The sequence below is a fragment of the Salegentibacter sp. genome (assembly GCF_041642575.1).
GTDB lineage: Bacteria > Bacteroidota > Bacteroidia > Flavobacteriales > Flavobacteriaceae > Salegentibacter.
Genome location: NZ_JBEPWD010000016.1, coordinates 1 through 42639, shown reverse-complemented (window position 1 = coordinate 42639; position 42639 = coordinate 1). Strand labels below are relative to the sequence as shown.

31 protein-coding genes are annotated in these 42639 nt (G+C 39.2%); 15 read left to right on the top strand and 16 right to left on the bottom strand.

Annotated elements, in window-relative coordinates:
* From holA to ACESK1_RS04780, 7 genes are all read left to right on the top strand, one after another.
* On the top strand, positions 1 to 488 hold a 488-nt coding region (gene holA / locus ACESK1_RS04810), incomplete at its 5' end, for a DNA polymerase III subunit delta (RefSeq protein ID WP_372918466.1).
* A gap of 4 nt (positions 489 to 492) precedes the next feature.
* On the top strand, positions 493 to 1395 hold the full coding sequence (gene menA / locus ACESK1_RS04805) for a 1,4-dihydroxy-2-naphthoate octaprenyltransferase (protein ID WP_372918464.1): 903 nt from the start codon (positions 493 to 495) through the stop codon (positions 1393 to 1395).
* A gap of 115 nt (positions 1396 to 1510) precedes the next feature.
* Positions 1511 to 2191, top strand: coding sequence for a metal-dependent hydrolase (locus ACESK1_RS04800; protein WP_372918462.1), 681 nt, complete (start codon positions 1511 to 1513; stop codon positions 2189 to 2191).
* A 17-nt stretch (positions 2192 to 2208) separates the two neighbouring features.
* Positions 2209 to 3243, top strand: coding sequence for an o-succinylbenzoate synthase (locus ACESK1_RS04795; RefSeq protein WP_372918460.1), 1035 nt, complete (start codon positions 2209 to 2211; stop codon positions 3241 to 3243).
* A gap of 3 nt (positions 3244 to 3246) precedes the next feature.
* The gene (locus ACESK1_RS04790; RefSeq protein WP_372918458.1) at positions 3247 to 4188 is read left to right on the top strand and encodes a lysostaphin resistance A-like protein; all 942 of its coding nucleotides are present in this window, start codon (positions 3247 to 3249) and stop codon (positions 4186 to 4188) included.
* A 61-nt stretch (positions 4189 to 4249) separates the two neighbouring features.
* Positions 4250 to 5347: an AMP-binding protein gene (locus tag ACESK1_RS04785; RefSeq protein ID WP_372918456.1), complete on the top strand. Its 1098-nt coding sequence runs from the start codon at positions 4250 to 4252 to the stop codon at positions 5345 to 5347.
* Between the two features lie 27 nt (positions 5348 to 5374).
* On the top strand, positions 5375 to 6694 hold the full coding sequence (locus ACESK1_RS04780) for a M24 family metallopeptidase (protein WP_372918454.1): 1320 nt from the start codon (positions 5375 to 5377) through the stop codon (positions 6692 to 6694).
* Between the two features lie 67 nt (positions 6695 to 6761).
* Here ACESK1_RS04780 and ACESK1_RS04775 read toward each other — a convergent pair whose 3' ends face one another.
* Entirely contained in the window at positions 6762 to 10238 is a 3477-nt protein-coding gene (locus ACESK1_RS04775; RefSeq protein WP_372918452.1) for an HAD-IC family P-type ATPase, read from the bottom strand.
* Positions 10239 to 10272: 34 nt separating this feature from the next.
* Positions 10273 to 12657, bottom strand: a complete 2385-nt coding sequence (ppsA, locus tag ACESK1_RS04770) for a phosphoenolpyruvate synthase (RefSeq protein ID WP_372918450.1) — start codon at positions 12655 to 12657, stop codon at positions 10273 to 10275.
* Positions 12658 to 12960: 303 nt separating this feature from the next.
* Between ppsA and ACESK1_RS04765 the strand changes: the two genes are divergently transcribed.
* Entirely contained in the window at positions 12961 to 13479 is a 519-nt protein-coding gene (locus ACESK1_RS04765; RefSeq protein ID WP_372918448.1) for a VIT1/CCC1 transporter family protein, read from the top strand.
* A gap of 22 nt (positions 13480 to 13501) precedes the next feature.
* Here the strand turns inward: ACESK1_RS04765 and gpmI are convergent, their stop codons facing one another.
* The 8 genes from gpmI to ACESK1_RS04725 all read right to left on the bottom strand — a co-directional run bounded on the left by gpmI (position 13502) and on the right by ACESK1_RS04725 (position 26902).
* Positions 13502 to 15043, bottom strand: coding sequence for a 2,3-bisphosphoglycerate-independent phosphoglycerate mutase (gpmI, locus tag ACESK1_RS04760; RefSeq protein WP_372918446.1), 1542 nt, complete (start codon positions 15041 to 15043; stop codon positions 13502 to 13504).
* Positions 15044 to 15115: 72 nt separating this feature from the next.
* On the bottom strand, positions 15116 to 16045 hold the full coding sequence (locus tag ACESK1_RS04755) for a 1-phosphofructokinase family hexose kinase (RefSeq protein ID WP_372918444.1): 930 nt from the start codon (positions 16043 to 16045) through the stop codon (positions 15116 to 15118).
* 80 nt (positions 16046 to 16125) lie between these two features.
* Positions 16126 to 19377: a cation-translocating P-type ATPase gene (locus tag ACESK1_RS04750; protein WP_372918442.1), complete on the bottom strand. Its 3252-nt coding sequence runs from the start codon at positions 19375 to 19377 to the stop codon at positions 16126 to 16128.
* 21 nt (positions 19378 to 19398) lie between these two features.
* Complete coding sequence (locus tag ACESK1_RS04745) at positions 19399 to 21825, bottom strand: glycoside hydrolase family 65 protein (protein ID WP_372918440.1); 2427 nt, start codon at positions 21823 to 21825, stop codon at positions 19399 to 19401.
* 17 nt (positions 21826 to 21842) lie between these two features.
* On the bottom strand, positions 21843 to 22649 hold the full coding sequence (gene otsB / locus ACESK1_RS04740) for a trehalose-phosphatase (RefSeq protein WP_372918438.1): 807 nt from the start codon (positions 22647 to 22649) through the stop codon (positions 21843 to 21845).
* Complete coding sequence (locus ACESK1_RS04735) at positions 22639 to 23409, bottom strand: HAD family hydrolase (protein WP_372918436.1); 771 nt, start codon at positions 23407 to 23409, stop codon at positions 22639 to 22641. Before ACESK1_RS04735 ends, otsB begins: the two co-directional genes overlap by 11 nt.
* 208 nt (positions 23410 to 23617) lie before the next feature.
* Positions 23618 to 25255, bottom strand: coding sequence for a M1 family metallopeptidase (locus ACESK1_RS04730; protein WP_372918434.1), 1638 nt, complete (start codon positions 25253 to 25255; stop codon positions 23618 to 23620).
* Between the two features lie 18 nt (positions 25256 to 25273).
* Positions 25274 to 26902: an acyl-CoA carboxylase subunit beta gene (locus tag ACESK1_RS04725; RefSeq protein WP_372918432.1), complete on the bottom strand. Its 1629-nt coding sequence runs from the start codon at positions 26900 to 26902 to the stop codon at positions 25274 to 25276.
* Between the two features lie 157 nt (positions 26903 to 27059).
* Here ACESK1_RS04725 and ACESK1_RS04720 point away from each other — a divergent pair, with 157 nt between their 5' ends.
* The 3 genes from ACESK1_RS04720 (at position 27060) to ettA (ending at position 29499) form a co-directional block, all read left to right on the top strand.
* Positions 27060 to 27239, top strand: coding sequence for a CAL67264 family membrane protein (locus tag ACESK1_RS04720; protein ID WP_372918430.1), 180 nt, complete (start codon positions 27060 to 27062; stop codon positions 27237 to 27239).
* A 1-nt stretch (position 27240) separates the two neighbouring features.
* Positions 27241 to 27717: a DinB family protein gene (locus ACESK1_RS04715; RefSeq protein WP_372918428.1), complete on the top strand. Its 477-nt coding sequence runs from the start codon at positions 27241 to 27243 to the stop codon at positions 27715 to 27717.
* Between the two features lie 90 nt (positions 27718 to 27807).
* Entirely contained in the window at positions 27808 to 29499 is a 1692-nt protein-coding gene (ettA, locus tag ACESK1_RS04710; RefSeq protein ID WP_372918426.1) for an energy-dependent translational throttle protein EttA, read from the top strand.
* A 59-nt stretch (positions 29500 to 29558) separates the two neighbouring features.
* On the opposite strand, the gene ACESK1_RS04705 is transcribed toward ettA, so the two are convergent.
* Together ACESK1_RS04705 and ACESK1_RS04700 are read right to left on the bottom strand one after the other, a co-directional pair.
* On the bottom strand, positions 29559 to 29813 hold the full coding sequence (locus ACESK1_RS04705) for a DUF1456 family protein (protein ID WP_372918424.1): 255 nt from the start codon (positions 29811 to 29813) through the stop codon (positions 29559 to 29561).
* A 33-nt stretch (positions 29814 to 29846) separates the two neighbouring features.
* Positions 29847 to 31136 (bottom strand): DUF2254 domain-containing protein, encoded by a 1290-nt coding sequence (locus ACESK1_RS04700; protein WP_372918422.1) that lies wholly within the window; start codon positions 31134 to 31136, stop codon positions 29847 to 29849.
* A 183-nt stretch (positions 31137 to 31319) separates the two neighbouring features.
* Here ACESK1_RS04700 and ACESK1_RS04695 point away from each other — a divergent pair, with 183 nt between their 5' ends.
* The 3 genes from ACESK1_RS04695 (at position 31320) to ACESK1_RS04685 (ending at position 34302) form a co-directional block, all read left to right on the top strand.
* Positions 31320 to 31763 (top strand): Hsp20/alpha crystallin family protein, encoded by a 444-nt coding sequence (locus ACESK1_RS04695; RefSeq protein WP_372918420.1) that lies wholly within the window; start codon positions 31320 to 31322, stop codon positions 31761 to 31763.
* 250 nt (positions 31764 to 32013) lie between these two features.
* Positions 32014 to 33627, top strand: a complete 1614-nt coding sequence (locus tag ACESK1_RS04690) for a thiamine pyrophosphate-dependent enzyme (protein ID WP_372918418.1) — start codon at positions 32014 to 32016, stop codon at positions 33625 to 33627.
* A 75-nt stretch (positions 33628 to 33702) separates the two neighbouring features.
* Complete coding sequence (locus ACESK1_RS04685) at positions 33703 to 34302, top strand: indolepyruvate oxidoreductase subunit beta (protein WP_372918416.1); 600 nt, start codon at positions 33703 to 33705, stop codon at positions 34300 to 34302.
* 45 nt (positions 34303 to 34347) lie between these two features.
* Here ACESK1_RS04685 and ACESK1_RS04680 read toward each other — a convergent pair whose 3' ends face one another.
* Positions 34348 to 35508, bottom strand: coding sequence for a PLP-dependent aminotransferase family protein (locus ACESK1_RS04680; protein WP_372918414.1), 1161 nt, complete (start codon positions 35506 to 35508; stop codon positions 34348 to 34350).
* A 178-nt stretch (positions 35509 to 35686) separates the two neighbouring features.
* On the opposite strand from ACESK1_RS04680, the gene ACESK1_RS04675 reads away from it, so the two are divergent.
* Positions 35687 to 37741, top strand: coding sequence for an acetate--CoA ligase family protein (locus ACESK1_RS04675; protein WP_372918412.1), 2055 nt, complete (start codon positions 35687 to 35689; stop codon positions 37739 to 37741).
* A 9-nt stretch (positions 37742 to 37750) separates the two neighbouring features.
* Here the strand turns inward: ACESK1_RS04675 and ACESK1_RS04670 are convergent, their stop codons facing one another.
* The 3 genes from ACESK1_RS04670 to ACESK1_RS04660 all read right to left on the bottom strand — a co-directional run.
* Entirely contained in the window at positions 37751 to 38965 is a 1215-nt protein-coding gene (locus ACESK1_RS04670) for a hypothetical protein (RefSeq protein ID WP_372918410.1), read from the bottom strand.
* A 111-nt stretch (positions 38966 to 39076) separates the two neighbouring features.
* Complete coding sequence (gene uvrB / locus ACESK1_RS04665) at positions 39077 to 41080, bottom strand: excinuclease ABC subunit UvrB (protein WP_372918408.1); 2004 nt, start codon at positions 41078 to 41080, stop codon at positions 39077 to 39079.
* A 63-nt stretch (positions 41081 to 41143) separates the two neighbouring features.
* Positions 41144 to 42639, bottom strand: a 1496-nt coding sequence (locus ACESK1_RS04660) for a T9SS type B sorting domain-containing protein (RefSeq protein WP_372918406.1), incomplete at its 5' end; no start/stop codon positions are given.

The window sequence follows — 42639 nt, the reverse complement described above, 5'->3', positions numbered from 1 at the left end:
TGGATTTGGGGAAAATCGATAATGAACTGGAAAAACTGCAATTAATTATCTCTAAAGAGACTCAAATAACTCCGGAGCTTATTGAGGAGAATATAGGTATTAGCAAAGATTTTAATAACTTCGAGCTGCGAAAAGCTATTGGAGAGCGGGATGTTCTTAAAGTGCACCGAATTATCAATTATTTTGCCCAAAATCCTAAAGACAATCCGTTGGTAGTGACCATATCTTTATTGTTTTCCCTTTTTTCCCAGATATTACAATATCACGGCTTGCCTGATAAGTCCAAAGGCAACGTGGCAAAACAATTAAAGGTAAGTCCGTTTTTTGTGAGTGATTATGTTTTGGCGGCCAGGAATTATCCAATGAAGAAAGCGAGTCGGGCGATCGATCTTTTACATGAAACAGATGCTAAGAGCAAAGGGGTAGGAGCAGCCAATGTTTCCCAGGGAGATCTTTTAAAAGAATTACTGGTAAAAATAATGAATTAAGTTAATGAAGAAATTAGACTCCTGGATTAGTGCTGCCCGTCTACGGACCTTACCACTATCGGTATCCGGAATTATAGTTGGAACCACCATTGCCGCACAACACGGCTTTTTTAATATAGCGATTTTTAGCCTGGCCCTGGCCACAACTCTGGGGCTTCAGATCCTTTCAAACTTTGCCAATGATTATGGCGACGGAGTCAAAGGTACAGATAACGAAGACCGGGTTGGGCCGCTAAGAGCCATTCAAAGTGGGTTGATCAGCAGGAAGGAAATGAAGCAGGGGATTATAATAACGGCTTTTGGAACCTTGTTACTGGCAATTTTGCTTATTTATGCCGCCTTTGGTAGGGAGAATTTGCTTTTTGCACTTATCTTTTTCTTTTTAGGAATTGCTGCGATTGCCGCCGCTATAAAATATACCGTAGGGAAATCGGCTTACGGTTACCGGGGTTTGGGAGATATCTTTGTATTCCTTTTCTTCGGGTTGGTTGCGGTTTATGGTTCTTATTTTCTGTATGCCCATAAGTTCGAATGGGAAGTTTTACTTCCTGCCAGTACATTTGGTTTTTTGAGTATGGGAGTGCTTAATTTGAATAATATGCGTGACCGTGCCTCAGATGAAAAATCGGGTAAAAATACCTTGGCGGTAATTTTAGGTGACAAAAACGCTAAGAATTATCATTATTTCCTTATTCTGTCTGCGATCTTATGCCTGGTGGTTTATACCGTACTTTGTTTTGAAGGTGCCAGTGATTTTCTGTATTTACCGGCGCTTGTGCCTTTGATACTTCATTTAAAACGAGTGGTAGAAAATGAAAATCCTGTACTGCTCGATCCTGAATTGAAAATCCTTGCTCTTTCAACCTTCGCGATAGCAATTCTGTTTGGAATTGGGCAAATCATCTAAGGTTTTAACAAAATTATATAAAGCAGTGATCGGAAAATACCTTATGTTTAAATTTACCTGTAGAGCTATTTTTTAATTAATAAAGATTGATTTTTCAATCAAAAATTATAATATCATGAAGATCACTTTTTACGGTCAAAGTTGCCTGGGATTAAAAATAGGAGAAACCCATGTTTTGGTAGATCCTTTTATTACGGGGAATCAACTTGCAAAGGATAAGATAAATATTGAAGAACTAAAGGCAGATTATATTTTGCTGACTCATGCCCACCAGGATCATACCCTGGATGCTGAGGCTATCGCCAAAAGAACAGGAGCCGTTATCGTGAGTAACTTTGAGATCAGCAATCATTACGAAGCTAAAGGTATTGAGGTACATCCCATGAATCATGGTGGAAGTTGGGATTTTGACTTCGGAACAGTAAAATATGTAAACGCCATACATTCAAGCTCCTTTCCCGATGGTTCTTATGGCGGTCAACCAGGAGGTTTTGTAATTGAAGGCGAACATAAAAATATTTATATTGCCGGGGATACTGCTCTGACTATGGATATGAAATTAATTCCTATGAAAACCAGCCTCGATCTGGCTATATTGCCAATTGGTGATAATTTCACCATGGGAGTAGATGACGCTATTATAGCCAGTGATTTCGTTGAATGTGATAAAATCCTGGGGTGCCATTATGATACCTTTGGATACATCGAGATAGATCACGAAGAAGCTAAACGGAAATTTTATGAAAAAGGTAAAGACCTGATGCTTCTTGAAATTGGAGAAAGCATAGAATTATAAATAAAAAACTCCTGTAGATGCAGGCAAAATACAATAAGTATATTTTAAATTTTAAACGCCCCAGCGGAACTTCCCGGGGCGTTCTTACTACCAAGGAAACATGGTTTTTACAAATCGCCGATGGAAATAGGACCGGAATTGGGGAATGTGGTATTCTCAGAAGCCTGAGCATAGATGATCGTCCCGATTATGAGGAAAAATTGAAATGGGTCTGTGCCAATATTAATACCGGCCCTGAATTTTTGTGGCAGGAATTAAATGAATACCCGAGTATTCAATTTGGAGTGGAAATGGCCTTCAAGTCGCTGGATTCTGATAATAAATTTGAACTTTTCCCTTCAGAATTTACCCGCGGCAAAGCTTCTATTCCCATAAACGGATTGATCTGGATGGGAGACAAGCCTTTTATGAAAAAGCAGATTTCTGAAAAGATAGAAGCCGGTTTTGATTGCATCAAGATGAAAATAGGGGCTATCGATTTTGAGACAGAACTCGATCTTTTGAAATATATCCGGAGAGAATTTACTTCCGAAGAGATAGAATTAAGGGTAGATGCCAATGGTGCTTTTTCAACCGCAGACGCTCTGGAAAAATTGAAGCAGCTGAGTGAATTCAACCTTCATAGCATAGAGCAACCCATAAAACAAGGTCAAAGGGAGCAGATGGCTGAATTATGCCGGAAAACGCCCCTTCCCATAGCCCTGGATGAGGAGCTCATTGGTGCCTTTGAAATCGATGAAAAAGAAAAAATCCTTGATCAAATTCGACCGCAGTATCTTATTTTTAAGCCTAGCCTAATAGGTGGTTTTAAAGGTACTCAGCAGTGGATAGATCTCGCTGAAAAATATAATACCGGTTGGTGGGTAACAAGTGCCCTGGAAAGCAATGTAGGCCTAAATGCCATTGCACAATGGACTTATACTAAAAATACAAAAATGCCACAGGGACTTGGAACGGGCAGTCTTTACACCAATAATTTTGAAAGTCCGCTGGAGGTGAAACAAGGTCAAATTTTCTATAACCCAATAAGGAACTGGGATTTTAATATTTAAAGAATGTATATAGCTGAAGCTTTTAAATATCGTCATGAATTCTGGCGATATCTTGTGGGAACATTTATGGTGATTGCCGGGGTGATAATTGGTCAAATTCCACTCGCGGTGGTCATTTTCATGTCCGGTGGTTCAGAAGTAATGGGCATGGATGAGACGCAGATAATGCAAATTCTGGAACCCAATCTCAATCTGTTTTTAATGTTGCTTACTTTTGCAGCTGGATTGGTTGCGGTTTTTCTGGCGGCAAAATATCTTCATGGACAAAGTATACGATCCTTAACTACCAGTAGGAAAAAAATTGACTGGGGCCGGATTTTCTTTGCCTTTGGTTTAGTAGCGGCGCTCACAATCTTGTCTACCCTTGCCGATTATTACTTTAATCCAGAAGATTATGTAGTAAATTTTAAACCGATACCTTTTCTGATTCTTTTTTTAATTGCAATTGTGATGATTCCCTTGCAAACCAGCTTTGAAGAATACTTTTTTCGGGGATACTTATTGCAGGGCTTTGGAGTTTTAGCCGGCAATAGATGGCTCCCATTAATTATAACTTCAGTGGTTTTTGGGGGGCTGCATTTTTTTAATCCGGAAGTTACCCAGATGGGAAATATCATAATGACGTATTATATTGGTACTGGATTTATGCTGGGTATTATGACCCTCATGGATGAAGGTCTGGAACTCGCTCTTGGTTTTCATGCCGCCAATAATCTTGTGGCAGTTCTCCTGGTTACCGCCGAATGGACTGCTTTTCAAAGTCATTCTATTCTAAAGGATATTTCTGAACCCACAGCCGGTTTTGATGTTATGGTTCCTGTATTTATTATTTACCCTGCGCTTTTATTTATTATGGCCAGAAAATATGGATGGAAAAACTGGAAACATAAAATTTTCGGAAAGGTGGAAAAGCCCGAAACCTTAAATGTTTCAGAAGAAGCTTAAAATTATCATAACTATTTGGTAACTTTAAGTAATTAGAAAAATTCCAACTTTGGTTAAACACATGGGAGAAAAATACAAGGTCCCGGAGACACATCCGGATTTTAAGCTTAACAAGCGGTATTTCACCAATGCAGAACTATACCAGGTTGCCTATAGTTTTATTAAGGAAGGGGAACCTTTTGAGGAGCGAATTGGTAATTTTTTGCTTGACTGGATAAAACCCGGTAGTACCATAGAGGTGCAAACCTCGGGTTCTACAGGGAAGTCTAAAAAAATAAGAATTAAAAAGGAGCACATGATCAATTCGGCCATAGCTACCTCTAAATTCTTTGATCTTCCTGAAAAAACTACAGCCCTTATGTGTCTTCCGGCCGATTATATTGCCGGAAAAATGATGTTGGTGCGGGCCATGGTCCTTGGCTGGCAAATTGACCTTGTTCCACCTTCCTCGAATCCTTTAGACCAGGTCTTTAAGCGTTATGATTTCTGTGCAATGACCCCTTTTCAGCTTGATAATTCAGTGGCTCGACTTCATCTTATTCAGAAATTAATTGTTGGAGGAGGAGCCGTTTCTCCGAGGCTTCAGAAAATGGTTAAGGATGTTGAGACCAAGGTTTATGAAACCTATGGAATGACTGAAACGGTTACTCATATCGCAGCGAAAAGATTAAATTCAAATAATAATAAAAAACAGCCCAAACCATTTAAAGTCCTACCTGATATACATATCTCTCAGGATGAAAGAGGTTGTCTGGTCATTAAAGCACCAAAACTAGCTGATGAACCAATCGTTACCAATGATGTGGTGGAGATTCTTACTTATAAAAAATTCATTTGGAAAGGGCGCATTGATAATATGATCAATTCAGGAGGAATAAAACTCTTTCCTGAAGAAATTGAGCGAAAGCTAAGGAAAATTATCGATCAACGTTTATTTGTTACCTCCATGCCCGATGAGGCATTAGGACAAAAACTGGTGCTGTTTGTAGAAAGTGATTTTTCTGAAGAACTTTTGAGTGAGCTTCGGGAAAAAATAAACAACCTGAAAAGTCTCGGGAAATACGAGGTTCCGAAAAAGATATACCTAATCGGAAAGTTCGAAGAAACCCCTAACGGTAAAATCCATCGGGAAAATACCGTTAAAAGCAAGGTGAACTAATTCCAAAAAGGTGAACTAATTCCAAATATGTCTAAACTATTCTTTTTAATTGGGCTGTTGAGTGTTTTAAACACTTCAGCTCAGATTCTACCAGAGCGGGAAAGAGCTGCACTCGTAAATGAGATCCTGAAAGATAAATTTGAAAATGTACTGCCAGGTTTGATGGATCGGGCAGAAGTGGATATGTGGATCCTTATTTCCCGGGAATATAATGAAGATCCTGTTTTGCGGACAATGTTGCCGGCTACCTGGCTGAACGCCCGCCGTCGTACCATTCTTGTATTTTACAGAAATAAAGAAACCAATAGTCTTGAACGACTTGCCGTTGCCCGGTATGAGGTGGGAGAAAGTATTGAAGCCGCCTGGAATCCAGAAAAACAGCCTGAGCAGTGGCAGGCTCTAATCGATATTATAGAATCCCGGGAGCCGCAAAGAATTGCATTAAACTCTTCAAAAGATTATGGTTTGGCCGATGGTCTTGTAAAAACCGATTTCGAAGAATTCCAGGATCATTTGCCGGATGTTTATAAAGACCGTATCGTTTCAGCCGAAGCTCTTGCTGTGGGATGGATTGAAACCAGAAGTGAAATGGAAATGGAGGTTTACCCTCAGCTGGTTCAGATAACCAAGGATATTATTAGAGAAGCCTTTAGCGAAAATGTTATTACCCCGGGCGAAACCACTACCGAAGATGTGGTATGGTGGATGCGTCAAAAAGTTACCGATCTGGGCCTGGAAACCTGGTTTCAGCCAAGTGTTTCAATTCAGCGTGACGAAGAAGCATTGGAAGATCATATTTCGGCCTTTTCCTCCAATAAAGAGGGGAAAGTCATTTATCCTGGTGACTTATTGCATTGTGATTTTGGGATCACCTATTTAGGACTGAATACCGATTGCCAGCAAATGGCATATGTACTTAAACCCGGAGAATCCGAAGCTCCTGATTTTCTGGAAGAAGCTTTTGAAAAAGGAAATCGGCTTCAGGATATTTTAACCGGGAATTTCAAAACCGGAAAAACCGGAAATAAAATTCTTTCAGAGAGTTTAAGAGAGGCTAGAGAGGAAGGAATGAGACCGATGATCTATACCCACCCCCTTGGATTATATGGGCATTCTGCAGGGCCTACAATCGGGATGTGGGATTCACAGGAAGGGGTGCCCGGGAGTGGAGATTATCCTCTATTCGAAAATACGGTTTACGCGATTGAACTCAATACCAGCGAATTTCTGGATGAGTGGAACCAGGATGTTAGAATTATGCTGGAGGAAGCGGGATTCTGGGGAAAAGATGGTTTCCGTTATGTAAATGACAGGCAAAAGAAACTACTGCTCATTTCATCAAAATAAATTCAACGCTGTAAATTATATCTTACGAGGTTTTCATTCTGGGAAATATTCTACCATAGTTTTCATTTTAAAAAAGATTTTTTTTGAATTTTAGATACTTATAGATTTCCCCGGTACCTAATATTAGGGAAGAAATTAAAATCATCACAATAATATCAATAGTAGGCAGATTCTCAAATCCCATAAAATCTCTTAATGACGGTATTTTTATAACTAAAATTTGAAATGTAATCGCTGTGATAAATGCTAGATTCACCCAACGGTTGCTAAATACTCCAATTTCAAAAACCGACACCCGAAGTGATCTCATATTATAAGCATTAAATAATTGGGTAGTAGAAACAATAACAAAGGCTCCAGTTCTTGCCATTACCTCGCCCTGAGACAAATAATAATTAAAGCTGAGTAAAGTTAGGGTGACCATGATAACCGATACCAGTAGCAGATAAGGCATAATGTCCCATTTTAGAATCTTTTCGCTTTTCTTTACGGGAGGTTGGTCCATAATTTCTCCGTGCCCTCGTTCAGTTGCCAGGGCTACATCCATAATTCCATCGGTAATAAGATTCACATAGAGGATTTGCGCAGCAGTTAAAAGCAGAGGCCAACCTATTGACATACCGAAAATAAAGGCTAATGCAAAGGCAAAATTAGTGGTTAATAAGAAGTAGCTGGTGATCTTGACATTGTTAAAAACGATACGTCCCTCTCGAATAGCATTGACAATACTACTAAAATTATCATCCTGCAGTACTATCTCGGCGGCATCCTTGGCAACGTCTGTGCCTCGTATTCCCATAGCGATTCCCACATCGGCACGTTTTAATGCCGGAGCATCATTTACTCCATCCCCGGTCATTGCAATTAAAGTATCATGCGCCTGTAGTCTCTCCGCTATTCGTAATTTTGTATCGGGATTCATTCTGGCAAAAACATTGACATTTTCAATATAATCATCAAATTTTTCATCCCCAACATCAAGTTCTTTCGTAGTTATAGATGCTGGATATTTATCGTTTTTGTTTTGTTCTTTAGATAAGATCCCAATATCCCTGGCAATGGCAGCAGCAGTTTTTTGGTGGTCACCGGTGACCATTACCACTCTAATTCCGGCTGTTTTACATTCTTTGATGGATTTTTTTACTTCTTTTCTCGGGGGATCTATGATCCCCGTTATTCCTACCCATATTAAACCATTAACATCATCGGGTTCAATGTTGTCCTTGTCGGTTTTTTTATACCCCAGAGCAAGGACCCGCATTGCCTGATCAGCCCATTCATCCATTTTATCCTGAATCTCCTGCTTTTTCTCATCTCCCAGTTGTTCGGGACCCTCCTGAGTTAGATATTCTGTACTTAACTCCAGAATGCGTTCCGGAGCTCCAATGACAAAAATTTCCGAACCTTCTTCAGTTTTTATTAAAGAAGCCCTGAATTTTTGTTCCGATTTAAAAGGAATATCATCAAGCAGTTTATACTGGTTGTATGGTTTCGTTTGTTTTATCCTTGCTTTTTTACCGGCAACCAGCATGGCGGCTTCGGTAGGGTCTCCTATTATTTCGGGCTCCTGATCCTGCTCGTCTTTATCTTCATCATCATTTTCCACCTGTATTTCTTCCTCTTCTTCCTCTTCTTCAATGTCTCTTTCTTCTTCTTCCTCTCCGTCTTCTTGATCTCTATTTTTCTTCTTATCCGATTTGATATTCACATTGACCTTTACTTCATCGGGATTTACATCCAGGTCAACATTAATATCCTCATCGTTAGCTGCATTTTCATCTTCTGATTTCTCTGCTTCTTTCTCAGTTTCTCCTGATTCCTTACCTTGCTTTCCCTCCTGGTTTCTTTCTTTTTTTTCTTCTATATCTTCATTACTCTCTTTGTTTTTCCGATCCTGATCTTCAGATTTTAGTTTTACATTGAGCTTTACCATATCTGGTTTTACACCCATAACTACATCAATATCTTTTTCCTTCTTTTTTCCTGTTTCCTGATCTTCTTTTGCTTCCTGTTTTGAATCTGCTTTCTTATACGGTGGATTCTGAAGCTTTTTTTTATCCGTTTCTTTATCTGGTTTTTGTTCTTCTTCTACTTCTGAAGGCTCGTCGTCCTGTTCTTTATTTTTTTTTGATTTATCTTTCTTTTCCTTATCAGTTTTTACTTTATCTTCGGTTTTTTCCTGGTCCAGCTCTTTGTCTTTTACTTCCTTTTTTGTTTCCTCTTCGTCTTTTTGTTTCCTTTTTTCATTATCAGATAATCCTTCGTCTTTTTCCCCAGATTCATCAGCAGGTCTTGCTTCCTGCTCATCCTCTTCTTCATTTTTTATCCGCGCATCGTTACAAAAGGCTGCAATGACCAAGAGCTTTTGTTCCACCGGATTTTCTTCTAAATTTAGTTCTTCGTCATTTTCTGTGAATTCCCCCTCCAATTGGTATCCTGTTCCTGAAACAGCAATTTCTTTTCCGCTACCAGTAAATATTTTTTTAATAACCAGGATACTTTGGGTGAGCGTACCGGTTTTATCAGCAAGAATTACAGAGACAGAGCCCATCATTTCTGTAGCTGTAAATTCCCTGATTAAAGCATTTTGTTTTGCCATTCTGTTGGCTCCTATGGCCAATACAATTGAAATTACCGCTGGTAATCCTTCAGGAATTGTAGAAACCAGAACGGCAATAGTGACTAAAAGAATTTCCTGGAACTCATAATCCTGTGCCCAGTAACCCAGAGAAAAGATGATGGCCGCGGTGACGATGGCAATTACAGCCATTTGTTTGGCCAGCAAATTCGTTTTTTTACGAAAGTTTGAGTCCTGCATCTCCATTTCTCCCATGGATTTAGCAATTTTGCCAATCTCGGTATTAGGACCAATTGCCGTTACTACGGCTTTGCCCCGGCCACTCACAACATTGGTGCTCTTCCAGGCCATATTTAAGCGATCTCCAATTGGGGTATCTTCCTCTACGGGTTCTGTGTTTTTGTCTATGGGCATAGATTCTCCGGTAAGAGAAGCTTCAGCAGTACGCATTTCTTTTACTTCAATTAAACGGCTATCTGCTGGAATAGTGTTTCCTTCTTTCAGGATGATAATATCTCCCGGTACAACATCTTCAGAGGGTATTTCTTCTTCTTTTCCATTTCGTAAAACAAAGGCATGTTTTTGTCCAAGACTCTTTATGGCTTCAATAGCCTTTTCGGCTTTGTATTCCTGAGTGAAGCCCATTATAGCATTGAATAAAATAACAGCTAAAATGATATACACATCTGCCATTTGATCTGCCCACCAGGCTACACCGGCAGCAATGAACAGGATGAAAATTAAAAAGTCTTTAAATTGTTTAAGGAATAGTAAAAATGGATTCATACCTCCTTTTTCCGGAAGTTTGTTTTTTCCGAATTGCTCCTGTCTTTTCTGCACTTCTTCAGAAGAGAGACCTTCTTCTTTTCCTGAAACTTTCTCTAAGGTCTCTTTAATACTTATGCTATGATAGGGATGTTTTTGATCAATTTCCATAGGAATTGTCTTATCTGTCCTGGGAATCATTGTCGATTACAGATTTTTCTTCCCCAGATTCTGTTCAATGTTTTTTTTCGGCTTCAAGGATATTTAAAATTCCTTTAGCCACGGCATCCGGATTAAAGGAAATACTATTTATACCTTGTTCTACAAGAAACCTGGTAAAATCGGGAAGATCACTTGGTGCTTGTCCACACAAGCCTATTTTCCTGCCTTTCTTTTTGGCCTTCTCAATCGCCATACTTATCATTTGTTTGGAAGAAGAATTGGTTTCATCAAACAAACCACTCACCAATGCCGAATCCCGGTCCAGGCCTAAAGTGAGTTGGGTCAGATCATTGGAGCCTATGGAAAAACCATCAAAGATCTCGGCGAATTCTTCAGCTTGAAGCACATTTGATGGAATTTCACACATTACATAGATCTCCAAATCATTCCAGCCTTGTTTTAACCCGAAATCGCCCATAAGGTTGATTACTTTTTTCCCTTCTTCTACAGTGCGACAAAATGGGACCATTAGTTTTACATTGGTAAATCCCATTTCGTCCCTTACGATCTTCATAGCCTCACATTCCATCTCAAAAGCATCTTTGTACTCTTCACTATAGTACCTGGAAGCCCCCCTAAAACCCAGCATAGGATTTTCTTCATCGGGTTCAAATTCTTTTCCGCCAATTAAATTTGCATACTCATTCGATTTGAAATCGCTCATTCGTACAATGACCTCACGAGGGTAGAAAGCCGCTGCAATAGTTGCAACACCTTCCGCTAATTTTTCAACGAAAAAAAGATGTTTTTCCTCATAAGAAGCCGTCAATTCTGAAATTTTCTTTTTTGCTTGCTTGTCTTTTAGTTTATCGAAATACCTAAGTGCCAAGGGATGGATTTGGATGACGTTGTTTATGACGAACTCCAGGCGCATTAATCCCACGCCTTTTACAGGATAATTGCTGTAACTATAAGCCAGGTCAGGATCGGCCAATATCAACATTACTTCGGTTTCCGGATCTTCATGTTTGCCGAAATCAATATCTTTTTCTTCCCATTCCAGAAATCCTTCATATATTTTCCCCACATTTCCCTCTGCACAGGAAACGGTTACTTCCTGACCGTCTTTGATGACTTCTGTTGCGTTTCCGGTACCAACTACCGCCACAGCGCCAAGCTCACGGGCTACTATAGCAGCGTGACTTGTACGCCCTCCACTATTAGTAATTATAGCAGATGCTTTTTTCATTACATTGTCCCAATCGGGATTTGTAATTTCTGTTACTAGAACATCTCCCTTTTGCAGTTTGTCAGAATCATCGGGAGAACTAAGGATTCGACTTACACCTTTGGTTATTCTTTCTCCAATTCCGGTACCCTTAGTAATAACTTTTCCTTCTGTTTTTAAATGATATTCTACGATTTTCGATTTGTCCTTTCCGGAATGAACTGTTTCCGGCCTGGCCTGTACAATATATAGTTCTCCGCTTTCACCATCTTTAGCCCATTCGATATCCATTGCCCGTTCATAATGATCCTCGATTTCCAAAGACCAAACTGCCAATTGTATTACTTCATCATCCGTAAGGATATACTGTTTTTGTTTTTTAGCAGGTGTTTTTTTGTTCTTAGTGGTGGTTTCACTTTTTCCTTTGCCTGAGGCATAAACCATTGTTTTTTCTTTGCTGCCTAATTTTTTAGAAATGATAGAACGTATGCCTTTTTTTAGAGAAGGTTTGAAAATATAAAATTCATCGGCATTTACCGCTCCCTGTACTACATTATCTCCCAGCCCCCAGGAGCCAGTGAGATAAAGTACTTTTTCGTATCCGCTATCTGGCAAAATGGTAAAACCTACACCTGCTGAAGCTTTATCTGAACGTACCATTTTTTGTATTCCGGCAGAGAGTGCTACTTTCATATGTTCAAATCCATTGTGCTCCCTGTACCTTATCGCCCTGTCAGTAAAAAGAGAGGCAAAACATTTTTTACAGGCTTCCAGGGTGTTTTCGGGGCCTCTTATGTTAAGGAAGGAATCATGCTGGCCAGCAAAGGAAGCTTCTGGAAGATCTTCAGCAGTTGCACTACTCCGCACAGCCACACTGGATAAAACTTCTTCTTTTTCTTTGAGTTGCGTGTAAGCCTCCTTTATTTCTTTTGCAAGTTCATCAGGGAATTCCCCCTTTAAAATTAATTCACGGGCCTTTTTACCTATTTCTCTGAGATTTTTAAATTCTTTTATATCTAGTTTTTGAAGAAGTTTAATGAGTTTTTCTCTAAGTCCATTGTGTTCAAGATAGTCCCAATAAGCCTGAGCGGTAGTTGCGTAGCCTGAAGGAATTCGAATTCCTTTGGGTCCCAACCGACTTATCATTTCCCCGAGGGAAGCATTTTTTCCTCCAACTTCGGCGGTATCCTCGTTACTTAAATCGCTAAAAAATCGTATATATTTACTCATTTCTGAAAATATTTAAATTATGGCTTATAGTAAGTATGGGCTTATAAAGCCCTACTATAATTTAAAACTATTTTGATAAAAGGAATATTCATAATATGTTAAATTTGAATTATTTATGCAATTGGCAACAAGGCATTCGTTAGGTTTTTTTAGAAAATAAATATTGGTTTTAATCTCGGTGATTGTTTCTTAGGAGAAGGAAATTTATGACCTTCATCATTGATTATGGGTTTGAATAAGGCTATTTTTAAATGATTGAGTTTTAGAAGGGAGGTTGGAGATTAATTATTTGAATAGAATGCTATGGCTTATTTAAAATTACTGACCAGATACATAAAAGATGCGGTCTACGGGGCAAATGATGGGATCATAACAACTTTTGCCATTGTTGCCAGTGTAGAAGGTGCAAATTTGGGTAATACGGCCATTTTGGTTGTGGGGTTTGCATCCTTATTTGCAGATGGCTTTTCCATGGCTTCTTCAGACTTCCTGGCAAACAAAGCTGAATTGGCCAGAAAAAAAAGCAATAACCTGGAGGAACAGGAAAAACATAATCCCAAAATTGCAGCCTTATTTACTTTTTTGGCTTTTGTAATTGTTGGGATAATACCACTTGCACCATATTTTTTTATAGCTCTTACCTCAAACTCTTTTGTCTTTTCAGGCATAGCTACCGGTTTGGCTTTATTTGGGGTTGGGGCATTGAGGACAAAACTTACCGGAGGCAATCCTTATCTGGCTGGAGGGGAGATGCTGCTAATTGGAGGGGCTGCGGCTGCTGTTGCTTTTTTTATTGGAGGCTTGATCGATCAATGGCAGTAAAACGGAGTTTTTTACGGTTAAACTATTCTTTCCGTATTAAAACATTTCCACTCATTTCCTGAGGAATTTCGATGCCCATCAATGAAAGAATGGTAGGGGCAATATCGCTTAATTTTCCGTCATGCAATTCAATGTTTTCGTCAATGCCTAAAACAATACAGGGAACAGGATTTGTGGTATGGGCAGTAAACGGGGAACCATCAGGATTTTTCATTTTATCGGCATTACCATGATCTGCAATGATAATTACTGCATAATTATTTTCCAATGCAGTTTCCGCTACCGCTTCAGCACAGGAATCTACAGTTTCACAGGCTTTTTTTGCAGCCTCCATATCCCCGGAGTGGCCTACCATATCAGGATTGGCAAAATTCAGGCAGATAAAATCGGCTGTTCCTTTTTTTAATTCGGAAATGATTGCATCTCGTATTCCTTGGGCACTCATTTCGGGTTTTTTGTCAAATGTAGAAACATCGGGGGAATCTATCATGATCCTGTTTTCCCCTTCAAATTCTTTTTCTCTTCCTCCACTAAAGAAATAAGTGACGTGTGGATATTTTATTGTTTCAGCTATTCTTATTTGTTTCTTGCCCTCCTTTGACAATACTTCACCTAGAGTATTATTAAGATCATCTTCTTCAAATAATACCGGTATATTTTTAAATGTTTTATCATAGCGGGTCATCGTAATATATCGAAGGTCCAGTTTTTTCATGCCTTCCTCCGGAAAGTTCTTTTGAGTAAGAGCTTCAGTAATTTGGCGGGAACGATCGGTGCGATAGTTAAAGCAGATCACCACGTCCCCTTCATCAATGGTTGCTAATGGTTCTGTATCTTCCGTTAAAAGTATTGGTTTTAAGAATTCATCAGTTTCATCTTCTTCGTATTTTTCCTTTAAGGTTTCTTTCCATTTTTCATCTTTAACTTTTGTTTCAGCCTCTCCGTTTACCAGCGCTTTGTATGCTATTGCGGTTCTGTCCCAGTTTTTTCCCCTATCCATAGCATAATAACGGCCCATAATGCTGGCTAATTTCCCGGTGGTGTTTTTAAAATGCTCCTGTAAGCCTTCAATAAAGCCAATTCCGCTTTTAGGATCGGCATCGCGGCCATCAGTAAAAGCATGGATATATACTTCGGAAACATCCTGTTCAGCTGCAATGCTGCAAAGTGCCTTAAGGTGATCTATATGTGAGTGAATGCCCCCATTAGACACCAGACCCATGATATGAACTTTTTTTCCTTTTTTTTTGGCATAATCAAAAGAATCTATCAGCACTATATTTTTGTTGAGGTTGGCATCTTTAATCGCCAAATTAATTTTCACCAGGTTCTGATAAACTACCCTACCAGCACCAATATTAATATGGCCAACTTCAGAATTCCCCATCTGGCCTTCCGGCAGACCAACTGCGATACCATGGGTTTTTAACTGTGTATGTGGCTGTTCTTTCCAGATCCTGTCCATAAACGGCGTGTTTGCCTGTACAATAGCAGATCCCTCTTTTTCCCCTTCAGGGGCTATTCCCCAGCCATCCAGGATCATTAGTAATACTTTCTTTTTCATCTTATTTTAATAACTGTTTCAAAAACCAGTTTACAATCTACGTTTGGATTATTTTGAACTTTCTTTGGTTTTTTATTTTTCACTGAGCCATTTGAATATCTTTTCGACATCTTTTTTGCGGCACAATTCTGTCCCGGGTGTTATTGTTGCGGCAGTTCCTGCGGCTACTCCCCATTTTACTGCATCCAATAAGGCATCTCCACGGGAGAGAGACAAAATCATCCCAGCCACCATTGAGTCCCCGGCACCAACTGTGCTATCCTGTTTGACGGTGGGAGGTACCACATATTCAATAGTGTCTTTAGTTACTACCATGGCTCCTCGCGCACCCAGGGATACTACCAGGATGTCTGCTCTTCCTTCGTTTATTATCTTTTTTGCAACCTCTTCCTGTTCCAGGCCCGAGATTTCCTCTTTTTCTGCCAGTGTACTTAGCTCACCTAAATTTGGTTTCATTATGCAAACCCCCATTTCCGCAGCTTTCACCAGAGCCTTTCCTGAAGTGTCAATTACGCATTTAATATTTTTGCTTTTAGCAATTTCAGCTATTGTTCCGTAGAAATCATCCGGTGCATCCGGAGGCAGACTACCGCTGGCAACCAGATATTTTACATCATCGGGGAGATTCTTAATTACTTCCAGGCAATCCTCAAGTCCTTTCTTGCCCACCTTTGCTCCAGGCATCCCGAATCTGTATTGGTTTCCGGTTGAACTTTCTACAACCATCAAATTTTCACGGGTAGTTTTTTTTATCGTGATGCGCTGTTGATCTACTTTTTCCTTTTCAAGCAGTTCTTCAATTTTTTGTCCTACAGTACCACCGCCCGCATAAACTGCCAGGGAATCGCCTCCAAGGATCTTTATAGCCCTTGAAACATTAATTCCACCTCCCCCTGGATGATAAAGTGGTTCTTCACATCGTAATTTCTTTTGCGCTTGCAGTCTATCTATAGACGTGCTTTTATCCAGTGCCGGATTCAGGGTTAAGGTTACAATTTTCATAATCGTTTTATTTTTTGATTATTAAAACATCTTATTTATTTAAGTTTTATTAGCTCGCATTATTTTTACTCATTTGATACCTAAAAGTCTTTCCTTATTAATTTAATCAATTGAATAATGATTAAAGGCAGTATGCTGGTAATTGTTATTAATCCCCAGATGCGCATTTCAAGTTCATGAAAAGAAAGAGCCTCCGAAATAGCGGGAATATGGTAAGCTGCCACTAATACCGCAAAGCAGAAAGCGAGGGCATACCAGATAAATTTATTACGGGTAACCTGGTTGTTAAATATATTTTCTGTGGCCTCCCGCATATTGAACACGTGAAGCAATTGAGCAAAAGCAAGGCTGAAGAAAGCTACATTATTGGTGATCTCTTCCGATTCTTCCCATACAAAATGTGCATATAAATAGGCGCCGGTTATGCAGATTGTAAGGATTACCCCATATAGCGCAACCTGGATCCAGTTCTTTTTGGTTATTAATGGCTCCTCAGGATCTTTAGGTGGTTTTTTCATGATGCCAGGGTTTCCTTCTCCCACGCCAAGTGCAAGGGCAGGAAACACATCTGAAAGCAGGTTTAGAAAAAGCAATTGTAGGGGGAGCAAGGGTAATGCAAGTAATCCAAAACTTATTGAAGCAATTATCAGAATCTCGCTTAAGTGATAAGATAATTGATAAATTATGAATTTACGGATATTTCCAAAGATTATTCGGCCTTGTTTGATGGCTTGTACAATAGATTCAAAGGCGTCATCCTTAAGAACCATATCAGAAACTTCCTGGGCTACCTGGGTTCCGCGTTTTCCCATAGCAATACCTATATTGGCTCTTTTAAGCGCCGGTGCATCATTGATTCCATCGCCGGTCATACCAACTATTTCTCCGCGTTCCTGAAAATGTTTTATGAGGCTTAATTTCTGGGAAGGATCTACTCTCGAGAAGATAGAGATGTCAGTAAGACCGGAATCTTTTTCATTTTCCAGCTTGTCTTTGAGGTCTTTTCCATTTATTATTCCTGAATTCTTATCACCTTTACTATCATAAAGTTTAACCTGTTCCCCAACGTTTCGGGCTGTACCGGGATGGTCACCAGTTACCATTATTACTTTAATCCCTGCTTCTTTACAAATTGTAATAGCCTCGGCCACTTCTTTTCTCGGCGGATCCAGAAAACCAATCAAGCCGGTAAAAGTTAGATCTTGTAGAAATTCTTCCTCCTCAGGAAGAGAATCGGTCTTTTTGTAGGCAAATCCTAATACCCGCAAACCTTCATCCGAAAGTTCATCATTTTTGTTGTTCCAGAATTCTTTGTCTTTCTCTGTGAGTTCTTTTTCTTCACCATCTTCCAGTACTCTTACAGATCGTTTTAATATAGCATGGGCGGCTCCTTTTCCTGCAACATAAAATCCTTTTCCGTTTTCATCCTCATTAACCGATCCCATTACCATAGATTCCGAATCGAAGGGATCATGCATTTCCCTTTCAAGGTTGCGGAATTCTTTATAACGTTTTTGACTGAATTTTCTAGTGTAGTTGAGGAGAGCTATTTCCAAAGGATCTCCCTCTCCTTTACCACTTTCTTCTTCTCCATTTTCACCACCATTTTCATCACCATTTTCATCTTCCTCTTCCTGTAATTCTTCTTCCTCTTCTTCTTCGATTATTTCTTCGTCATCCCAATCGTTGCTATCTTTATTATTGCGTTTTCTGTTATTTTTCTTTTTAGAACTGTCTTTTTCTTCTTCTTCCTCTTCTTCTATTGGTGTTGTGTTTTTCCGAATGTGAATATCTACTCCTTCGTCATTGGCCGAAATTTCAATATCCATATCACTTTTCTTTCGGTTTTCTTCCTTTTCTGCCTTTTGTACATTGACATTAATGTCTATTTCTTTTTTCTTTTGATCATCCTGAAGGGTCTCTTCTTCCGGGTTTTGTTCCTGAGTCTCTTTCGTATTATTCTCTGATGATTTTTCTACTGAATCAGTTTTAGATGAAGAAGTTGTTTTAGACTTATCTTCAGATTCAGCAGCAACTGCTGATTTTCCTTTTTTCTCATGTTTTGAAGTTTCCTGCTGATCTGCATCACTATTTTCTTCAGAAGATTCCTGATTTTTCTCGTGAACTTCTTCTTCTCCTTCCAGGGTAGCATCATTGGCGAGCACTGAAATTTTAAGGATATGCTCAAAATTGCTGTTTTCTTCGGGAGCTTCTTCTTCTTTCATTTTGGGCCGCTTTCCGGTATGCCAATCGACACTCATTCGAACATCGCCAGGAAAATAGAAAGTGTTTACGGTAAGTTGGTTTTTAGTGAGGGTTCCGGTTTTGTCGGTAAAAATAACGGTGGTTTCCCCAAGCGTTTCTACTGCTTCAAGTTTCTTGACAATTACATTTTTCTTTGCCAGCCTAAGCATTCCTCTGGCCAGGGCAATACTGGCTACAATTGGAAGTCCTTCAGGAATCGCGGCAATTGTCCAGGCAATGGAAGTTTGAATTAGAACATACAGTTCTTTTCCAGAGAGATACCCGAAAACAAGAAAAGCTAAAGCCAGGCCTATTGTCACAAAAATTAAGTGCCTGGTAAGTTTATTAAGCTTCTGGTTCAATGGGATCTCGTCCTTTTTTTCTTCACCAACCATGGCCGAAATACTTCCAAGTTCGGTGTCCATACCGGTACGATATACCACAGCTTTGGCTGTGCCTTCTGTGACGGCGGTTCCTTTATAAAGAATATTCGTTCTATCGGCAACCTGTGTTTCTTCCTCAATAGGTTCTGTAGATTTTGACACTGGAACGGATTCGCCGGTTAAAGGAGATTCATCTATTGCTAATTCGGTTGCTTCTAAAATCCGGGCATCAGCGGCAATTAGATCTCCTGATTCTACCAGCAAAATATCACCGGGAACAATTTCTTCGGCATTAATTTTTTTTGTCTGTCCGTTTCGAATCAGCCTTGCCTCGATCTTATCCATCTTCTTCAAGGCTTCCATAGATTTTTGGGCTTTAAACTCCATCCAAAAACCTATAACCGTATTTATTACGAGCACGATTATTATGGCTATACCTTCCGCGAAATCACCAAATACAAATGCCAGTAAGGCTGCTGCTGTTAAGAGGTAAACAATTGGGTTGTTTAATTGAGCGAGGATTATCTGCCAGATGCTGCGTTCTTTTTGTTCTTCCAGAACGTTTGCTCCATATTCTTTTTTTCTCTTTTTAACTTCCTTATCTGAAAGGCCATTTTCAGAATCTGTAGAAAGTTCTTTTAAAACTTCCTCTCCGGTTTTACCATAGGAATTATCAACAATTTTAGGTTTTTCCTTTTTTGCCATTTAAAATGCTTTTAAACTAATTTACTCAGAATTGGTGTCTGCTAACAGCGAAAACTCCCTTACTTCTCCATGTTTAAATTCATGAATTTCATCTACTACGCCAATATTCACTTTATTGCTCCAGCCTTCTTCAAATGAAATTTTAAGTCTTGTGTGATCCACCGAAAAGAAAATCCAGTGGTTACGGTATTTTACCCGCATGGAAATCTTTGAAATGTTTTTAGGCAAGTTTGGTTTAATCCAAAGGGCATCATCTCCAACCTCCAGCCCGGCGAAATTTCGTTGTATGAGATCAAGCGAGCCAGCCATTGCTCCAAGATGAATACCTTCAGGGGTAGTGCCTCCCTGAATATCTTTAAAATCGCTGATGATAAGTTGCTGAAAATTATCCCAGGATTCTTCTTTATCGTATTTTGAAAGAATCCAGGAGAATACCAATCTGCTAAGGGTAGAACCATGAGAAGTACGTTCCCGGTAATACTGAATGTTATCCTTTATTCCTTCTTCAGAAAATTTATAACCTAGTTTCTCAAAAATAGTAATGATCTCCTGTTTGGAAAAAAGATAAAATAGCATCAGAACATCGGCTTGTTTGCTGGCTTTATAATTGTTTGTAGAATCACCTTCTTTTTCCAGAACCCGATCCAGGCGCTGAATATTATTGTATTTCTTTCGATATTCCGCCCATGGAAACTCTTTCAGATTTTCGTAGTCTTCAAATTGACTGATAATTTCATCCTTGATAAAAGGGACATAAATATTTCTGCTTATTTTCTCCCATTTTTCACATTCTTTAGTATTGATCCCCAGTTCCCTTAGTAATTCCCTTCTCCTGCTTTTTTCAATAAGTTCCAGAATATCTACAGCTTTTTGCAGCACCCAGGCTGCCATTACATTTGTATAAGCATTATTCTTTAAGCCTTGCTCCTCTGAATCGGGGTAGGAGGTATGATATTCGTCGGGACCTACAACGCCGTGGAATTCATAGCGTTTTAGTTTTTTATTATAGATAGCCTTACTTGCCCAGAATAAGGCAATACTCAGGAAAATTTCCGCACCAAAAAAGGAGAGAAATTGCCTGTCTTCAGTAGCCAGGTAATAATTCCAGATGTTATAGGCAATCGTAGAATTCACATGCCGTTGCAAATGCGTGTTATCAGGGAGCCAGTTCCCCGATTCGGGATTGAGGTGCAGGACCTGGCTTTCTTCTCTTCCGTTGCTTCCGCTTTGCCAGGGGAACATGGCCCCTTTATATCCTTCTTTTTGGGCGGCATACCGTGCCTCATCAAGACGATCGTAACGGTACATCAATAAACTACGGGTTATTTCGGGAAATCGGAAATTGAGAAAAGGAAAAATATACAGTTCATCCCAAAAAATATGACCCCGATAAGCCTCTCCATGTATTCCTCTTGCAGGTACTCCTACATCCATTCCAATGGTATTTAAAGAAACAGTTTGGAGAACATGAAAAATATGTAAACGCGCAAGATTTTGTACTTCTTTATTGCCAATAATTCCAATGTCGGCATTGGGCCAGAGTCTTTGGTACCCATGTTCATGACGGGATAGGAGGTTTTTAAAACGCTTTGCTCTTATGATATCTTTAGAAGCTTCCAGCGCGGGTTCACTTATAGCCCTGTCCCGACCGGTGTAAATGGCAACAATTTTTTCAATTTGATATTCCTTTTTTTCTTCTACCGAAAAGCTAAGAGTATGGTCAATATACCCTCTTTTCTCTGTAAGAACCTTTGAAACTTTTTCAGATTTTCCTTCGCAGTAGATCTTAGTGCGGGCGGCTTGGGCCATAGTAATTTGAGACTGACGGGTTTGAACTTTTAGCAAGATGCCATCATCGTTTATTTCCTCGGTGCCAAGCGGTTCTAAATGATTACTCTCCAGAGCTGAATATCGGTCTACATTATCATTAATAACCCTGCCGTTAAGTGCTGACTTAATTTCAACTTTTCCGCTCCAGTTTTCGGGGGTAAAAGACCATTGTATTCCTGCCAGATGTTTATCAAGCATACTCACTACACGACGGCTTAAAATTCTGGTTTGGCGGCCCTGGGCATCTTCTACTCGGAATTCACGTTCCAAAACCCCATTTTTCATTTCCAGCCTCTGCTGGTAATAATGGATTTTAAATTTGTCCAGATCAAGCCATTCACCATCTTCCACCCTAAAACTTAAGAAAAGCCAGTTGGGAAAGTTTACAAAATCTTCATTCTCTATATTTCGGCCTGAAATTTCTGTTTTTGCCCTGTTGAATCCTCCTAAAATATAAGTGCCCGGGTAATTAAATTCATCCTGGTTTTTTTCTTCTGCAGCACCTCTGGTGCCTACAAAACCATTCCCCAGGGTGCACAGGGCTTCCCTTAGTTTTTGTTCCTCAGGCTTCCAGTTATTGTATGTAATTCTGAAAGTTCCACCAGACTGTGATTTCATAAACGGACGTTTAAAAGTTATTTAAAATGCTCATTTAATTTTCTCAAAAAACCTGTTACTTCCTGTGTGTCTTTTAATCTATAAGAGGCTGTAGTCATTTCATCGTGAGTGCCAACAATAATCCCCAGGCCTTTTCCCTGGATGGCTTCAAAACCATCTTCATCGGTAATATCATCTCCTATAAAAACAGGGTAGAACTGTTTTGGATTCCAATCAAGATTCTCCAGCAGCCAGTCCAGGGCCCTTCCTTTATGCCAGTCTAAATTGGGTTTAAGTTCAATAATTTTTTTCCCTAAACCTTTTTTAAGGCTTTCGTGTTTCTCCACTTCTTCAAAGACGATGTCCTTTAAAGTGGGAATGTCCTTTTGGTCTACATTGCGATAATGAACAGCGATGGCATATTTTTTTCGCTCTACTTTTGCTCCGGAAATATCCCTGAGTTTTTCTTTTAAATTCTTTTCTGCCTTGTCCAGGCTGGGGATTACCTCATGTTCAGACTCGTGTTGCATTTCCAGATCATCGGGTCCTGTGATATCAAATCCATGGCTGCCGGCATAATAAACCGAGTCTATCATAACCTTAGACTTTAAATCTTTTCTGTCCCGGCCACTTACTATAGAAACCGGAATATTTTGAGAAAGATGGATAATAATCTCTTTGTTTTCTTCAGATAAAAGAGCATCATCAGGATTAGAAACAATGGGCGTTAAGGTTCCGTCATAGTCCAGAAATAAAGAAGGTTTCTTTTTCCCCAGAATCTCAAAAATATCCTGAATGTTTTCCAGGGCATTTGGCAAATCTTCAGGGGCTCTTTTATTTTCCATTTGCTATATTTTTCAGTTCAGTCAATTTTTTCACAACGATATCGGCTCCGGCCTTTTTTAGCGATTCTGATTTTTCGTTGCGATCTACACCTACCACCAGGGCGAATTGTCCTTTTTTACCTGCTTGAACCCCCGAGATTGCATCTTCTATAACTATGGTTGATTCTTTTTTAGCACCGAGTTTTTCAGTGGCGTTCAAAAAAATATCCGGTGCCGGTTTCCCTTTAAGGCTTTCCTCTTCAGAGACTATACCGTCTACCCGTATTTTGAACATAGTTGTGAGACCAGCGCTTTCTATTATGTATTCGCAGTTGCGACTAGAGGAGATAACGGCTAATTTTTTGCCTTCTTTTTTCCAGATTTCTAGCATTTCAGCCGTGTCTTCAAAAACCTCCACCCCATCTTTTTTAATAGTATCAAGAAAAATCTTATTCTTTCTTTTTGCTAGACCATTGACGGTATTTTTTTGGGGCTCATCATCTGGATCACCCTCCGGAAGTTCTATCTTTCTTGATTGGAGAAAGCTTCTTATTCCATCTTTTCGAGGTTTTCCATCAATAAATTCATGGTAATCTTTGGTAATATCAAGTGGCCTGAAATTTTCTCCCTGCTTTTCTTTTAAAAACCCATCAAACATTTGTTTCCAGGCTTTCGCATGAATGGTGGCAGTTTTGGTTATCACCCCATCCATATCCAACACTACAGCATTAAATTTTAAGTTTTGGGATTCTTCCATTTTCCTTTCCGTTCTTATTGACAAACTCCTTTATTGACTTGCATTAAGATAATTATAATTTGTAAGACAAGTGCCTGAATTCGAAGGATTAGAATTATTTTAACGGAATTTTTATTCAGAATAAGAAATAGGGAAGAAATTCTCCTTCAATGGTAAATTTTCTGGCAATCAGAAATAAAAAAACCTGCAGAGTATTAAATCCTGCAGGTTTATTCTTTTATTTTTATTTGGTTTAATCCAGGAATTTCAAATCGACGTAAAACTCCTTATCATTTAAGGTAATATCATTTTTGTTTTTCACCTTCTGGGATAAGGTTTTCCAATTTGTAGTAGGATTAAGACGAATTTCCTTCTCATTAATGAAAACATCCACAGGCATGCTAAAATTTTCTACATCGGCTTTCCAGCGATAGGAAATTTTACCGTCTTCTTTTTTCAACTGAAGTTGAGGTAAGGCTGCATGTCTAAGGTACTGATCAAAAACCGGTTTCAGGTCTACTTCAACAGCATTATTAAAAAATTGCTCAACCTGCTCGGTATCTATGGTTTGGTGTTTATAGGTTTCAGTGTAATCTTTCAGGGTTTTCCACCATAACTCATCGTCGTCATAAATACTTCTGATGGTATTAAGAAGGTTGGCGCCCTTGGGGTACATGTCACCTGAACCTTCGCTATTCACGCCATAATCCCCGATTATAGGTTCTGAATTCCCAATCCCGCGCCTTGTACCTTTTAGGTATTCTAAGGCTTCTTCTTTCCCCCAGCGACATTCAATATAAACGGCTTCAGTATAAGAGGTGAAACCCTCGTGAATCCACATATCAGCAATGTCGTTGGCGGTGATGCTGTTTCCATACCACTCGTGTCCCGATTCGTGGATGATGATGAAATCCCATTTCAGACCAATTCCGGTTCCCGAAAGATCGTTGCCCAGGTAGCCCATCATATACTCGTTCCCGTAGGCTACAGCGCTTTGATGTTCCATTCCTAAATATGGAGTTTCCACCAACTTGAACCCGTCTTCCACGAAGGGATATTCCCCGAATTTCTCATAGAAACAATCCATCATAGGTATAACCTCTGCAAATTGTTTTTTCGCTTTTTCCAGGTTGTATGGCAAAACGTAATAATCGAGTTGCAGATCTTTATAGGAATCTGAAAAATGCTCGTAATTCGCGATGTTTATCATCACGTTGTAATTGTTGATGGGATTCACGGTTTTCCAGCTCCACTGAGTAAAACCATCCCCGAGATCCTTTTCTCCCAAAAATTGACCGTTGGAAACATTCATTAGTCCGTTAGGAACTGCGATATCCAGCTGAACTTCTTCCGGCTCATCGCTTTGGTGATCTTTGTTGGGATACCAGAGGCTGGCTCCTGTTCCCTGGACCGCAACACCAATCCAATGATCTCCATTTTCATCTTCGTCCCATACAAAACCACCGTCCCAGGGCGCATTTTTCGCAACAGTAGGATGCCCTGAATAATGAAATTCAATAGAATCAAGTGTGTTTTTAGGTAAGGCTTCCTTCAGATCCACAAAAACAGCATTGTGTTTCCTTTCATACTGAAGTTTTTCTCCCCGGTGTATAATGGAATCAACCTTCATGTTTTTAAAGAGATCTATTTGAATTGTAGGCAACTCTTCCTCAGGAATAAAACTAATGGTATTAGAACCTGAAATAAATTGTTTTTCAGGTTCAACTTTAAGTTTCAGATGATATTTCTGAACATCATAAGCTCTTTCGGGCCGAAGGGAGCCTCTAAGAGTATCGGCTTCGGTATAATTTCCTTCTTTATTGGTCAGCACCTGTGCAGACACTGAAGAAGTAATTAAAAATGTAAGCGCAACCAGGAATATATATTTCATAGAATTTTTATAAGTTCATTAAGTTTGAAGTACGCCCATGTTAAAATCCTTTTGAATAGGAGCGTGGTTTGCCGCTTCAATTCCCATGGAGATCCATTTTCGGGTATCCAGTGGATCGATGATGGCATCCGTCCATAATCGGGCAGCTGCATAATATGGAGACGTCTGTTCGTCGTATCTGGATTTAATCTTATCGAAAACTTCTTTTTCCTTTTCCTCATCAACTTTCTCACCTTTTTTCTCCAAAGCGGCGGTTTCAATCTGAGCGAGCACTTTTGCCGCCTGAGTTCCACCCATTACGGCTAGTTCGGCACTAGGCCAGGCTACAATCAACCTGGGGTCATAAGCTTTTCCACACATGGCATAATTCCCGGCACCATAGGAATTCCCCATTATTACAGTGAATTTTGGTACTACAGAATTACTCACCGCATTCACCATTTTGGCTCCGTCCTTAATAATTCCGCCGTGTTCGCTTTTACTGCCTACCATAAATCCGGTAACATCCTGGAGAAATACCAGAGGAATCTTTTTCTGATTGCAATTGGCAATAAATCGGGTTGCTTTATCGGCCGAATCAGAATAAATCACTCCTCCAAACTGCATTTCCCCTTTCTTGGTTTTAACAACCTTTCGTTGATTTGCAACAATTCCAACAGCCCAGCCATCAATGCGGGCATAGCCTGTTATAAGCGTTTGGCCGTAGCCTTCTTTATATTCTTCAAATTCTGAGCCATCCACCAGACGGGAAATAATTTCCCTGACATCATATTGATCGCTGCGTTTTTTTGGGAGAATTCCATAGATGTCTTCGGGTTTTTCTTTAGGCTTTACAGCTTTTTTATGGCTGAATCCGGCCTTATCAAAATCCCCCATCTTATCCATAATATTCTTAATACGGGTAAGCGCGTCTTTATCGTCTTTGGCTTTGTAGTCTGTAACTCCGCTGATTTCAGAATGGGTAGTAGCTCCGCCCAGGGTTTCATTATCTACAGATTCCCCAATAGCGGCTTTTACCAGGTAACTTCCGGCTAAAAAGATACTTCCGGTTTTTTCCACGATTAGCGCTTCATCGCTCATAATTGGCAGGTAAGCACCACCGGCAACACAGCTTCCCATCACGGCGGCGATCTGGGTTATTCCCATAGAACTCATTACCGCATTATTTCTGAAAATTCTTCCAAAGTGTTCTTTATCGGGGAAGATTTCATCTTGCATGGGAAGGTAAACCCCGGCACTATCTACAAGATAGATTATGGGCAGACGGTTCTCGATGGCGATCTCCTGGGCTCGAAGGTTCTTCTTTCCGGTGATTGGAAACCAGGCTCCGGCTTTTACAGTGGCGTCATTAGCCACGATTATGCATTGTTTTTCAGAAACGTATCCAATTTTCACCACCACTCCACCTGAAGGGCAGCCTCCGTGTTCCTCATACATTCCATCACCGGCAAACGCACCGATTTCGATAGAATTTTCAGGATCATCCAGCAGAAAATCTATGCGTTCCCTGGCCGTCATTTTTCCTTTGGCGTGGTGTTTCTCTATTCGTTTTTCCCCGCCTCCAAGATGTGTTCGTTTAAGTTTATGTTTTAATGAAGATACCAGGAGTTTATTATGGTCTTCATTCTTATTAAAAGTCATATTCATATTATCTTTTTTCTGAAGTAAATGGATTATTCTTTATTAAAATTTCAGATTTTAATTTAAATGTTGTCTCTATTTTGGCTAAAATACAAAATAGGTGGTATTTTTAAACTCTAATTTATACTCAAAAAAACCCGATATTTGTAGTAAAGAATTGATTATGGGAATGAATAAAAATACCATCTTCGGATGGGCCTCCTTTGCAACGTTTATAATTGGGGCGGCTCTGGTTTTGCTTGGCGTTCTTAAATATATAGATTACGCCATAGGTTTCTCGGTGGTTGGCATTGGGTTTTTTGCGGTTTCCTGGGCTTTTAACGCACTAAAAGGAAGGGTTTAAAGTGAATTCTACTGAATACCGAAAACAATTGGTCAAGCATCTTCGGGGAGGGGAAGCCTTCATGCCGATTGATGATATTATTGAAAAAATCCCTTTTGAAAAGCTGGGCGATCGACCTTCAGACCTGCCTTATTCATTTTATGAGATTTTTTATCATATAAAATATGCCCAGAAAGATATTCTGGATTTTTGTGTTTCCGGAACTTATAAAACCCCGAATTGGCCCGATGATTACTGGCCTGATTCCCCAACTCCTGAAAATGAAGCCTCCTGGAAAAAATTAAAAGAGAACTATTTTCAGGACAGAGAGCTTTTTGCATCCTTTATATTGAATGAAGAAAATGAGCTGCTGGAACCGGTGAAAAATGGCGAAGATCAAAGCCTTCTTCGGGAAGTGATGCTGGTGGTAGAGCATGGCGCCTATCATACAGGACAACTTCTGATTATTTCCAGACTACTTGGAGCTTATTCAGCGTAAAAACCAATAATTTTCTAAAGTAAATTTATGATATTTGCAATTCTTCAGGAATTAAACTTCTGAAGTTCAAAACTTTAAAAACAAATTAATATGTCAGACGATAAAAAAGTGATTTTTTCAATGTCTGGAGTGACCAAAACGTATAAAAATGCGAACACTCCTGTATTGAAGAATATATATTTGAGTTTCTTTTATGGGGCAAAGATTGGTATTCTGGGACTCAACGGTTCGGGTAAATCTACTTTGTTACGTATCATCGCCGGAGAAGATAAAAATTACCAGGGTGATGTGGTTTTCTCCCCGGGTTATTCCGTGGGGTATCTGGAACAGGAACCTAAACTTGACGAAGATAAAACAGTACTGGATATAGTTAAAGAAGGTGTTGCCGAAACCGTGGAGATTCTCGAGGAGTACAATAAGATCAACGATATGTTTGGTTTGCCGGAGGTCTATGAAGATGCTGACAAAATGCAGAAGCTTATGGATAAGCAGGCTGTACTTCAGGATAGAATTGATGCCAGCAATGCGTGGGAGCTTGATACTAAACTGGAGATTGCTATGGATGCCTTGCGTACTCCTGAGCCCGATAAACCTATAAGTGTACTTTCAGGAGGAGAGAGAAGAAGGGTGGCTTTGTGCCGACTTTTATTACAAGAACCAGATATTTTACTGCTGGATGAGCCTACCAACCACCTGGATGCCGAATCGGTGCATTGGCTGGAACATCACCTGGCACAATATAAAGGAACTGTGATCGCTGTTACCCACGATAGATATTTCCTGGATAATGTTGCAGGTTGGATTCTTGAACTGGACAGGGGAGAAGGAATCCCATGGAAAGGAAATTACTCTTCCTGGCTGGATCAGAAATCAAAACGTTTGGCGCAGGAGCAAAAACAGGCGAGCAAACGCCAGAAAACACTTGAACGGGAATTGGAATGGGCAAAGATGAATCCTAAAGGACGCCAGGCCAAACAAAAAGCCCGACTTAATAACTACGACAAATTGCTTAGTCAGGATCAAAAGCAGGTAGACGAAAAACTAGAAATATACATTCCTAATGGTCCAAGGCTTGGTACGAATGTTATCGAGGCGAAAGGAGTTAGCAAAGCTTTTGGCGATAAATTGCTTTATGAAGATCTGAATTTCAATTTACCTCAGGCAGGAATCGTTGGTATTATTGGACCGAATGGAGCAGGGAAGACCACGATCTTCAAAATGATTATGGGAGAAGAAAAACCAGATAAAGGGACTTTTGAGGTTGGAGAAACCGCGAAGATCGCTTATGTAGATCAGGCGCATTCCAATATTGATCCTGAAAAGACCATCTGGCAAAATTTCAGCGATGAGCAGGAACTCATTATGATGGGCGGCCGTCAGGTGAATTCAAGAGCTTATTTAAGCAGATTTAATTTCAGCGGAAGCGAACAGAATAAAAAAGTAAATATGCTATCGGGTGGAGAGAGAAACCGACTGCATTTAGCGATGACGCTTAAAGAGGAAGGCAACGTGCTACTACTCGATGAGCCTACCAACGACCTGGATGTAAATACCCTGCGGGCTTTGGAAGAAGGCCTGGAGAATTTTGCGGGATGTGCTGTAGTGATCTCTCACGACAGATGGTTCCTGGATAGAGTTTGTACGCATATTTTGTCTTTCGAAGGAGATTCCCAGGTTTATTTCTTTGAAGGAAGTTTCTCTGATTATGAAGAAAATAAAAAGAAACGTTTGGGTGGAGATCTAATGCCTAAGCGAATCAAGTATAAAAAACTGGTGCGTTAAGCTCCCGTCAATGTTTATTAAGTAAAAACCTCTTTCATTGCTGAAAGAGGTTTTTACTTTTATTCCTGTTTCTTTTTGGGCTTCTTTTCAGGCATTGGCCCGCGAAGGTGAATTATGAGTCCGTTGAGGAAATTCCGAAGGAACTGGTCGCCGCACTCCATATATTTAGGATGATCTTCACTGCGGAAAATAGCACCTATTTCACTTTTTGTTACCTTAAAATCTACCAGCGCACATATTTTAACGATATCATCATCGCGTAATTTATGAGCCACTCTTAGTTTCTTGAAAATATCGTTATTTGTTAATGCCATAAAGCAAAATTAAACTTTTCTTACTGCAGCCTGTTAATTATTCAAATTTAATTTTTCAGAAAGTTCCTTAAGTAGCTCCTGATCCTTCGGATTGGTGATTTCCTCAAAGGCATCAAAAATCAAGGTTTTAGCCTCATCATTTATTACATTATAAAAACCGGGGTCTATGCTTTCCCGATTTTTTAAATATTGGAACATTAGGCCAAGTTTTTGAACAAGGGTAATATCCTCTTTGCAATACGTTCGCAGGGAGGCCATGACATTGTACATTAGTTCTTTAAAATCAAGTACATTTTCTTTAATTCTGTTTCCTTTATCTGTGATATGAATGCTCGAGTCATTTTTGAGCATCCTCATTGAGAAAAGTTCTGTAAGGTAATCCAATCCATTTAGTGCTGTGCCGGGATCATTTACTCCCGGAGACATGGCCTTCACTATAATCTCGGTAATTTGTTTAAATGCGAGTGCATAATTTCTCGAAACCAGTTCTCCCCGGGAGAAAACTATCGTGTCCTGTAATTCTTTTAGGGTTTTCTCATCTAGCTTTTTTGAAGCTCTGAACAAGGGATTCCCTTTCAAAACAAATTCTCCTTTTACGGGAAGAATCCGGATACTAATTTCTTCGTTGTCACAAACTGCCTTCAGATTTTTAAGATTCAGATGTTGAAAATACCCGCTTTTTTCCGTGTAGTACTCCGGCCAGTTTTTGCTATCCGGGAAATCCTTTGTGGTGTCTGCCGGGTCTTTAATTAAAAAGCTCAGGCGATTTTTAGCTGATTCATAAATTCCATCCAGGATATGATTAATCTGTATACTTTGCGAGATGGTATGGATAAAATAAATAAAAGCCCCCATACAGATCACTGTGAAAATTATTCCTATCAGAACTGAAAAACCCGGAATTTGATAAGATTCACCGTCAGGTTGAATTGAAATGGCAATAAAAATACAGTAGAGAATTGTTGCCAGGTAAATTCCCAGAATCACCTGGTGTTTTTTATTGGAGATCAAACCCGGTAATAGTCTGGGAGAATAATTTGTTGAGGCCTGGTTTAGCAAAACCATCACCATTGAAAAACTGAAAACCATCATTGAGATCAGCCCAGTAATACACGCACTCAGAATTGTTAAAGCAGTATTGCCATTATTTACGACCAGGGTTGGTGTATTCTCCATAAGATATGCAGAAATTCCCCGATTTTCGGCGTAGATCATTACAAAAGCGAGGAAAAATCCAATAATAGCAAAGAGAGAAGGGTAGAAGGCAATCTTGCTTTGGATGGAAAAGCAAACAGTTCTAAACTTTGCCCATAGTTCTTTCATAGAATAATTGTTTGGTCTAAGTTAGTTATTTCCTAAAAGAATAGTTCAGTTAATTTACTGCTTTACGTCAAAAAGACAGTCTAAACCCCTTTAAAGCAGACAAATAGTCATTGTATTTTGAATGGAATTTAATTTGCTAAATACATTTCAGAAATAAAAAGTTTAACTAAAAATATAAAAGCTATGAGTTTAATTAAAAGAGATGAGACCAATTGGTTGCCATCGGTTTTTGATGATATGTTTAAAACCGATTGGTTAGGCGGAACTACTAATGTAAATAGTATTGGTACCAGTATTCCTGCAGTGAACATTCAGGAAGATGATGAAGCATTTACCGTGGAGGTAGCTGCACCTGGAAAAACCAAAGCCGATTTCAATATTGAGCTTGATAACGATGTATTGACTATTTCTTCTGAAGAAAAGAATGAAAAAGAAACTTCAGAAAAAAATGGCAAGTATACCAGGCGGGAATTCAGCTATAGCAATTTTAAGCGGGCCTTTAGTTTACCCGAAAGCGTAGATACCGAAAAGATTTCTGCTTCATACAAGGATGGAGTTTTGTTTATCGGTCTGCCTAAAAGAGAAGAAGCTAAGGTGCAGGCGAAAAGATTGATTGAGATCAAGTAATAATTAGCCTACCGATTGTTTAAACCCTATAGAATTTCTATGGGGTTTGTTGTTTTAAGGAAGCAGGTGATTTTAATTAAATCGAAAATAGTCTGAAATATCCTTAGAGTATGACCTCCGTCATACCTAATTGCTCATGATACTTTTAAATTAGTTATTATAACCGGGAGTATTTTATGGAATGCCTGTTAAGAATTTAAAAATCTACAGATTATCCAGGCATTGCATCCGTCTATAAAAATAATAACAGATGAAAAGTTTACTATTAGGTAATGAAGCGCTTGCTCAAGGTAGTATTGACGCCGGTTTGTCAGGTGTTTATGCTTATCCTGGTACTCCTTCAACTGAAATAACAGAATATATTCAAAAATCGAAACTTGCTAAGGAATTAAAGATTCATACAACCTGGTCTGTTAATGAAAAAACCGCTATGGAAGCTGCTTTGGGGATGTCTTATGTTGGCAAGAGATCTATGGTAGTAATGAAGCATGTTGGGTTAAATGTAGCTTCAGATGTATTCATGAATATGGCTGTTTCCGGAATAAATGGCGGACTCGTAGTTGTAGTAGCTGATGATCCTTCTATGCACTCATCACAGAATGAGCAGGATTCACGTTTTTATGGAAAATTTGCGATGATTCCCACATTGGAACCATCGAATCAGCAAGAAGCCTATGACCTTATGTTGTATGCTTTTGATCTGTCTGAAGAATTAAAATTGCCTGTATTATTAAGAATGGTTACCCGTTTATCGCATTCCCGCGCAGGAATATATGTTAAGGAAAGACATCATCAAAACGAGATCAATTTACCATTAGATACTTCACGTTTTGCTTTGCTTCCTATGAATGCTAGAAAGCAGTTTGATTTATTGGTTAATAAACAAGGTACTTTAATAGAACTTTCTGAAAAATCAGAATTTAATAAACTGAAATTAGGAGATCAAAATGGGATAGGGATCATCGCATGTGGAATAGCATATAACTATGTGATGGAAAATATTGGAGAAAATGAATCTTCATATTCTATATTAAAGGTGTCCCAATATCCGTTACCCAGAGAAAAAGTAAAGGCTTTATACCGGCATTGTGAGAAGATCCTGGTTATAGAAGAAGGTTACCCCGTCGTTGAAGAGTTATTGCACAATTACTTTGAGGAAAATGATAAAATTAGAGGAAAATTGTCCGGTGATCTTCCTAGAACAGGAGAACTGAATCCCACCATAGTTGGAAAAATATTAGGAATAAAGGAAGAAAGTGTAAATCCTATTCCTCCTGTAGTTACTCCAAGGCCACCTCAGCTTTGTGAAGGTTGTGGGCATACAGACCTATTTAATACTATTAATGAAGTTGTCGCAGATATAGGAAATAAAAGTGTTTTTGGTGATATTGGTTGTTACGCACTCGGCGCTTTACCGCCTTTAAATACCATTAATGCCTTGATCGATATGGGAGCCTCTATTACAATGGCGAAAGGTGCTGCAGATGCAGGCCTGGAGAATGCTATTGCGGTTATTGGCGATTCAACCTTTACCCATTCCGGAATGACAGGGCTTTTGGATGCCGTATATGAAAACTCACCCATAACTGTTATTATTTCAGATAACTCCGCAATTGCAATGACAGGAGCCCAGGAATCAACAGCTGTTGGTAGATTACATAATATTTGTCTGGGAATTGGAATCCAACCGGAGCACCTGAAAACTATTATACCTCTAAAAAAGAATCATGAACAGAATGTAGAAGTATTGCGAAACGAATTAAAATATAAAGGTGTTTCGGTCATAATTTCTGAAAGACCTTGTGTGAGATTGTCCAGAGAACAGAAAAAGGAAATAAAAGCCAAAATTGAATCACTAAATTAGAGTAAACGAGCAATGTGAACTCATTCATGGTAAGCATTCTCTCTTAACTAGCTAAGAACTATTAAGTTTAAACAGATGAAAACAAATATTATATTATCAGGTGTTGGCGGTCAAGGTATTCTAACAATTGCTGCGGTTCTGGATACAGCTGCTTTAAGCGAAAATTTATTCATTAAACAATCAGAAGTTCATGGGATGAGCCAACGTGGTGGCGCTGTTCAATCCCATGTAAGAATATCGGATAAAGAAATATTTTCTGACCTAATCCCTGAGGGAAAAGCAGATTTAATTCTATCAGTAGAGCCAATGGAATTATTAAGGTATTTGCCCTTTTTAAAGGAAGATGGTTGGTTGGTAACAGATTCAGAACCATTTATTAATACGGACAACTACCCTGATAAAAATGATTTGTTTGATCAAATAAAAAAACACCCGAATAATATCATTATAAATGCTACTGAAATTGCAAAATCCATAGGAAATTCCAAGGCTGCTAATATGGTGTTATTGGGAGCGGCCTCTGCCATATTGCCCTTATCGGAAGAAAGTTTGTTGGTAGCTATCACCAGGTTATTTCAACATAAAAGTGAAAGGATTATCAAGTTGAACCAGGAAGCTTTTTTTGAAGGTAAAAAAGTTGCTGAAGATTTCACAAATTTGGCAACTAAGAAATAAACGGTTAAAAAAAATTAACACTCCGTATCCAAGTCAATATTGTTTTTATTTTAGAAAGACCTCGGAATTCTCAAGGACTCTTTTTATGGCTTTAGATAGAATAACTACCCCTTTTTCGATACTATCTTTCGGCATATTCGAATAAGAAAGGCGTAACCTGTCATCTTTCTTACTGGCGGGATCAAAGGTCCTCCCCGTTACAAATACCACCCCTTCCTTAACGGTTTCTTTAAATATATCTGTTGATTTAATATGGGCCGGTAATTTAAGCCAGATATAAAAACCTCCTTTTGGTTCATTCCAGGTAATTTCTTCCGGCATATAGGCTTCTAAATGTCTTTGAAGTAAATTTTTACGTTCTAAATATTCATTTCTTAAAAATTCTAAATACGGTTCCAGTTTATGTTGAGCTAAAAACTCATTTGCTAAAATTTGCATGAAATTAGAAGTACAGGCATCAAATGCTTGTTTGACTGATTCTGCTTTTTCGAAAATTTCTTCAGAAGATAGCATATAGCCTAATCTAAAACCAGGGCCAAGTATTTTTGAAAATGATCCTGTATAAATTATTTCCACATCCTTCACCCCAAATGATTTCATGGATCGGGTTAGGTGTTTTTCCTTTACTTTAAAAAACAAATCACTATATGCATCATCCTCCAGCAGAATTATTCCCGTACCGGATAAGACTTCCAATAGCTCTTTTTTTCTTTCAGGGGTGTAAATGATACCGGCCGGATTATGATAATTCGGTGTAACATATAAAAACTTTGGTGTCCGATTTAAAGAATTAATTTTATCTTTTAATGCTTGTATATCTATACCATCTTTGTCAATGGGGATACTATGTATCTCAGCTCCAAAGGTTTCAAAAACCGATAAGGCTCCAACAAAACTGGGGTTCTCTGTCAATATAATATCTCCTTCGTTAACAAATTCCTGAGTAATAATAGAAATGGCCTGAAGTGAACCGGTAGTGATTAAAATTTTATTATTACCTACTGCTAATCCCTTGTTTTCCAAATAGTTTTCGAGGGATTTGACCAAAGGAGGATACCCGGAGGTTGGACCATATTGAAAACATAATTTTTTTATCTCTTCAGGGAGGGAATTGTAAATGTCATCAATCTGTTTTAACGGGAACAAGTCATTGTTGGGCATCCCACCGGCAAATGAAATCATGCTTTTTCCGGATGCCTGTTTCATTAATTGCTTAATGTCCTCTGAATGCATGGAATTAACCGCGTTTGAAAATGCATACATATCCTTATGGTTTAACTATCTTATCAAAGCAACAAAAATTTAATTAAACAAAATGTGATGGCGATCAGCTAAAAAGCCTTTTTAAATAATTTACTTTACAAGTATAAAATCCTCATCTTGTATGCTTCACTCAAAATTAATTCATCCTAAAAGTATAGTGATTGTTGGTGGGTCAGATAATATACATAGTCCCGGTGGCAGAGTCCTCAAGAATTTAATCGATCATAAATTTAAAGGAAAATTATTTGTAGTAAACCCAAAAAAGAATGTCGTTCAAGGGCTAACCTCTTATAATAAAATCAATGATGTTCCCGAAGTAGATTTAGCCATCATAGCTATTTCAGCAAAATTTGTCTATGAAGCCGTTAAAGTTCTTACGCAGCAAAAAAACACGAAAGGCTTTATTATTTTTTCAGCAGGTTTTAGTGAAAAGGACGAGAGTGGGGAACAACTAGAAAAAGACATTGTTAGAATAATCAATGAGGCAGGTGGAAGTTTGTTAGGTCCTAATAATATTGGATTAATTAATAAACATTATACCGGAGTTTTTACTACACCCATCCCTAAACTTGATGAAAAAGGAGTTGATTTTGTTTCCGGTTCCGGTGCAACAGCAGTTTTCATCATTGAAGCTGCAAAAAATATGGGGCTCACCTTTTCCAGTATTTATACAGTGGGGAATAGTGCTCAAATAGGGGTAGAGGAGATTTTGGAATATTTGGACAACTCTTTTGTAAAGGAATCAAGTTCAAAAGTAAAGCTACTGTATATTGAGAGCATTAAGAACCCACTCAAATTTTTAAAGCATACCATTTCCTTAATACGCAAAGGTTGCAAAATAGCCGCTATAAAAGCCGGTAGTTCTGAAGCAGGAAACAGGGCGGCTTCCTCTCATACCGGGGCAATAGCCAATTCTGATCTTTTTATAGATACACTGTTTAAAAAAGCCGGAATAATACGCTGCTATGGCAGAAACGAACTTATTACTATTGCAGGGATACTCCTGCAGAAAGAAATTAAAGGAAAAAATATAGCAATCATTACCCATGCCGGAGGACCTGCCGTAATGCTTACAGATGTATTGTCTGAGAATGGAATAAATATTCCTCCATTGGATGGAAAGAATGCCGAAATTTTGTTAAGTCAATTATTTCACGGGTCCTCCGTTTCTAATCCAATTGATTTTTTAGCAACGGGCAATGCCCAGCAATTAGATGCCATTATTGAATTCTGTGAAAATTCTCCCGAAATTGATGCCATGGCAGTTATTTTTGGAAGTCCGGGCTTAATAGCTGTAGATGATGTATATGAAGTACTGGATAAGAAAATCAAGAAGTCTGAAAAACCGGTCTATGCCATCTTACCATCGGTGGTGAATGCGAAAAACGAAATTAATCAGTTTTTAAAGAAAGGGAATATTGCCTTTTCTGATGAAGTTTTATTTGGAAATGCCTTAGCTAAGGTGATTAATCGTCCATTGGCTAGTGATAATAATATAAATACCGACTTTAAATTTTTCCAAAGAACAAGAAAACTAATAGAAGGGTTACCCAATGGATACATGCCGACAGAATCTGCCATTAAATTATTGGATTATGCAGGCGTAAATTTTGCTACTCCGTTTCATGTTAAGAATAAAACGGAACTACACACTATTTCAGAATCAATTACCTATCCTGTAGTTCTAAAAGTTGAGGGGCCCTTGCACAAATCTGATGTGGGTGGTGTTATTTTAAATATTTCCAATGAAGCCGAATTATACGAAGCCTTCCACAAATTGATGCAAATTGAAGGAGCTACTTCTGTTATAATACAGCCCATGTTAAAAGGGATGGAGCTTTTTATTGGTGCGAAGAAGGAAACCAATTATCCTCACGTTATTTTATGTGGGTTGGGAGGTATTTTTGTTGAGGTTTTAAAAGATGTAAGTGCTGTCATGACTCCTGTTTCAAATGAGGATGCCATTAAAATGATCTCTGATCTGAAAGCATATCCAATATTAAATGGTGTTAGAGGGCAAAACGGTATAAATATCCAATTGTTTGCTGACACTATTGTTAAAATTTCTGAGCTGTTAGTTGTGGTACCGGAAATTGCAGAATTAGACCTCAATCCCCTTATTGCTACCCAAAAAGACTTAACCGCTGTGGATGTGAGAATTCGTTTAGAAAAATAGGATTTCCTCTTATCTATATAAAAGTAGCCATCGATTACCCGCACTTTGAATAGTAAACACCTCATTAGAATTAATTTGGTTTATCTGGGTGTTCGTTTGGATATCCCAAAGCTGAAAACTCTCCTGGAAATTCAAAGTTTTGGTAGAAATACCAGGCAATCCAATTAATATTATGATTCGTCCCTTATTGGCAGAAGCTGAAGGTATATTAATTCCCGATAGGTTATTGTTAATTCTTAAGGTATAGGTTTCATCAGGAATATTATAATTGCCAGTTGCACTCCCGGTAGAGGTGTAAACCTTATGCCCACTATTTTTCCATTTAACTTCCCCGTTCTTTTCTGCCATTAGAACCTGCCCTTCGCTGCCTCTTTCATCGGGTAAAACATAATCGCTGGACGGATCGCTTCCAATACCCAGGCGACCTGCAAAATAACCGGCATAAACTTCTGAACTGCTGTTTCCCTCAGCCTTTGCATAAATTCCATAGATATTTCCTCTACCGGAAGCTGCTCCTATTTCAGTGTAAATCCCGTAATTATAGCTGGTAGCCCCCTCTGTTCTTCCCACAGAATTATAGATGCCATAAATATCTGAACCACTGGCGCCTTGAGACGTTGTATTATAGATACCGTATCGTTTCCCGCCACCATCGCCGGTGACATGGTTTTTTATTCCATATTTTTTGGCATTGGTTTTACTGCGATTCCTGACTTCAATTCCATAGGTATTTCGGGTGTCTGCTGAATTGCTATTGTCTATTTCTAAACCTTTTTTGATATCAAGGTCTTCTCCGGGATTTATCGCAATTTGAAGTTTACTGACAATTTCTTCGGTTCCTATGCCGATATTTCCTTTTCTGAAAATGGGTTCATCAATGTTTCCGGGACTTTCTGAAGTTTTTTCTTCATAAAAGTTAGCAGCCTGCGCATCGGAGACGATGGATTTCCATTCCGACTCATTATTGTGCCAATAATAAAATCCTGATGGGAATAAAGGAAGGTCCTTGTTTAGAAAAATCAACATCCCATGCTGCGTAGCACCCGGATTACCCGAAGGAAAACTATTCAGCCTGGGAATTAAAAGGCCATCAATATTCTCGGGATTTGAGGGATCGGAAGCCACGATATCAAGCTGTGCTCCGGGAGAAGTGGTTCCAACACCTACCTGCGAGTGGAGAGATATGTGCGAAAAAAATACAATGAAGAGAACTGTCCATTTCATCTTTGAATGAATTTAGTGAAAGTTCGCTACGTGTAATGGAGGATTTAAAAATAGCCTAAATTCAAAAAAAAATTCTCTTTTTATAAAATTTACGGGGAAACCCTAATAAAATCAAGCTTTTTCTTTCGCTTTTTCCTGTAAAACTTTTATTTCATCGCGTAATCGGGCTGCCTCCATAAAATCCAGGTCTTTTGCAGCAGCCTCCATTGCTTTGCGTTTTTCTCTTACTTTTTTATCAATTTCCGGTTTGGTGAGATATGCCATTTCGGCCTCAGCAGCCTTTGTAGTTAATGGTTTCTCATAGTCATACACATCCAGCTTTTGCTTAACCAATGCACTGTCTATCTTTTTCACCAGCGGAGTAGGAGTGATGTTATGTTCCTTATTGTAAGCGATTTGTTTCTCCCTGCGATAATTGGTTTGGTCTATGGTCTTCTGCATACTATTTGTAATCTTATCAGCATAAAGAATAGCCCTTCCGTTTACGTGCCGTGCGGCACGACCAACGGTCTGGGTTAAGGAACGATTACTCCGTAGAAAACCTTCTTTGTCTGCATCAATAACAGCTACGAGGGAGACCTCGGGTAAATCCAAGCCTTCCCGAAGAAGGTTTACCCCTATAAGAACATCAAATATTCCCTTTCGCAGGTCTTGCATTATTTCCACCCGCTCCAGGGTATCAACATCTGAATGTATATACCGACAGCGAATATCAATTCGGGTTAAATATTTTGTGAGTTCTTCAGCCATTCTTTTCGTTAGCGTGGTCACCAGAACGCGCTCGTCTTTTTCTACACGAACATGAATTTCTTCAACCAGGTCATCGATCTGATTTAAACTTGGCCTGACTTCAATTACCGGGTCCAGCAAACCGGTTGGGCGTATAACCTGTTCCACATAAACACCTTCTGACTTCTGAAGTTCGTAATCGGCAGGCGTGGCGCTAACGTAAACCACTTGATTTTGCAAGGCTTCAAATTCTTCAAATTTTAAAGGCCTGTTGTCCATCGCTGCTGGAAGTCTGAACCCATAATCCACCAGGGTTTCCTTTCTGGAGCGGTCACCGCCGTACATTGCGTGTACCTGCGGAATGGTCACGTGGCTTTCATCAACCACCATTAAATAATCATCGGGGAAATAATCCAAAAGACAGAAAGGGCGCGTACCGGGCTTCCTTCCGTCCAGGTATCTCGAATAGTTTTCTATTCCCGAACAATAACCAAGCTCCCTAATCATCTCCAGGTCAAAATTTGTTCTTTCGTCCAGGCGTTTCGCTTCAAGGTGCTTCCCGATATCTCTGAAATAATCCACCTGTTTCACCAAATCATCCTGAATCATATGAATGGCTCCCTGAAGTACATCAGGGGAAGTCACAAACATGTTTGCAGGATAAATATTCAATCGCTCATATTTCTCGATCACATCATTTGTGCCGGGATCGAAGGCTTCAATTTCCTCAATCTCATCTCCAAAAAAGTGGATCCTGAAAGCATTATCGGCATAACTCGGATAGACATCTACGGTATCTCCTTTAATTCTGAAATTTCCGTGGGAAAATTCAGCTTCAGTACGGGAGTAAAGGCTCTGCACGAGCTGGTGTAATAATTTTGTACGGGAAATTCTCATATCCCTTTCAATGGTAACAACGTTTTTGCGAAATTCTACAGGATTCCCAATACCATACAAACAGGATACTGAGGCGACAACCAGCACATCCCTTCTTCCGCTTAAAAGAGAAGAAGTTGTACTAAGTCGCAGTTTCTCGATCTCCTCGTTTATGGAAAGGTCTTTTTCTATATAGGTGCCCGAGGAAGGAATAAAGGCTTCAGGTTGATAGTAGTCATAGTAACTCACAAAATATTCAACAGCATTATCCGGGAAGAATTGCTTGAATTCTGAATAGAGCTGAGCAGCCAGGGTTTTGTTATGGGCCAGGACCAGGGTAGGTTTCTGTACTTCCTGAATCACATTGGCCATACTAAAGGTTTTACCAGAACCTGTAACTCCCAGGAGCGTTTGATAACGGTCATTCTTATTCAGTCCTTCCACCAGTTGACGTATGGCTTCGGGTTGGTCTCCGGTTGGTTTGTATTCTGATTGTATATTAAATTTCATAAATTTCTTTTGCTATAGCCTTTCCAATTAAGCAATTATCATACCTTTTAGAATAACAAAATGCTAATTTCGTTCCCGCTTCAGGCTAAAATGATCTTTGAATTCCCGGTCGTTTTCAAGAGTAATCTTAAACCAGTAATCATCAGAAGGCATAGCACTTCCATTATAGGTCCCGTCCCAACCAACTCCATCGGGGTCAAGTTCCTTTATCAGTTTTCCGTAGCGATCAAAAATATGGATGCTTTTTATTCTATATTCCGGATCCTGAATTTGATAAGGTTTCCAGCTATCGTTGTAACCATCGTAATTAGGGGTGAAAAAAGTTGGAAATCCAAAAACCAGGATCTTCTTTTCTACGATTCCACAATCATTCGTATTTCTTGCGTAGATCATATGTGGGCCTCCCGGTACATCCCTAAAACGAGGACTCGCCTGGTAAGGACCGTTTATATCGTCCAACGAAAATGAAACAGGAGTCTCTGAATCGTAGATTACATTCAGAGTGCTGCTGTCGCCGCGACTTTCTACTTCCACATCCTTAATTGAAAGTCCTGAGAGCTCATTGATTTCAAAAGAAACAGTCCTTCCGCAGCCAATATTGTTATCAATAATCTCTACAGAATAGTTGCCCGGTCCTGATATATAAAGGTTCCTTCCAACATTTCCATCTTCCCAGTAAAAGCTGAAATCGGCATTATCAGGGATGGTTATATTTGGCGAAATTTCTAAAGGAAAAGCTGAAGGGCACACATTCAATTCGGTTACGGACTCCACCTCTGGAAATGGGTTGACTTCCATCTCCATATTGCCAAAACCGTAACAAATACTTTGATGATCGGCTCGCAGGTAGAGTGTGCCAGCTTCAGAAATATGAAGATCGGGTAGAGGGTTTTGGCCTATAGCCGCCTTGTCTTCATCTTCGTAGAAACTTAGTTCAATTCCGGCAGGAAGATTAAGATCAGCAATTATATTTTGACGAATCCTCTCGAGGTTAAATTCAGCTGTTCCATCTCCCAGATCACAGCCGGGTGCTGGTGCCGGAGAAAGATCTATGGTAGGTTTTGTTTTCAATGTAACTTCAGCGATATCAAAGCATTCAGAATTAAACTGGTTGATCTTTGCGTAGACCACCTGTCCCGGGCTTTGGTTGGTATAAAAATCATCAATCGTGAGTTGGTTTAGCGAATCGTTTACCGCGGTTTGATAATCTTCATAAAAAACTGCCTGGGTGTTGGGGTTATTGTAAGTTAGAGGATCTTTAGCCTGCTGAAGATTAAACATTGCAATTCCATCGTTGGTATCTTCTCCTGTATCACATTGAATAAGTTCATATTTATCCAAGATTTCAGGAACTTCAGCAAGGAAGATTTCTTTACGAATAGGATCCAGGGCCTCTCCATCTATGTACTTTATTAGGCTTACCACATAACTACCGGAAGAAGCGTAAGTATGCTTCGGAGCTTCTGAAGTTGAAGAATTTCCGTCTCCGAATTCCCATTTTACCGAATCGAAAGGTTCATCACTGGTAATGAAAAATTCAGTTTGATTCCCCAGACACA

Bases quoted from the DNA above. Each gene is read 5' to 3' on its own strand.
- ACESK1_RS04695 (WP_372918420.1), top strand. From the start codon at position 31,320: ATGAGTTTAATTAAAAGAGATGAGACCAATTGGTTGCCATCGGTTTTT.
- ACESK1_RS04680 (WP_372918414.1), bottom strand. From the start codon at position 35,508: ATGAAACAGGCATCCGGAAAAAGCATGATTTCATTTGCCGGTGGGATG.
- ACESK1_RS04765 (WP_372918448.1), top strand. From the start codon at position 12,961: ATGGCTTATTTAAAATTACTGACCAGATACATAAAAGATGCGGTCTAC.
- ACESK1_RS04685 (WP_372918416.1), top strand. From the start codon at position 33,703: ATGAAAACAAATATTATATTATCAGGTGTTGGCGGTCAAGGTATTCTA.
- uvrB (WP_372918408.1), bottom strand. From the start codon at position 41,080: ATGAAATTTAATATACAATCAGAATACAAACCAACCGGAGACCAACCC.
- gpmI (WP_372918446.1), bottom strand. From the start codon at position 15,043: ATGAAAAAGAAAGTATTACTAATGATCCTGGATGGCTGGGGAATAGCC.
- menA (WP_372918464.1), top strand. From the start codon at position 493: ATGAAGAAATTAGACTCCTGGATTAGTGCTGCCCGTCTACGGACCTTA.
- ACESK1_RS04720 (WP_372918430.1), top strand. From the start codon at position 27,060: ATGGGAATGAATAAAAATACCATCTTCGGATGGGCCTCCTTTGCAACG.
- ACESK1_RS04790 (WP_372918458.1), top strand. From the start codon at position 3,247: ATGTATATAGCTGAAGCTTTTAAATATCGTCATGAATTCTGGCGATAT.
- ppsA (WP_372918450.1), bottom strand. From the start codon at position 12,657: ATGAGTAAATATATACGATTTTTTAGCGATTTAAGTAACGAGGATACC.
- ACESK1_RS04690 (WP_372918418.1), top strand. From the start codon at position 32,014: ATGAAAAGTTTACTATTAGGTAATGAAGCGCTTGCTCAAGGTAGTATT.
- ACESK1_RS04755 (WP_372918444.1), bottom strand. From the start codon at position 16,045: ATGAAAATTGTAACCTTAACCCTGAATCCGGCACTGGATAAAAGCACG.
- ACESK1_RS04800 (WP_372918462.1), top strand. From the start codon at position 1,511: ATGAAGATCACTTTTTACGGTCAAAGTTGCCTGGGATTAAAAATAGGA.
- ACESK1_RS04785 (WP_372918456.1), top strand. From the start codon at position 4,250: ATGGGAGAAAAATACAAGGTCCCGGAGACACATCCGGATTTTAAGCTT.
- ACESK1_RS04700 (WP_372918422.1), bottom strand. From the start codon at position 31,136: ATGAAAGAACTATGGGCAAAGTTTAGAACTGTTTGCTTTTCCATCCAA.
- ettA (WP_372918426.1), top strand. From the start codon at position 27,808: ATGTCAGACGATAAAAAAGTGATTTTTTCAATGTCTGGAGTGACCAAA.
- ACESK1_RS04670 (WP_372918410.1), bottom strand. From the start codon at position 38,965: ATGAAATGGACAGTTCTCTTCATTGTATTTTTTTCGCACATATCTCTC.
- ACESK1_RS04780 (WP_372918454.1), top strand. From the start codon at position 5,375: ATGTCTAAACTATTCTTTTTAATTGGGCTGTTGAGTGTTTTAAACACT.
- ACESK1_RS04750 (WP_372918442.1), bottom strand. From the start codon at position 19,377: ATGGCAAAAAAGGAAAAACCTAAAATTGTTGATAATTCCTATGGTAAA.
- ACESK1_RS04725 (WP_372918432.1), bottom strand. From the start codon at position 26,902: ATGAATATGACTTTTAATAAGAATGAAGACCATAATAAACTCCTGGTA.
- ACESK1_RS04705 (WP_372918424.1), bottom strand. From the start codon at position 29,813: ATGGCATTAACAAATAACGATATTTTCAAGAAACTAAGAGTGGCTCAT.
- otsB (WP_372918438.1), bottom strand. From the start codon at position 22,649: ATGGAAAATAAAAGAGCCCCTGAAGATTTGCCAAATGCCCTGGAAAAC.
- ACESK1_RS04745 (WP_372918440.1), bottom strand. From the start codon at position 21,825: ATGAAATCACAGTCTGGTGGAACTTTCAGAATTACATACAATAACTGG.
- ACESK1_RS04730 (WP_372918434.1), bottom strand. From the start codon at position 25,255: ATGAAATATATATTCCTGGTTGCGCTTACATTTTTAATTACTTCTTCA.
- ACESK1_RS04775 (WP_372918452.1), bottom strand. From the start codon at position 10,238: ATGATTCCCAGGACAGATAAGACAATTCCTATGGAAATTGATCAAAAA.
- ACESK1_RS04795 (WP_372918460.1), top strand. From the start codon at position 2,209: ATGCAGGCAAAATACAATAAGTATATTTTAAATTTTAAACGCCCCAGC.
- ACESK1_RS04675 (WP_372918412.1), top strand. From the start codon at position 35,687: ATGCTTCACTCAAAATTAATTCATCCTAAAAGTATAGTGATTGTTGGT.